General features: G+C 57.8%; 35 protein-coding genes (1 of these 35 running past the window's edge). 28 read left to right on the forward strand and 7 right to left on the reverse strand.

The window, feature by feature from the left end:
• The 6 genes in view from HZB29_08585 to HZB29_08610 are tightly spaced (at most 50 nt apart) and all read left to right on the forward strand, a layout consistent with a single transcriptional unit that may run on beyond the window.
• Positions 1-6,191, forward strand: the 3' portion of a protein-coding gene (locus tag HZB29_08585; protein ID MBI5815649.1) for an AMP-binding protein. The gene continues 10 nt to the left of window position 1, outside the view; the window shows 6,191 of its 6,201 coding nt (coding positions 11-6,201); the start codon falls outside the window, past its left edge; the stop codon is at positions 6,189-6,191.
• A complete protein-coding gene (locus HZB29_08590) occupies positions 6,184-9,363 on the forward strand; it encodes an amino acid adenylation domain-containing protein (GenBank protein ID MBI5815650.1) in 3,180 nt (1,059 codons plus the stop codon). Before HZB29_08585 ends, HZB29_08590 begins: the two co-directional genes overlap by 8 nt.
• Positions 9,364-9,413: 50 nt before the next feature.
• Positions 9,414-13,649: an amino acid adenylation domain-containing protein gene (locus HZB29_08595; GenBank protein MBI5815651.1), complete on the forward strand. Its 4,236-nt coding sequence runs from the start codon at positions 9,414-9,416 to the stop codon at positions 13,647-13,649.
• Positions 13,642-18,378, forward strand: a complete 4,737-nt coding sequence (locus HZB29_08600; protein ID MBI5815652.1) for an amino acid adenylation domain-containing protein — start codon at positions 13,642-13,644, stop codon at positions 18,376-18,378. The genes HZB29_08595 and HZB29_08600 overlap by 8 nt, the downstream gene beginning before the upstream one ends.
• Before the next feature lie 30 nt (positions 18,379-18,408).
• The gene (phpK, locus tag HZB29_08605) at positions 18,409-20,109 is read left to right on the forward strand and encodes a PhpK family radical SAM P-methyltransferase (protein ID MBI5815653.1); all 1,701 of its coding nucleotides are present in this window, start codon (positions 18,409-18,411) and stop codon (positions 20,107-20,109) included.
• 19 nt (positions 20,110-20,128) lie between these two features.
• Positions 20,129-23,464, forward strand: coding sequence for an amino acid adenylation domain-containing protein (locus tag HZB29_08610; GenBank protein MBI5815654.1), 3,336 nt, complete (start codon positions 20,129-20,131; stop codon positions 23,462-23,464).
• A 16-nt stretch (positions 23,465-23,480) separates the two neighbouring features.
• On the opposite strand, the gene HZB29_08615 is transcribed toward HZB29_08610, so the two are convergent.
• A complete protein-coding gene (locus tag HZB29_08615; protein ID MBI5815655.1) occupies positions 23,481-24,515 on the reverse strand; it encodes a DUF481 domain-containing protein in 1,035 nt (344 codons plus the stop codon).
• 65 nt (positions 24,516-24,580) lie between these two features.
• A complete protein-coding gene (locus HZB29_08620) occupies positions 24,581-25,090 on the reverse strand; it encodes a gamma carbonic anhydrase family protein (GenBank protein MBI5815656.1) in 510 nt (169 codons plus the stop codon).
• Between the two features lie 138 nt (positions 25,091-25,228).
• Here HZB29_08620 and HZB29_08625 point away from each other — a divergent pair, with 138 nt between their 5' ends.
• Positions 25,229-25,738: a cytochrome c-type biogenesis protein CcmH gene (locus tag HZB29_08625; GenBank protein ID MBI5815657.1), complete on the forward strand. Its 510-nt coding sequence runs from the start codon at positions 25,229-25,231 to the stop codon at positions 25,736-25,738.
• Positions 25,739-25,752: 14 nt separating this feature from the next.
• Entirely contained in the window at positions 25,753-26,154 is a 402-nt protein-coding gene (locus HZB29_08630; protein ID MBI5815658.1) for a zinc ribbon domain-containing protein, read from the forward strand.
• 78 nt (positions 26,155-26,232) lie between these two features.
• Here the strand turns inward: HZB29_08630 and HZB29_08635 are convergent, their stop codons facing one another.
• Entirely contained in the window at positions 26,233-26,859 is a 627-nt protein-coding gene (locus tag HZB29_08635; GenBank protein ID MBI5815659.1) for an NAAT family transporter, read from the reverse strand.
• A 72-nt stretch (positions 26,860-26,931) separates the two neighbouring features.
• On the opposite strand from HZB29_08635, the gene HZB29_08640 reads away from it, so the two are divergent.
• Complete coding sequence (locus tag HZB29_08640; GenBank protein MBI5815660.1) at positions 26,932-27,654, forward strand: pyridoxine 5'-phosphate synthase; 723 nt, start codon at positions 26,932-26,934, stop codon at positions 27,652-27,654.
• Positions 27,655-27,658: 4 nt separating this feature from the next.
• Positions 27,659-30,247, forward strand: coding sequence for a hypothetical protein (locus HZB29_08645; GenBank protein ID MBI5815661.1), 2,589 nt, complete (start codon positions 27,659-27,661; stop codon positions 30,245-30,247).
• A 38-nt stretch (positions 30,248-30,285) separates the two neighbouring features.
• Here the strand turns inward: HZB29_08645 and HZB29_08650 are convergent, their stop codons facing one another.
• The 3 genes from HZB29_08650 to HZB29_08660 all read right to left on the reverse strand — a co-directional run bounded on the left by HZB29_08650 (position 30,286) and on the right by HZB29_08660 (position 31,133).
• Complete coding sequence (locus HZB29_08650; GenBank protein ID MBI5815662.1) at positions 30,286-30,588, reverse strand: zf-TFIIB domain-containing protein; 303 nt, start codon at positions 30,586-30,588, stop codon at positions 30,286-30,288.
• 117 nt (positions 30,589-30,705) lie between these two features.
• A complete protein-coding gene (locus HZB29_08655) occupies positions 30,706-30,921 on the reverse strand; it encodes a type II toxin-antitoxin system HicA family toxin (protein MBI5815663.1) in 216 nt (71 codons plus the stop codon).
• The gene (locus tag HZB29_08660) at positions 30,918-31,133 is read right to left on the reverse strand and encodes a type II toxin-antitoxin system HicB family antitoxin (protein MBI5815664.1); all 216 of its coding nucleotides are present in this window, start codon (positions 31,131-31,133) and stop codon (positions 30,918-30,920) included. The genes HZB29_08655 and HZB29_08660 overlap by 4 nt, the downstream gene beginning before the upstream one ends.
• A gap of 190 nt (positions 31,134-31,323) precedes the next feature.
• Here HZB29_08660 and HZB29_08665 point away from each other — a divergent pair, with 190 nt between their 5' ends.
• From HZB29_08665 to nrfD, 3 genes are read left to right on the forward strand one after another with little or no spacing between them, the layout of a single operon-like run.
• On the forward strand, positions 31,324-31,713 hold the full coding sequence (locus tag HZB29_08665) for a sulfur reduction protein DsrJ (GenBank protein ID MBI5815665.1): 390 nt from the start codon (positions 31,324-31,326) through the stop codon (positions 31,711-31,713).
• Positions 31,700-32,431 (forward strand): 4Fe-4S dicluster domain-containing protein, encoded by a 732-nt coding sequence (locus HZB29_08670; protein ID MBI5815666.1) that lies wholly within the window; start codon positions 31,700-31,702, stop codon positions 32,429-32,431. Before HZB29_08665 ends, HZB29_08670 begins: the two co-directional genes overlap by 14 nt.
• 3 nt (positions 32,432-32,434) lie before the next feature.
• Positions 32,435-33,628 (forward strand): polysulfide reductase NrfD, encoded by a 1,194-nt coding sequence (gene nrfD, locus HZB29_08675; GenBank protein ID MBI5815667.1) that lies wholly within the window; start codon positions 32,435-32,437, stop codon positions 33,626-33,628.
• Positions 33,629-33,639: 11 nt separating this feature from the next.
• Here the strand turns inward: nrfD and HZB29_08680 are convergent, their stop codons facing one another.
• The gene (locus HZB29_08680) at positions 33,640-35,895 is read right to left on the reverse strand and encodes a PAS domain S-box protein (GenBank protein MBI5815668.1); all 2,256 of its coding nucleotides are present in this window, start codon (positions 35,893-35,895) and stop codon (positions 33,640-33,642) included.
• Between the two features lie 238 nt (positions 35,896-36,133).
• On the opposite strand from HZB29_08680, the gene uvrA reads away from it, so the two are divergent.
• The 15 genes from uvrA to HZB29_08755 all read left to right on the forward strand — a co-directional run bounded on the left by uvrA (position 36,134) and on the right by HZB29_08755 (position 51,601).
• On the forward strand, positions 36,134-38,983 hold the full coding sequence (gene uvrA / locus HZB29_08685; protein ID MBI5815669.1) for an excinuclease ABC subunit UvrA: 2,850 nt from the start codon (positions 36,134-36,136) through the stop codon (positions 38,981-38,983).
• Between the two features lie 278 nt (positions 38,984-39,261).
• Complete coding sequence (locus tag HZB29_08690; protein ID MBI5815670.1) at positions 39,262-39,501, forward strand: DUF2283 domain-containing protein; 240 nt, start codon at positions 39,262-39,264, stop codon at positions 39,499-39,501.
• On the forward strand, positions 39,498-40,241 hold the full coding sequence (truA, locus tag HZB29_08695; GenBank protein MBI5815671.1) for a tRNA pseudouridine(38-40) synthase TruA: 744 nt from the start codon (positions 39,498-39,500) through the stop codon (positions 40,239-40,241). The genes HZB29_08690 and truA overlap by 4 nt, the downstream gene beginning before the upstream one ends.
• Positions 40,242-40,355: 114 nt before the next feature.
• Positions 40,356-41,576: an alanine transaminase gene (gene alaC, locus HZB29_08700; protein MBI5815672.1), complete on the forward strand. Its 1,221-nt coding sequence runs from the start codon at positions 40,356-40,358 to the stop codon at positions 41,574-41,576.
• Complete coding sequence (locus HZB29_08705) at positions 41,576-42,880, forward strand: homoserine dehydrogenase (GenBank protein ID MBI5815673.1); 1,305 nt, start codon at positions 41,576-41,578, stop codon at positions 42,878-42,880. Before alaC ends, HZB29_08705 begins: the two co-directional genes overlap by 1 nt.
• Before the next feature lie 53 nt (positions 42,881-42,933).
• Positions 42,934-43,140, forward strand: coding sequence for a type II toxin-antitoxin system HicB family antitoxin (locus tag HZB29_08710; GenBank protein ID MBI5815674.1), 207 nt, complete (start codon positions 42,934-42,936; stop codon positions 43,138-43,140).
• Positions 43,137-43,868, forward strand: coding sequence for a hypothetical protein (locus tag HZB29_08715; protein MBI5815675.1), 732 nt, complete (start codon positions 43,137-43,139; stop codon positions 43,866-43,868). The genes HZB29_08710 and HZB29_08715 overlap by 4 nt, the downstream gene beginning before the upstream one ends.
• 27 nt (positions 43,869-43,895) lie before the next feature.
• Positions 43,896-44,225, forward strand: a complete 330-nt coding sequence (locus tag HZB29_08720; protein MBI5815676.1) for a nucleotidyltransferase domain-containing protein — start codon at positions 43,896-43,898, stop codon at positions 44,223-44,225.
• A complete protein-coding gene (locus HZB29_08725; GenBank protein MBI5815677.1) occupies positions 44,206-44,601 on the forward strand; it encodes a HEPN domain-containing protein in 396 nt (131 codons plus the stop codon). Before HZB29_08720 ends, HZB29_08725 begins: the two co-directional genes overlap by 20 nt.
• Positions 44,602-44,768: 167 nt before the next feature.
• Positions 44,769-45,971: a cofactor-independent phosphoglycerate mutase gene (locus HZB29_08730; protein ID MBI5815678.1), complete on the forward strand. Its 1,203-nt coding sequence runs from the start codon at positions 44,769-44,771 to the stop codon at positions 45,969-45,971.
• Between the two features lie 29 nt (positions 45,972-46,000).
• Positions 46,001-47,254, forward strand: coding sequence for an aspartate kinase (locus tag HZB29_08735; GenBank protein ID MBI5815679.1), 1,254 nt, complete (start codon positions 46,001-46,003; stop codon positions 47,252-47,254).
• On the forward strand, positions 47,254-48,198 hold the full coding sequence (locus tag HZB29_08740) for a site-specific DNA-methyltransferase (protein ID MBI5815680.1): 945 nt from the start codon (positions 47,254-47,256) through the stop codon (positions 48,196-48,198). Before HZB29_08735 ends, HZB29_08740 begins: the two co-directional genes overlap by 1 nt.
• 27 nt (positions 48,199-48,225) lie before the next feature.
• On the forward strand, positions 48,226-48,990 hold the full coding sequence (locus HZB29_08745; protein MBI5815681.1) for a hypothetical protein: 765 nt from the start codon (positions 48,226-48,228) through the stop codon (positions 48,988-48,990).
• 24 nt (positions 48,991-49,014) lie between these two features.
• Complete coding sequence (locus HZB29_08750; GenBank protein ID MBI5815682.1) at positions 49,015-50,622, forward strand: citramalate synthase; 1,608 nt, start codon at positions 49,015-49,017, stop codon at positions 50,620-50,622.
• 556 nt (positions 50,623-51,178) lie between these two features.
• Positions 51,179-51,601, forward strand: coding sequence for a hypothetical protein (locus HZB29_08755; protein ID MBI5815683.1), 423 nt, complete (start codon positions 51,179-51,181; stop codon positions 51,599-51,601).
• The last annotated feature ends 336 nt before the right edge of the window (positions 51,602-51,937 follow it).

A 51,937-nucleotide genomic window follows, 5' to 3' on the forward strand; every position in this document is an offset into this window, starting at 1 on the left:
AGAAGAGCAACATAAAGAACATTTATCCATTGACCCCCACGCAGGAGGGGATGCTTTTCCATGCGCTCATGGAAACGTCGCCGGAGGCGTATTTCAACCAGATCATATATACGCTGCGCGGTGATCTGGACGCCGACGCGTTCGAGAAAAGCTGGAACGAGATAATAAAGCGCCACGACACCCTGCGGACCCTGTTCACATACAGGAACACCGACAGGCCCCTGCAGGTGGTGCTGCGGGAACGGCCCTTGCGCGCCTCCATCCACGATCTTATCGGCCTGCCACAGGCGCAAAAGGAGCTTGCGGCGGAGGAGATACGCCGCGCGGACCTTGCAAAGCCTTTCGACCTGGAACAGGACATCCTGATGCGGCTATATGTGATCCGTCTGGAGGACAATCTGTGGAAGGTGATATGGAGCCATCATCACATTCTCATGGACGGATGGTCGGTGGGCAATGTGATGAAAGAGCTTATGGCGGTGTACCTTGCCATGAAAAAAGGGACAAGGCCGGCCCTCGCCCCGCCGCCTCCATACGCTGAATACATAAAGTGGCTCGAAAAGCTGGACAAGTCCGCCTCGGGGGACTACTGGAAGCGTTACCTTGCCGGTTATGAAAAGCCGGTGACTTTCCCACGCTTGAAACGTCCATCTGGCAAACGGGAGATAAAGGACTTCAGATTCTCGTTTGATGAAACGTTGACCTCCCAGGTGGAGCGCTTCACCCGGGAGCGCGGCGTCACGCTGGGGGCTGTCACGCAGGGGGCGTGGGGCGCCCTTATGGCAAGGTATAACGGGGTGGACGACGTGGTGTCCGCTTCCGTCGTCTCCGGAAGGCCGCCGGAACTTGAGGGGGTGGAGTCCTATGTGGGGCTTTTCATAAACGCAATACCTGTCCGCTCCCGGATCGGGGCCTCCACATCCTTCGCCGGGTTGACGGAGAGCCTTATGCGGGACGCGGCCGATGGCGCGGCCCACCACTATTATCCGCTGGGTAAAATACAGACGGCCCATCCTCTCGGGCGCAATCTTCTGGACCATGTGACGGCCCTGGAAAACTATCCTGTCCAGGAGCGGCTAAACGATCCGGCGCTGTATGAAGACCTCGGGTTTGCCCCAGTTAGCTTTGAATGGACCGAGCGCACCAACTACGACTACGATTTTATGGCCATCCCCGGCAAGCGGCTGGACTTCCATGTGACGTACGACTCGAACATGTTCGATGCAGGGCAGATGGAGGCGATGGCGGGGCATCTTGAGAACATCGTCCGTTCGGCCGCCGCCGACCCCCTCGCGCCGCTGAATAAAATGGACATCCTTGCCCCGGCAGAGAGAGAACGGATACTGTTCGAGTTTGGCGGGCCCGCCTCCATAAATCCACCGGATGGGACCGTCTTGAACCTTATCGAAGAGAACGCCCGTAAAACTCCCGATGCGGCAGCGCTGGTGTGCGCCGGACGGCGGCTTACCTATTCGCAATTGAACCAACGCGCCAACCGGATCGCCGGAAGGCTTATAAAAGCTTACGGTGTGCGCCCCGGGGACATTGTGGGTGTGATGATGGAAAAGAGCGAGCGGGCGGTGGTTGCCATCCTCGCCATCTTAAAGGCGGGCGCGGCGTACCTGCCTTTGGACCCGGAGCATCCGGAGAAAAGGACAGCCGGCATACTGGCGCAGGCAGGCGCGAAAATGCTTATCACCGAACAGCGCGTGGCCGAAGGGATGGAGTTTGACGGCATCCTGGACTTCATCATGCCGCAAACCGGGATCGTGACCACCCCCCCCCGCTCCAGCATACAGGAGCTGGACTCGCTCCCCTACGCGGACAGGTCGGTGATCAATTACGAGAAATACCACAACTTCATCGGCCAGTCCGTGGCAAAGCGCGCTATGGCCATCCAGTCCACCCGGGGATGCCCATACCTTTGCGCCTACTGCCACAAAGTGTGGCCGAAAAAGCACAAGCGCCGCTCCGCCGAAAACCTTTTCGGCGAGGTGAAAAAACTGCATGACTGCGGTGTGCGCAGGTTCGTGTTCATAGACGATATTTTCAACATGGACCGCGCCAACAGCGCAAGGTTCTTCGAGATGGTGATCCGCGCCCGGCTGGACATACAGATATTCTTCAGCAACGGGCTGCGGGGGGACACGCTGACCCCGGACTACATAGACCTTATGGTGGAGGCTGGGACGAAGAGCATGGCCCTGGCGCTGGAGACCGCGTCGCCACGCCTGCAGAAACTGATGAAGAAAAACCTGCGCCTCGAGCGGTTCAAGGAAAACCTGGACTATATCGCCGCCCGCCACCCGCAGGTGATCCTGGAGCTTTTCACCATGCACGGCTTCCCCACGGAGACGGAGGAAGAGGCCATGATGACGCTGGATTTCATCCGCGGGATAAAGTGGATACATTTTCCCTATGTGTTCATCCTCCGCATTTTCCCGGACACGGACATGGCAAGGCTGGCGATGGACAACGGCGTGAGCGCGGAAGCGATAAAAGCTTCCGCCACGCTGGGCTACCACGAGCTGCCGTCAATACTGCCATTCCCGGCCAGCTTTTCAAAACGATATCAGATGACGTTCCTGAACGAGTACTTCCTCTCGCGCGAGCGGCTGATTTCCGTGCTGCCGCGCCAGATGGCGCTTTTGAGCGAGGACGAGCTTGTCCAGAAATACAACAGCTATCTGCCAAAAGACATCCGGTCGTTCGGCGATTTTCTGGAGCTTGCGGGGCTTTCAATGGAAGACCTGCGGGGGGCGGCCTTCGCGGAGGACGGCGCAAAGCAGTCCGCCGGGCTCAACAGCAGGCTCGCCGCCGCGTTCCCCTCGCCTAACCCTGAGAAAGGGGCGCTCCGCGTCCTGCTGCTCGACCTTTCGCAGAATTTTACGAAGGACAAAACCCTCCTGTACGATGTGATGGAGCCGCCGCTTGGGCTTGCGCTGCTGGCCACAAGGCTGAAAAACGAGTTCGGCCCCAAAGTGGAGGTGAAGATAGCCAAGGCCCGCGCCGATTTCGACAGTTTTGAAGAATTGCGCGCGCTGATGGACGACTTCCGGCCGGACCTGACCGGGGTGCGCTCATTGACCTATTACAGGAGCTTTTTCCACAAGACGGTGTTCCTTGTCCGTCAATGGGGATATGAAGGCGCCATCATCGCCGGCGGCCCCCATGCGACCAGCGCAACGGCGGACACATTGCGAAATCCCGGCGTGGCCTTCGCCGCCCTGGGGGAAGGGGAGGAGACGCTGGCGGAGCTTGTGCGTGAAACGATCAATAACAAAGGGCGGCTTCCCGGCAGGGACGTATTGGGCCGCGTGGCAGGCGCCGCCATGGCGCGTGATGCGCGGAACGGCGCTGAATATCCTCGAGCCGCGCTTTTTGAAAAGCTGGAAAGGGACTCAGCCGCGCTCTCCGCCGAAGACATAAACGAGGCGAAAAGCGACGGCCTTGCGTATGTGATCTTTACCTCCGGCTCCACTGGGGAGCCCAAGGGGGTGATGGTGGAGCACAGGCAACTATGCAACCTGGTCACATGGATCGGCAGTGACATGTATTCAACGCTTCCCAAGCCTGTCAACGAAGCCATGCTTCCGTCGCTTGTGTTCGACGTGTCGGCCCAGCAGATTTTCGGAGCGCTCTCCACCGGGAACACTCTGCATGTAATAGAGGACGACGTGCGGCTCGACCCTCAAATGTTGCTCGATTATCTTCGCGAGAACGAAATCCATGTCGTCAACTTCACTCCGACGCTGTTGCGGCGCGCTCTATCGTCCGCCGGATCGCGGAATCCGGGCTGGGCGCTAAGGCACGTGATCGTGGGGGCGGAGCCTTTGTGGATGGAGGACGTGGAATCGTTTTACTCCACGCCGGCCAACCGGGGGATCGTCATGCGCAACATGTACGGCCCAACCGAATGCTGCGTGGACGCCACCAGTTTCGTATTCGGCTTTTCAGCGCCGTTAGAGTGGAATAGCGTGCCCATAGGCAGGCCCATAGGTAACGCCCGGGCGCTGATTCTCGACGGCGCCGGGCTGCCGGTCCCCGCCGGGGTGGAAGGGGAGCTTTATGTGTCCGGCGCGGGGGTGGCCAGGGGATATGTTAAAGATGACGGCGGCGGAAGGTTCATGGCCGATCCGTTCGCGCCGGGCTTGCGCATGTACCGTACCGGCGACATGGCGCGATGGCTGCCGGGCGGGAACATAGAATTTCTGGGCCGGATGGACAACCAGGTGAAGGTTCGCGGCCACAGGATAGAACTGGGCGAGATAGAGAACAGGCTGCGATCCCATCCAAGGGTGTCCGGGGCGGCGGCGATCTTGCGCAAGACGGACGAGGGCGAAAGCGAGCTTGTGGCGTATGTGGCCTCCGGCGACGGGCTGGACGCCGAAGGGCTCCGGGAATATATGGGCGGCCACCTGCCCGATTACATGATCCCATCCCATATAGCGCTGGTGGACAAAATCCCGGTGACACCGGGGGGGAAAGTGGACCTGCGCGCGTTGGATTCCACAGCGGCGCAAGCGGCCCCCACGAATGGCGAGGATAGCGCCGCCCCCCGGTCGGAGATGGAAAAGACGGTGGCGGCCATATTCGCCAATACCCTCGGCCAGCCTTCCATGGGGATACATGACAATTATTTTTCGATGGGGGGCGATTCGATTAAGGCCATTCAGATACTGTCGCGGCTGCGGCAGAAAAACCTGAACCTCAAGCTTGCCGACCTTTTTTCGAATCCCACCATAGCCGGAGTGGCGCCTTATGTGGTGAGGCTGGACCGCACCGCGCAACAAGGGCTCATCACCGGGCCGGTCCCGCTCACCCCGATCCAGCGCGCCTTCTTTGAAAGGGACGCCGCGGCGCCTGACCATTTCAACCATTCCATAGCGCTGCGGGCAAAAAAGCCGCTGGATCCGGCGATCCTGGAAAAAGCCCTTTCGGCCGTGTGGGAGTGGCATGACGCGCTGCGCATGAGGTACAGGCGCGATGGGGAAGAGGTCGTCCAGGAATGCGCTGGGCTTGAGAACAGGCTGGATTTCTCATTCAAAGACCTGTCCACGTCCCCGGACGGCGACACGGAGGCCATGCGCGCGATGGGCGAGGCGCAACAGCGGTTCGACCTGGCCACGGGGCCGCTGGCCAGGTTCATCCTGTTCCGGCTTGCCGGCGGCGAGACGCTTTTCATCACCGTCCACCACCTTATCATTGACATGGTCTCGTGGAGATTGTTGCTTGAGGACATTTCCACGGCCTACGAGCAAGCGGCGCGGGGCGGCCAGGCGCGCCTGCCGGCCAAGACCGATTCGTTCCGACAATGGGGCGAGGCCCTTTTGGAATTCGCAAAAAGCCCAAAACTTCTTGCCGAACTTGAAACATGGGCACAGATCGAAAACAGCGAATACGCCGAGCCCGTTCCGGACTTCCCGGGAGGCGGCAACACCTTCGCCAGCGAACATATTGAAAGTTTCACCCTGCAGGCGCAGATGGGGGAGAAACTGACCGGGGAGGCCAACAGGGCATATAACACCACGCCCGACGAGCTTGTGCTGGCAGCCCTTGGCCAGGCTTTGGAAAAATGGGGGATGAAAGGCGCCACGTTGATCGATCTGGAGGGGCACGGCAGGGAGGAGATCTCGCCGGGGCTGGACATAAGCCGTACCGTCGGCTGGTTCACCTCCACGCACCCTTTCACGCTGGGCCTTGACGGCGCTCCGATGGACGCGCGCATAAAGAGAGTGAAGGAAGCCAGGCGGAAGGTTCCACACAAGGGAATAGGCCACGGGATATTGGGCAGGATCACACCCCGCGAATTGCTGAGGGGAGCCAGATTCACCCAAAAGCCGGGAATAAGTTTCAATTACCTGGGCTTTATTGGCGGATCGGCCATGGGGCCGCTGTTCGAGCCGTCGCCGCTTGCGTCCGGCCGGGATGTAAGCCCGCTCAATCAAAGGGTGGCGGGTCTGGACATAAGCTGCGCGGCGTGGACGGGGGGCTTCACTTTGTCCATCCGCTACAGCGGCGAGCAATACCGAAGTGATAATATCAAGCGCCTGCTCGGCCAGATAGAAGAAGGAATCGCCGCGGCCCTTTCCCTCTGCCTTAAAATGGAGGCCACGGAGCCCACCCCGTCGGACATGACGTACAAGGGGCTTAGCCTTCAGGAGTTCGAGGAGATATTCGCCGATGATTAGCAAGGAAAACCTCAAGGACATGTATCCGCTCTCCCCCATGCAGGAGGGGATGCTTTATCACGCCGTGGCGGACAGGGATTCGCGCGCGTATTTCGAGCAGATATCGTTCCGGATAAGCGGAGAGCTGGACATCGGAAAATTCATGGAGGCGTGGACGGAGATATTCCGCCGCCACGATATCCTGCGCACGGCGTTCCTGCTGGAAAAGGCCAGCAGGCCGCTCCAGATAGTGCTCAAGGAGCGCAAACCCGGCTTTAGCGTGGATGACATAAGCGCCGAGCCCGAGGAGGAAAAGGAAAGGACCGTCATCCGGTTCCGGGAAGAAGATAAACAGCGCGGATTTGATCTGGCGCGCGATCCGCTGATGAGGTTTCGCGTAATAGTCCTGGGCGGGGGCCGGTTCGAGGTCATATGGAGCTTAAGCCACATCGTCATGGACGGATGGGGCATATCGCTGGCGCATACGGAATTTTTTGAGATATACACCGCTTTGAAGGAGGGACGCGCCCATACACTTCCTCCGGCGCCTCCTTATTCGCGCTTTATCCAGTGGCTGGAGGAGCGGGACAAAAGAGCATCGTTGGACTATTGGGAGAAATACCTGGCGGACTATCAGACGGCCGTATCAATCCCGAAACTTCCGGGCGCGCCCAACGGGAAAGAGTTTGCGGTGGCGATACACTCTTCCACCCTCGGAGCGGAGCGGGTGCGCAAGGTCGAGCAGCTTGCCGCGGCGCATGCCGTCACGCCGAACATGGTTTTCCAGGCGGCGTTATCGGTGGCGCTTTGCATGTACAACGGGGTGGACGACGCCGTTTTCGGATCAGTGGTGTCCGGCAGGCCGCCGGAGCTTCCCGGCGCGGAAAAGACCCTCGGACTTTTCATAAACACCATCCCGGTGCGGGGGAGTGTGGACTGGGACAGCGGGTTGGACGTGCTTTTAAAGCGCCTGATGAAAAGCGGCGTGGAGAGCGCCCCGCATCATCACAGTTTCCTGGGGGAGGTGATCGGCCGCTCCACCCCCGGGCGGGACCTGATCAGTGCCCTGCTTATTTTTGAGAACTATCCGTTGGACGCCTTGACCATGCTCCCGTCCACCGGATTTGATATCATCCGGACCAAACGCTTTGAAATGACCACGTCGGATTTTAACGTTGTGGTAATTCCGGGCGGTGACATGCGGGTGGATTATCACTACAACCAGAACGTCCACAGCGCGGCCCAGGTGGAGCGGACGGCGTCGCATCTGGTGAAAATCCTCGATTTTGCGATAGAAGGGGCTTCTCGGCCTCTTTCCATGCTCAAGGTCATGGACGATGAGGAGATGAACGCCGTGACTATCGGATTCCAGGGGAAGTCCGCCGCGATCCCGGAAGGCAAGACAGTGGACGCCATGTTCACGGACTCGGCTTTAAAGCACGGGGACAGGATCGCGGCGATGGATGGCGCTGGCGAGGTGACATATCAAAGGCTCGACCGCATGGCCAACGGCGTGGCGCGGGCGCTCATTGAAAAAGCTTCGGTGGGCAAGGGGGACGTGGTGGCGGCGGTGGTGCACAGGTCGCGCTGGCTTGCCGCTTCGTTCATGGGCATATTGAAGGCCGGCGGGTTGTACCTTCCTTGCGATCCTGATCTGCCCGCCGAAAGGATACGATTCATGATGCGCGATTCAGCCTGCAAGGCTGTGATCGTGGATGACGCAGGCGTCGCCGCGCAACTGGCCGATGGCGGCGTTCCGGTCATAATGACGGACGACATAAAAGAAAGCCCGGCCCAATCCGCCGCCGCCGCCGATCCGGAAGAGCCGGCCTATCTTATATACACATCCGGTTCCACTGGTGTCCCCAAAGGTGCGCTCATCAGCCACCGGGCCGCCATCAACCTGAGCATGTGGCACAACCGGTTCTACAAAGTGGACGAAAACAGCAGGGGCACGTTGCACGCCTCACCTTCGTTCGACGCCTCCGTATGGGAGACGTTGCCGTACCTGTTCGCAGGCGCCAGCCTTTGCGCCGTGGAAGGGGAGACGCGCACCGATATGGCTAAACTGGCCTCATTTTATCAGGACAAACGTATCACGCACAGCTTTCTGCCCCCAGCCCTGCTCACGCAGTTTCTGGAGGAGAACGGCGGCTCCCTCGCGGGCAAAATAACGATAGTCACCGGAGGCGAGACGCTAAAGCGCGCGGGCGACGGTTCCGTCCTGGTGGCGAACAATTATGGGCCGACCGAATGCGCCGTGGCGGCCACCGCCGTTTGCCTGGACGAGCCGCGCCTTCGCGAATGCATCCCAATCGGCCGCCCGATAGACAACGTGAAAGTTTATATTCTGGACAGCCGCATGCGACCCGTTCCCATCGGCGCCATCGGCGAGATTTATATAGGCGGCGCCGGAGTGGGGAATGGATACGTAAACCGGCCCGAGCTCACGGCGGCGGCGTTTGCGCCAGGCCCTTTTGAAAACGGCGCGAAACTTTACAGGACGGGGGACATGGCCCGGTGGCGCGACGACGGGCTTATTGATTTTACCGGCAGGCGGGACGGCCAGGTGAAAATACGCGGTAACAGGGTTGAGACAGGCGAGATTGAAAAGCTTCTTGAGGGGCACGCGACGGTCACCTCGGCGGCGGTGGTGGCCAGGGACGATGGCGCGGGGTCGAAGGAACTGGCGGCGTTCTATGTTTCCGGCAAAGAGGAGGATGTGGCGGACCTGCGGGCGCATCTTGCGTCCAGAGTCCCGGAATACATGATTCCTTCCATGTTCATCAGGATGGAAAAGCTGCCGCTGGCATCCAGTGGAAAAGTGGACCGGAGCGCCCTGGAGGCCGCCGCCATTGCCGCCGCGCGTCCTCAAAAACAGGGAGGGGCCCCCAGAAATCCCGCGGAAACACGGATGCTGGAAATCTGGGCGGGGGTTATGGGTGTGAAGGGGGCTGGAATATTTGACAATTTCTTCGACCTGGGTGGCCACTCCATAAAAGCGGCGCAACTGGCCTCGCGCATTCGCAAGGAGTTCGGCGTGGAGATGCCCCCCAATTCCATATTCGAAAATCCGACGGTGGAGAGTATCTGCCAGGCCATGGAAACGGTGAAACAGGCGGCTCCCGGCAATGGTGGACAGATGATTGGCAAAGCCCCGCGCGGCCGCAAGCCGGCCGTGATGGACAGTTGACCGGCGGCGGTGAAAGTTATCAAAAAAAACAATCGAAGCACAGGATGACGATGAGCGAAGAGACGGTTGAAACATTCGTGTTTCCCATGTCCTATTCCCAAAGGAGGCTGTGGTTCCTCGAACAGATGGAGCCGGGCTCGGCGGCCTACCATATTCCGGCCGCCCTTTTAATGGAAGGAAAGCTGGACACAGCAGCGTTGGAAAAGAGTCTCAAGGCGATCGTGGAGCGCCATGAACCTTTGCGCACCACTTTCAAAATGGTGGAAGGGGAACCGTGCCAGGTGATCGGCTCCAAAGCGGACGTTTCCATTTCAATCATGGACGCGGCGCAGTGGCCTGAGGGGGAGAGGATGGACATTATACGCCGCCTGGTCGCCGAAAAGTCCGCCCGTCCGTTCGACCTTGCCGCCGGGCCGCTTCTGCGGGTCACCCTGATAAAGGCAGGCGAAAACAAAAGTGTGCTGGCCCTGGTTATGCATCATATCATTTCCGACGGGTGGTCCATGGGGGTGTTGATAAAGGAGTTTTCGGAGAATTATTCCGCCTTCGTCTCCGGTCAGGAGCCGCAAACGCCGGAGCTTGCCATCCAGTACGCCGATTACTCCGAGTGGCAGCGTGGAATGCTTGAGGGGGATGCATGGGCCGGCATGCTCGAATACTGGAAAAACACGCTCCACGGCGCGCCGCCGTTTCTGGACTTGCCCGCGGACAGGCAACGCTCTCCACTCAAGACATACAACGGCGCCATGGAGAGGTTTAACATCGGAGCCGGGACTTTCAGCAAGCTCGACACCCTTTGCCGGGGGAATTCGGCCTCGCTATTCATGTGTTTGTTCGCGGCCTTTTCCGCTCTTGTGTCCAGGTACACGCAAAAGGAGGACATGGTCCTGGCCACACTTCTGGCCAACAGGAACAGGGAAGAGCTTGAGCCGATAATCGGTTTTTTCGTGAACACGCTTCCACTGCGGCTGGACATGTCCGGCGATCCATCTTTCCAGCAATTGCTGGAGAAGGCCCGCCGCGTGTGCATGGACGCGTTCGCCCATCAGGACGCCCCGTTTGACAAGCTTGTCGAATCGCTCAATCCCGAGCGCAATCTTGGCCATACGCCCATAGTCAACGTGATGATGACACTGCAGAATACGCCGGGAGTGGAGTTCGCGCTTCCGGGCCTCGCCATAAAGCCCTTTGAAGGGGCCGCGAAAATCTCCGCCCGGTTCGACCTGGAGCTTTACCTGTGGGAAGGGGATGGCGCCTTGCGAGGCGATTTCATTTACAATACGGACCTTTTTGACGCCTCGCGCATAAAACGTATGGCGGGCCATTTTGTCCGGCTTCTCTCAGACGCCGCCGAAAATCCCAGCAAGCGTATTTCGTTGCTTGGCCTGCTCGACGATGAGGAAAGAGGGCTTGTCACAACCACGTGGAATGATACCGGCTTTGAATATCCGAGGGAGAGGCGGGTACACCAGCTTTTCGAGGAGAACGCGGCCCGGCATCCCGATAAAGCCGCGGTCAGGACCGGCGATGCGTCCATGACTTACAGTGAACTTAATTCCGCCGCCAACCGGGTCGCCCGGGCGATCTTGTCCAAAGGCGCCGTGCGCAACGAAATCGTGGGGGTGATGATGAAGCGGTCGGCGGAGACGCTCGGCGCGATCCTTGGGATACTCAAGGCCGGATGCGCCTATCTGCCGCTGGACACAAAATATCCGCGGAGCAGGATAGAGTACATGCTCGTCAACGCCGGAGCGCGGATAGTTGTGACGGATGGAAGCCTTGGCGGGACCTTGCCTGGATTCGGCGGTGAAATCATAAATGTGAAGGATGAATGGATCAGCGGAATGGACGCCGCTAATCCGGACATCGTCCCGGCCTCCGGTGATCTTGCATACGTGATATACACCTCCGGCTCCACTGGCTTGCCCAAAGGGGCGGGGGTGGAGCACGGCGGACTTATGAATTACATCTGGTGGGCGAAGACAAATTACGCGAAGGAAGGCCCAGTGGATTTCCCGCTGTTCACATCCCTTTCGTTCGACCTGACGGTGACGTCCATATTCACCCCGTTGGTCTCCGGCGGCGCGGTTGCCGTTTATCCGGAGGATGACGCGTCGGACGGCTCCATATTGAAAGTCATAGATGACAACATGGTGGACGTGATAAAGCTCACCCCATCGCATCTTGCGCTTATGGCGATGGCGGACCTGTCAAAGTCGAAGCTGAGGCGGCTGGTCCTCGGCGGGGAGGAGTTGAAGACATCGCTTGCCGGCAGGATACACACCCTCACAGGCGGCCGGGTTGAAATCATCAACGAGTACGGCCCAACGGAGACCACTGTGGGCTGCATGATCCACATTTTCGATCCGGAAAAGGCCACGGGGAAGGCCGTGCCGATAGGAAAGCCCGCTGGCAACGTAAAACTGTATATCCTCGACGGCTCCATGAATCCCATGCCCATCGGTGTCCCGGGCGAGCTGTACATTTCAGGCGATGGCGCCGCCAGAGGTTACGTCAACAATCCCGGCCTCACCGCCGAAAGGTTTTTGGACGATCCGTTCGTCCCCGGCGGAAGGATGTACAAGAGCGGCGATGTGGCGTATTGGCGCGAAGACGGGGTGATGGAGCTGATTGGCAGGGCCGATGGGCAGGTGAAGGTGCAGGGATACAGGATCGAGCCGGGCGAGATAGAGAGCGCCATACTCTCTTTTGACGGAGTGAAGGAGTGCGTCGTGGACGTGACGATCCACTCCGGAGCGGTCGCCGTTCCTGAAGGGGGCTATTGCGCCGAATGCGGCCTGCCATACAACTATCCCGGCGCGGCCATCGGCGCCGACGGCGTTTGTGGGGCATGCAGGGACTTCAATGCGTACAAGGAAAAGGCCGAAGGCTACTTTAAGACGCCGGCCGATCTTGAAACGCTTTTCCGCGACGGCGCGCCGTCCGCAAACGGGAGTTACGACTGCCTGGCCCTTTACAGCGGCGGTAAGGACAGCACCTATATGCTTTTCAAGCTGGCTGAAATGGGGCTTAAGATATTGGCCTTCACCTTCGACAACGGATACCTGTACGAAGGGGCCAAGGAGAACATAAGGAGAGTTGCCGAAAAGCTTGGGATAGACCACGTGTTCAGCTCCACCCCGCACATTAACGCGATCCTGGCCGACAGCCTCCGGCGATACAGCAACGTGTGCAACGAGTGTTTCAAGGTTGTTTACACCCTGGGGGTGAAGGTTGCGAAGGGAAAAGGGATCAAGCGCGTGGTGACGGGTCTTTCCCGGGGCCAGCTTTATGAAACGCGCCTTGCGGAGCTTTTCCGGGCCGAAGTGTTCGGCGAGGAGGAGATAGAACGGGCCGTCATGGCCGCGCGCAGGCTGTACCATCGCATGGACGACGCTGTGGCCACACTCATGGACGTGAGCTTGCTGCAGGACGGCTCGGTCCTCGACGAAATGCGGTTCGTTGATTTCTACCGCTACACCGGCGTCACCCGCGAGCAGATCATGGGCTATCTGACCCAAAACGCCCCGTGGATAAATCCGGCGGAGACCTCCGGATGCACCACAAACTGCCGGATCAACGACGCGGGCATATTCGTCCACTCCATGGAGCGCGGATACAACAATTATGCCCTGCCAAACAGCTGGGAGGTGCGCTTGGGGCACAAGAAACGCGAAGAGTCCATCAAGGAGCTTGAAAGCCCGCTGGACATGGAGTCGGTGAGGACGATGCTAAAACAGATCGGATACGACGCGCGGGGGGCGGGGGACGGCCAGTGGAAACGCCTGGTGGCGTACTACACTTCGGACAGGCCCGTTGCGCCGGAGGAAATGCGCGGATCGCTGGCCGGGCGGCTTCCCGAATTCATGATACCGTCGAAATTCGTCCGGCTGGAGAAAATGCCGCTGACCGTGAACGGCAAGGTGGACAAAAAAGAGCTGGCCCGTTTGGGGCAGGGCGCCGCCCCCGCGGAGAAACGGCGTTATGAAAAGCCGACGAATATCGTGGAGGAGAAGATCGCGGAAATCTGGACCAAGGGGCTGGGGCTGGAAAAAGTGGGGATAGGCGAAAATTTCTTCGAGCTTGGTGGCCACTCCCTGATGGCCACACAGGTTGTGTCGCGGCTGCGGGCGGAATTTTCGGTGGACCTGCCGCTCATCTCCATTTTTGAAAAGCCGACGGTTGCCCAGTTGGCCGAGCTTGTCATCCAGGCGCAACTTGCGGCGATGGACGGCGACGAACTGGAAGCCCTTCTAGACGAAGCGGACAGGATCGCCGATGAGTGAGGCCATCAGGCGCTTTGAAAATCTCCCGGCGAAAAAACGGGAGCTGGCCCTAAAGCTGCTCAAGGAGCGCGCGGCGTCCGCCACCGGGGATGGTGAAAGCCGCATTGCAAAAGCGCGCCCGGAGGAAAAAAGGGAGCCGTCGTTTTCCCAGACGCGGCTTTGGTTCCTCTGCCAGATAGACACGGCCAGCGTGGCCTATAACTTATCTTTTGCGCTCAAGCTTTCTGGCGCACTGGACGCGGAAGCCCTGCGCAAGGCGCTGGACGCGATGGCGGAACGCCAGGAATCGCTTAGGACATCGTTTGCCGATGACAACGGCAGGCCAGTGGCCGTAGTGGCGGAAAAGGTGACAATTCCGTTTAAAATCATGGACATTTCCACGGATGCGCAGGGTGGGGAACCGCTCACCCGTAAGATTATAGAGGACGAGGCCCGCACTCCATTCAATCTTGGCCAGGCTCCACTGGCCCGGTCGCTTTTAATCAGGATCGGCCCCGGTGAGCATGTGTTCTTTTTTGGCATGAGCCACATAATCTCCGACGCATGGACGACGGGTGTGCTGGCAAAAGAGATTTCCGCGTTTTATGGAAGTTTCGCCACTGGAGTTCCACATGGGCTTGCGCCACTTTCGATACAGTATTCAGACTACGCGGCATGGCAGCGCAAACGGCTTTCTGGAGAGAGGCTGTCAAGCCTCATGGACTATTGGAAAAAAGCGATGGATGGCGCGCCCGGGATCACTACGCCGCCTGCGGACGGGATCAGGCCTGCGGTCCAGACGTTCGACGGAAAAACCATGGAGTTTGCTCTCGGGGAGAGCTTGACCAAAAAACTCGGCGCGCTGGCGGCAAGGCATGAGGCAAGCCTTTTCATGGTCCTTATGGCTGGTTTTGCCGCCCTCCTTTCCCGCCTGTGCGGCCAGGAGGACGTGGTGATAGGTTATCCGATCGCCAACAGGACTTTCCGCGAGACCGAGCCCGTGGCCGGCTTTTTCGTGAACACGCTCCTCATGCGGACCCTGCTTGACCCGGCGGCGACCTTTTCCTCACTTATAGCCCAGGTGAGGGCGCGGGCCTTGGAGGCCTATGAGCGGCAGGAACTCCCTTTTGAAAAGCTCGTCGAAGAGTTGAGCCCGGAACGATCCCTGAGCCACTCGCCGTTGTTCCAGGTCATGTTCGTGTGGGACAACACACCCAGCCCGGAAATGAAACTTGGGGCGCTTTCAATATCCAGCCATAAATATGAATCCTCCTCCGCCCATTTCGACCTGACAGTCGGCATGCGCGAGACCTCCGCAGGGCTTTTGGGACTCATGGAATATAACACCGCGCTCTATAGCGGCAAAACGATCGGCCGTTATATAAAAAGCTTCCAGCTTCTTCTTGAAAATATGGCCGATGACCCCGGCATGGCGGTAATAAATGCGCCGATGATGGACGACGCCAGGATCCGCGAATTTCTTGAGACCTGCGAGGGGCCGTCCTGCCCCCGACCGCGGGAAGGGACCGTGCACGGGATGTTTGAAAGCGCTGTCTTGGCCAATCGCTCCGTGACGGCGGTGGAAAGCTCCGATGTAACGCTCACATACGAAAATCTCAACGGCAGAGCCAACCGCCTTGCCAGGCTGCTTATTGAAAAGGGGATTGGACCGGACCGCGTTGCGGGGGTGATGATGCGCCGCTCGCCGGAGATGATGACGACTGTGCTTGCAATATTGAAAGCGGGTGGGGCGTATATGCCCATAGACGTGGAATATCCCCCGGCCCGTATAGCCGCGATGATCCAGGACAGCGGGGCGTCGGTGATAGTGACGGACACTGTATCCCTCAACGGCTGCGGCGAGGAAGCTTTGAATGCGGCGGGCGGTAACCGGCCGCGGATCATCGCCGTGGACGCGCTGGGCGGCTCGCTGGAACAATATGGCGCGGGGAACATCGGCATGACCGCAGGCCCGGAAAACCTCGCCTATGTGCTATACACATCCGGCTCCACGGGAAAGCCCAAGGGAGTGGCCATGCCCCACCGCGCGCTGGCGAACCTTATGCGGTGGCAACTGGCCCAGCCGGGCTTTAAATTGAAGGCCAAGACCCTGCAATTCACCACTCTGACCTTTGACGTGTCGTTCCAAGAGATTTTTTCCACATGGCTGACCGGGGGGACGCTTGCGCTGATGCCCGACGAGGCTCGCCGCGACATCCCGGAGGTCTTGCGGATCATCGCCGGGCGCGGCGTGGAGCGTGTGTTCATGCCCTTTGTGGCGTTGCGCCAGATGTGCGAGTCGGCCATCAGCCTCGGGATTTGGCCATCGCCGCTAAAAGAAGTGATCACAGCGGGGGAGCAACTGCGGGTGACGCCGGAAATAGCGGAGTTTTTCAGGGGGCTGCCGGGACTTTCGCTTGTTAACCATTATGGCCCCACGGAAAGCCACGTGGTGACCTCATTCACCCTGCCGCAAAATGTGGCCGATTGGCCCCACACGCCCCCAATCGGCCGGCCAGTGTCCAACTGCCGTATATATATCCTCAATCAGGCGATGCGGCCATCGCCAACAGGGGTGTATGGCGAGGTGCACATCGGCGGCGCGGCGCTGGCGAAAGGATATCTGAACAACGAGACGCTCACTCGTGAAAGGTTCGTGGCGGACCCGTTCCGTAATGATGGAGCCATGCTGTACAAGACCGGGGACCGGGCCCGCTACCTGCCGGACGGCAATATCGAGTTTTCAGGGCGGCTGGACAACCAGGTGAAGATACGCGGCCACCGCATCGAGCCCGGGGAGATAGAAGCGGCCCTGGCGGCCTGTCCCGGCGCTGGCGAGACGGCGGTGATAATAAAAGAAGAGGGGCAGGGGGATCGGCGGCTCGCCGCTTTTTACACATCGAAAAACGGCGGATTGAGCCCATCGTCCGCCAAAGAGTATCTTAAGGCCCGGCTTCCCGAGTATATGATCCCATCGAGCGTCACAGCGCTCGAATCGCTTCCTATGACCCCGAGCGGGAAGATAGACCGCAAGGCGCTGGCCGCCATGGAAACGGAACATGCCGCACAGGATACCGGAGGCAGACCACTTGCCCCGGCGGAAGAGATAATGGCGGGAATATGGACGGAACTGCTGGGAACGTGCGCAATCGGCGCGCAATCCAATTTCTTCGAACTTGGCGGCCACTCCCTTTTGGCCACAAGGCTTGTGTCCAGGATCAAAAGCGCGTTTTCCACCGTGATCGAGCTTCGCGCGGTGTTTGAAAACCAGACCCTGGCCGCGCTGTGCCGCCATGTGGCCGGGACGATGGCCGGGTGCCCAGGCGGGCTGCCTCCGATTACCGTGGTGAAGCGATCCGGCCCGGTTCCACTTTCGTCCGGGCAGGAAAGGCTTTGGTTTGAAGAGCAGATGGAAGGGCCGAGCCCGAAATATAACATGGCCTCCTGCCTGAAGCTTGCGGGCAGGCTGGACGTGGCGGCGGTGGAAAAAAGCGTGAACGAAATCGTCCGCCGCCATGAGACGTTGCGGACGGCTTTTACTATGGTGGACGGCGAGCCGATGCAGGTAATAGCCCGCCCAAGCGGTTTGAGCATGCCCGTGGAGGATCTTTCGGCGATGCCGGAGCAGGCGCGCAGGGAGGCGCTCAAGGCGCGTATGGACGAAAACTTCACACGGCCGTTCGACCTCGCGGCCGGGCCGTTGTTCCGCTCATCCCTAGTCCGGCTTGGGGACAGCGAGTATGCGCTTTTATTGGCCATGAGCCATATCATCAGCGACGGGTGGTCCATCGGCGTTTTCGTCCGGGAGTTTTGCGCGCTGTACAACGCATTTTCGGGGGGCGCGCCGGCGCGCTTGCCGCCGATGCCGGTCCAGTACGCCGATTTCGCGGCGTGGCAGCGCGGATGGCTTGACGGCCCGGTGATGAACGGCCAACTTCAATATTGGAAGGAACGACTTGCCGGGGCGCCGGAGCTTTTTGCGCTCCCATCCGCCAGGCAGCCATCTTCCACGGGCAAAACTCCCGCAGGTGGATTTGTCCCGATGCGGATCGAACCGGACATGGCGCGCGCCCTGATTGAACTGGGCCATCGTTTTGGGGCGAGCCTTTTCATGACGATGCTCGCCGCCTTCGGCACGCTCCTTGCCCGCCACAGCGGCGCGGAGGACATCGTGATCGGCACGCCGATAGCCAACCGCAACACGCGCGAGGTGGAGGACCTGATCGGCTTTTTCGTCAACATGTTGCCGCTGCGGCTGGACTTTTCCGGCGATCCGGAGTTTTCGGCCATGGTGGCAAGGACGCGGGACACGGCGCTTGGAGCCTTTGCCAACCAGGACGCCCCTTTCGGCGAGCTGGTGCGGGTGATAAATCCCAAACGCGAGTCTGGCAGGCATCCACTGTTCCAGGTGGTGTTCGTGATGCAGAACGCCCCGGCTGGCGGACTTGAGCTGGACGGCATCACCGCCGAGGCGGTGGCGGGGGACACCATATTGCCCAAATACGATCTTCTATTTTCATTCGCGCAGGGGGCGGGTGGCGAACTGCACGGGGTCATAGAATACAACGCGGACATGTACGGCAGGAGCCTTGTGGAGACGCTTGCCGCCCATTACATGGACATCCTCGGACAGGCGGCCAAAGATCCGGCCACGCGGCTTTACGATTTCACCATCGGCGCCCACGCAGGCGCGCCGGACACATCGGCGTTCGGCATGGCCGGGGAAAACAACGATGATTTCCAGTTTTGACATGCAGGACGCGCACAGTGGGGCTGTATCATGACCGACTGCCTGATAATCGGCTTTAACGATTTTGATTTCCGCGAGCAGGTGGAGATGACACGCTCCATGGACGGCGCGTCCGGGGCGCACCGGGACTTGAAGCTGGCGTATATAAACCATAACGGCGTTCCGAAACGGGCGCTGGACATCTTTTCGGAGTTCCACGGCGGCCAAAGGTTTCACAACCAGGATTTCCTGGCCCCTTCGATCGTCCATCTGGGGACATACCTTGCGAAAAAGGGATTTTCGTTCGATTACGTCAACCTTTTCCAGCAAGGCAAGGAGACTTTGCGGCGCAAGCTGGAGAGCGGCGATGCGCTCACGGTGGCGGTCACCACCACGTTCTATGTCTCCGCCCCGCCGGTGATGGAGGTGATATCGTTCGTGCGCTCCGTTGCGCCCAAAGTGAAGATCATCGTGGGCGGTCCGTTCATCGCCGGCCAGCAAAACGGGGGCGGCCCGGAGGCGATGCGGGAGTTCTTCACATATCTTGGGGCGGATGTGTATGTGATCAGCCAGGAGGGGGAAGCGGCGCTGGCCAATGTCATCGGAGCCATAAAATCAGGCTCGCCGCTTTCCGGGGTGGACAATATCGCATACCTGGACGGCGACGGCCACACAACAACAAGGATCGCGCCGGAAAATAATCCTCTCGGGGACAACACGCCGGATTATTCCCTGTTCAAGAAAGATGACATAGGGCAATTCGTGTCCCTCCGCACCGCCAAATCATGCCCTTTCTCATGCGCGTTCTGCGGATTTCCAAGGCGCGCCGGAAAATACAGCTATATCGGCCCCGATGAGGTGGAAAAGGCCCTCGACTCCATCAGGGAAATCGGCGGCGTGTCCACCCTGACCATACTCGACGACACTTTCAACGTCCCCAAAAAACGGTTCAAGGAAATCCTGCGGATGATGATCCGCAAAAACCATGGATTCCGCTGGAACTCGTTTTACAGGAGCGACTATGGCGACGAGGAGACAGCGGAGCTTATGCGGCGGGCAGGATGCGAGGGGGTGTTCATGGGGGCGGAGTCCGGCTCGGACGCGATGCTTGAGAAAATGAACAAGACCTCTCGCAGGAAGGATTACCTTGACGCCATCCGGCTAATGAAGAATGCAGGCATAGTGACCCATGTGGCCCTTATCATCGGCTTTCCGGGCGAAACGCGGGATACGGCGCGGGAAACGGCCGATTTTATCGAGGAAGCCGGGCCGGACTTTTTCCGGGCGCAGCTTTGGTATTGCGACCCTGTCACCCCTGTCTGGGAAAAGCGCAGGGAGCTTGGCATAACCGGCTCCGCCTTCAACTGGGCGCACGCCACCATGGACTCGCGCGAGGCGGCGGACATCGTGGAGAAAATGTTCCTGACCGTTGAAAACTCCGCGTGGACGCCGCAGAACAACTTTGAGCTGTGGAGCGTGTTCTACCTTATGCGGCATGGCATGAACCTTAATCAGGTAAAGACTTTCGTCCGATGCTTCAATAATGTAATTAAGGAAGAGCTGATCCGCGGGGCTGATGTGGAGGACGCAGATCCACTGATGGAAAATTTAAGGCGCGCCTGCCGGTTTGGCGGGACTCAGCCGGACTTGGAATTGATAGAAGCGTATTCCGGAGCCCGTATCGCCGTCCGGCTGGAAAGCCCCGGCGGTGGAGCGGTGGAAGAGGACGCGAAGCAATCGTTTAATTTTTAGGTGATCGGGAAGTATTGCGATGGATGAAAAAGACGTGGTCATGGCCGCTCCGGGAGCCGTGGTGTTCGACAGGAAATTGCTGGAAGAGAAAAAATACTGGCTCGAAAAGCTCATCGGCGGGGCGGAAGCTTCCAACATAAGGCTGGATCACCCCCGCCCCGGACAATATGTGGAGCGGACGGGCTCGATCTACTTGAGGTTTCCGGATGACGTTGCGGCGGCTGTCGCGCGTGTTTCCGGCGGCGGCGGTTTTCTGACTTACGCCATACTGCTGGCGGCGGTGAAAATTATCGTCGCAAGGAACGGATCCGCCTCCACGGTAATCATCGGCAGCCCGCCGCGCGGGTTCGACGCGGCGCCAAACGCTTTGCCCATCGTAAGCCGTGTGGACCATGACGCGTCGTTCAAAAGTTATCTAGGCTCGCTTCGCCAGACGCTGCTGGACGCGTACTCCCGCCAACGATATCCATACGCTTCCCTTCTGCGCGACCTTGGGCTGGACAGCGTGGCGAACAAATGCCCCCTATTCGACATCGCGGTGTGCTTAAACGAAATCCATGGCCAGATGCCCCGCGCCAGGCATGACATCATGTTCTCATTTGGCATGGACGGCGGAAAAATGGTGGGCGAAATAACATATAACGCCGCCCTGTTCGAAGAAGAGACGATACAAAGCTTCGGCGGCCAGGTGATAAACCTGCTATGGGCCGGGCTCAATAATCCGGACAGCCCCATTTCCGGTCTATCGGCCATAAGCCCGCTGGAGGCCGACGCGGCGATAGCCGCAGGCCTCGGTCCCGCCACAGAATTTTCCACATCGGGCATGCTACATCAAATGGTGGAAGCGCGCGCCATCAGCGCTCCGGACGCCCCCGCCGTGGTCCATTGCGGCAAGGTGACAACATACGCCCGGCTGAACGCCGTTGCGGACAGGATCGCCTCGCGCCTCGTCCGCGATGGGGTGGGGCCGGAGGCGGTGGTGGGGATTTTGGCGGAGCGCTCCATGGAAATGATCGCGGCGGCCATAGGAGTTCTGAAGGCGGGTGGGGCGTATCTGCCGCTGGACCCGGAATATCCAGACGAACGCCTGAAACATATGGTGGCAAGCTCCCGGCCCGTGGCGCTTTTGACGTCGGGAACGAAGATAAACCTTTTCGCGGACCATCCGAAGCTTATCGGGCTGCAACAGATATTGGACGATGTGGGAGACGGCTCTGAAAATGTCAACGGCAGCGCGGGGTTTGATAACGCCGCATATGTGATATACACCTCCGGCTCCACAGGCGTTCCCAAGGGGGCTGTGAACACCCATGCCGGGCTTGCCAACCTTGCGGCGGCCCAGTCCCGGATTTTCGGCGTGGGCAAGGACAGCAGGGTGTTCCAGTTTTCATCGCTTAGCTTCGACGCGATGGTGTCCGAGCTTGCGATGACGTTTTGCGCGGGAGCGGCCCTTTATATTGAAAGCGCGGAGACCGTAAAGTCCCCGGCGGACCTTTGCGCCATACTCCGGGAACGTGGAATGACCCACGTCACCCTTCCGCCATCCATGCTCGCCGCCATGCCGGCGGAGGACATCCCCTCTCTTGAGGTGATCATATCCGCCGGTGAAAGCTGCCCGGCTGGCCTTGCGGACACATGGGGGAAAGGGCGCCGTTTTTTCAACGCTTATGGGCTGACTGAATGCGCCGTGTGCAACACCATCCACGAGCATTCGCCCGGCGGGCGCTCGCTTCCCATAGGAAAGCCGATGGACAACACGGAGGTGCACATACTCGATGGACTCATGCGCCCCGTTCCCGCCGGGACTCCCGGTGAGATGTACATCGGCGGGGCTGGCGTCAGCCGCGGCTACATAAACCAGGAAGAATTGACCGCCGAAAGGTTCATCGTCCACAAGTTCGCGGACGGGCGCGAGACACGGCTGTACAAGACAGGCGATATCGCGCGCCGCCTGCCGGGGGGCGCCGTCGAATATATCGGCAGGGGGGACCACCAGGTGAAACTGCGGGGCTACCGGATCGAACTGGGAGAGGTGGAGGCGGCCTTGAAGAGAAGCCCCAATGTGAAGGACGCCGCCGCGAAAGTCGTGGACATGGGAGAGGGGGACGCGCGCCTTGCAGCCTATGTGATCCCGATGGACGGCCAGGTGGACGCGATGGAGCTTCGGGCTTTCCTGAAGGGATTCATCCCCGATTACATGGTCCCCTCGCTTGTGACAAACCTTGAGAAGATGCCTCTTTCACCCAACGGCAAGATAGACAGGAACGCGCTCCCGGCGCCAAAGATGGAGAGGAGGGGCGCCGAGGGCTGCATGTATCCCAGGGACAGGTATGAGCTGGGCCTCGCCCGCATATGGGAGCGGCTTCTTGAAATATCCCCTGTGGGGGTGAAGGACAACTTTTTCGAGCTGGGGGGACATTCACTGCTGGCAGTGCGCCTGATGGCCCAGGTCTCAAAAGAGTTCGGCGGCAAACTTCCGCTCTCCACGCTGTTCCACAACCCCACAGTCGAAAGTCTGGCCGGAACGATACGCAACGCAAAACGCGAATCGGATTGGCGCCCGCTCGTGCCGCTTAGGGCCGGTGGCGATCTTGCGCCATTGTTCCTTGTCCATCCCGGCGGCGGGACGGTCATGTGCTATCAGGAACTGGCGCGGCTTTTAGGGGAGGGCCGCCCGGTGTTCGGACTGCAGGCGCGCGGGCTGGAAGAAGGGCAGGCCCCGCTGCGGACGGTGGAAGAATTGGCGGACAGCTATATAGCCAGCGTCAATGAACAGTGGCCGGAGGGGCCGCTCAACATCCTTGGATGGTCGTTCGGCGGCTATGTGGCCTATGAGATGGCGCGGCGGCTGGCCGAAAGAGGGCGAGATGTGGGCATGGTGGGGATACTGGACGCTTACGTTCCTTCCATCCTTCCGCAAAGTCTGCGCGATATGGACGACGCCGGCGCGCTGGCCAGCGTGCTGGCCGAAGACATTAACCTGCCGCTGGCAACCTTAAAAAGCATGGGCCCGGACGAACAGATAGCCTTCGCCGTGGAAATGGCGATGAAAACAAACCTGATACCCCCCGATTTCGGCGTGGAACAGGCCAGGCGCTTCCTGAACGTGTTCAAGGTGAACAGCATGGCCGTGCTCCGCTACAATCCAGGGCCGTACGCCGGGCGGGTGACCGTGTTCAAGGCGGCCGAGCTTGTTCCCGCCGCGCCGCTTATCACCGATGATCCGGCGATGGGGTGGAACACCGTGGCGGCGGGCGGGGTGGACGCCGTGTCCGTCCCAGGCACACACCAGAACGTCACCCGGCGGCCCCACGTTCAGGCGCTCGCGCAGGCCGTCGGCGCAAGGCTAAAGTGACCTTGGCGGCCCCCAGCTAGAACTTCAGCATAAGGGCGTTGGTGGTGAGGTAGTTGATTTCCTCGAAACCATCCGGCACCTTGTTGTCGTTCCACATGTCATAGCCGACAACGTAGAAAAGGTTGCCCGTGATGGCGATGAACATCTGTGCGCTCACCTTGTGGCGCTGATGGGCCGTGTCGGCCAAATCCTGGAAATACTTGTAGGAGCCGGTGACGAATATCCGTTCTCCCATCCATGCCAGCCGGAAACCGCCCATGCCGAAATTCAGCGACTCGTCATCGAACGGTTCGATTCTGTCCACCCGGGAAGAGTCATATCCAATCTCCGCCCGCGCGATGAATTCCTTCGACTCGGCGATGAACAACCCAGCCCCCACCTTGGCGCCGTAGTCCGCCTTGAACCCCGCTATCTCGTTGGAGTCCCAGTGCGCCCCGGCGAACGAGTACCACTTCGGCGCGAAATACCACTCCAGCTGTTCGCTTACGGTGTAGTTTCTGGCGGTGGTCTGCACGGGAAGCGTGATGGTGCCGCTTTCGTTGTAAGAGCCGCTGATGATGAGCGAGTTGATAAAGTCCCCCTTCATAATGAAAAAGTCGTTGGAGGCGGTGAATATCTTGGCCTTGCCGTTGCCGTCCATCATGGAGTAATTGATGGACAACGTGTCCATAAGGCTGCTGGTGTCCGCAGGCAGGTTGTAAAACTGCGGGCTGTGATAAAGAAGGTCGGGCATGTCCCCCTGGTAAGTGCCTCTTCCCACAACGGTCTGCAGCTGGGCCATGCCTTGTTGCATCATCGGGCCGAGGAACGCCCCGGCCATCGCGGCGGACGAAGGCTCCGGCGCGGCCGTCTGGGCCTTGGAAGGGTCGGCCTGTGCGGCCTGAGTCTGGGCAGACTGGAGTTTCTGCTCTTCGGCGAAGGCAGGGGCGCGAAAAAAGCTTGCCGCCAACACCATGGACGCCGCTGTCCTGATTAAAATAGCCGAATACCCGGACCTGTCGAATTCCCGCATTATGCGTATCTCCCTCTTGGTCGGTTTGTTTAAATCCAAATCCGCGGGCCGCCAAACCAACATTCCGGCGGCCTTGATTTAATAACGAAGACCGGCCTTGCCGGTCACTCCATATAATCCAGCCGGTACTCCACGTAATTTTCCGCCGAGCGCTTCAAAAACGCGATCTCATCCTCCGTCAACTTCCTTTTCGGCTTGGCGGGCACTCCCATCAGCATCGTCCCCGGCTCCACCACCATCCGCTCCGGCACAAGCGCCCCGGCCGCCACGATAACGTTGGGCTTTAACACCGCCGCGTCCAGTATTATCGCCCCCATGCCGATGAGCGCCGGCCCTTCTATCACGCAGGCGTGCAGCGTGACGGAGTGCCCCACGGTGATGTCGTCACCGAGTATCAGCGGGCGCTGCGGCGTTTTTGTCACATGCAGGACGCATCCGTCCTGCACATTGGTCCTGGCGCCGATCTTTATGTTGCACACGTCCCCCCGCACCACGGTGTTGAACCATATGGACGATTCCGGGCCGATTTCAACGTCCCCGATCACCTCCGCCGTGTCCGCGATAAAGGCGCTGGGGTGAATCCGGGGATGGATTCCTTTCCACGGTCTTATCATTTTCCCTCTCCAGATTGAACTTGACCATTTTGCCCCAATACCCGCCGGTCAGGAAGCTTTTTCAGGGCCCATAAATTGGGAAAGCCGGAGCGGCGTATGCTATCCTGTTCATATGAGAAGAAAAGGACGGATGTTGTCATGAAAACCGTAATTTACACGATAATGGCCGCGGCGCTTGCCGCAATGGCAGGTTTCGCCCATGCGGCGGACGGTCAGGCGGCCGACGAGCTTTTTGACACGTTGTCAAAGGAGATGATGTGCCTTTGCTCGTGCAACCAGACGATAAAGAACTGCCCGCATGTGAACTGCGATTTCGCGGTGCCTGCCCGGCTGGAGATAAAAAAACAGATTTCCGAAGGGAAGGGGCACGACCAGATAATCGCCGCCTTCATCGGCAAGCACGGCCAGGTGATCCTGGCCCAGCCGAAAAAAGAGGGTTTTAACGTGGTCGGATACGTATTCCCGTTCGTGGCGATTGTGGCCGTGGGCGGGGGCGTGGCGGCGCTGGTGCGGGAATGGGCCGGACGGGGCGCCGGGAAAAAAGCGCCGGAGCAGGGCGCGGGACAAGGGGGAAAACCTCCGGTTGAGGGAGGCGACAGCGACCTTGTGGAACGGATGAAAAAAGAACTTTCCGATTTTGACGCGTAAAAGGAAGATTCACGATGCTTTTGATGGTTGAACTGTTGATCCTTGCCGCAGCTCTGGCTTTCATCGCATACCCCCTTTTAAAACCGGAGGCGGCCGAGCCGGGTGGGGGGGCACTTTCCGAAAACGAGCTTTCGGCGTTGCTTTTCAAAAAAGAGGCCGCCTACGCCGCAATCAAGGACCTGGAGTTCGACCGGTCCACCGGCAAGATAGACGACGCAGATTACGAGCAGATGAAGGCCCAGTTCGAGGCGGAGGCCATCGCTGTGCTGAAAGAATTGAGCGGCGCAGGCCCGGCTGAAGGTGAAAAGAAAAAGCGCAGGGGGGGCGAGGAAGTATTCTGTGTCACCTGCGGGGCGAAGGTGAAGCCCAATCACAACTTCTGCGGCAAATGCGGCGCGAAAGTGGAGCGGGGCTGATTTTTCCTTGTAACGCCGGCATCTTGCCGGCAATTGCCACCGGGACGGTGGCGTTACACAGGTTGGTCAAAATCCTTCCTATCCAAAATACCCCTTAAGTCCAGACAGCGCGAATTCCACCCCCATCGCGATAAGTATCAGCCCCATAAGCCGGGTGAGTATCCGCAGCCCCGTTCCGCCCAAAAGCTCCGCCATTTTCCCGCTGTTCCGCAATATGACGCTGGTGAGAAACAAAGCCAGCGTCAGCGCCGCGATCAGCGCCACCCAGTCCGCCACTCCTTCGGCGCGGCTTGCGAAAACCGTCACGGTGGTTATTGCGGCCGGCCCGGCGAGTATGGGGACGGCCATGGGGATGATGGCGTTGTCGTCGCTGGCGGTGGTCTCATTTGCTGCGGTCTCGTATCCCCCGCTGGCAAGGGGCGCCCCTTCGAGCATCTTGAACGATATTTTCACAAGTATCAGCCCCCCGGCCACGAGAAGCGCGTTTATGCTGATGCCGAAAAAGGAGAATATCATCCCACCCGCCACGGTGAACGCCGCCAGCGCCAGCGCCGCCGTTTTCACAGACCGTATGGCGAATTCATCCATGCCGCGGGCGGAGCTTCCGGCCGTCATCGCCAGCAGGATCACCGCCGCGCCGAATGGGTCCAGCACGGAGAAAATGGTGACGAAACTGTTGATGAAAAAACCGAGCGAACTTGTCATAAGACCACCCTTAAAGTTCCATAAGTTATGGTATCATCCCCATTTCAAATAAAACAACAGGAGGGCCTTAACATGCCCGTGCTGTGCGTGAACGTCGACCATGTGGCCACCGTGCGCCAGGCAAGGCTGTCGTCCATGCCAGACCCGCTGGAGGCGGCGCTTCTGGCGGAGCGTGCCGGCGCATGCGGGATCACCATTCATCTGCGCGAGGACAGGCGCCATATACAGGACGCCGACCTTCGCGGAATCAAACGCGGCATATCCACAAAGCTCAACCTGGAGATGGCCGCCTCCCCGGAAATCATTAAAATCGCCCGCAGGGCCAGACCGTGGCAGGTGACTTTTGTGCCGGAAAAACGCCGGGAACTGACCACCGAGGGGGGGCTTGACGTCAAAAAAGGCGGGGTGGAACTTCGTAAAGTTATCGCCGGTTTCAGGAAATCGGGAATCATCGTTTCCCTGTTCATAGACCCGGATGAAGACCAGGTGAAAGCCTCCATGGAAGCCGGGGCGGACGCTGTGGAGCTTAACACCGGCGCGTATTCCGAGGCGGTGACAAAAAAGGCCGCCAGCGCCGAGCTAGGCAAGCTTGTGAAAGCCGCCGCGCTGACGGAAAAACTGGGATTGACCACACACGCAGGCCACGGGCTGACATGCGCCAACGTCGGCCCGGTGGCGGCGATACACAATATCGAAGAACTTAACATCGGCCACAGCATCGTCGCCCGCGCCGTGATGGTCGGATTTGAAGCGGCGGTCCGGGAGATGATCGGGGCGATGGGCCGGGCGTCGTGAAGTCATGACCGGGTTTAGTTCGCCGTCCACGGCAAAGGACCTCCAGCCGGTCTGCGGGACTGCCCTGTGCAAGTCCGCCGCCGGTTTCATCCATTCGGCGCGGCCGGGATTCAGTATGCGCCTTGCTGAGCTTCGCGCGGCGCTGGAGATGAGTGATGATGACATCATCGCCCGCAACCGCGAAAAGGTAATCGAAGGCGAATTCATCAGACGATACCTTGCGTGCCATCCACGCGCCATATCGGAGGCCGAGGCGATTTCGATGCATTCGGGCGCCGTGGAGTATTACGAAAAAAGCTGGAAATCAGCCTACAGGCGGGACCTTGAGGACCCGGCCCGCAAGGCCGCTTTCGCCGCGTCGCTCCGGGACAAAATCCGGCCGGAGCTTTCCGCGATGCAGTCCGTTGGTCCAAAGCCTGCGCCATACACAAAAAGCAGGTTCATTTTGGCGGCCAACCGTGGCGAGATAGCCTGCAGGATAATTGAACAGGCCCACGCCGCCGGCAAAAAGGTGATAGTCATCCACGACGGGATGGACCTGCCGTATGAAGCGCTGCTTACCGCCGGTGACGAGGTGTTCCACGTCCCCTCATATTGCGACAGGGGGCGAAGGCCGCGCGAGCAGCGGCTGGACATATTGTCCATGAAAGCCCTGGCGGCGTACCTTTCTGGCGCCGGGATCGATCCTTTTGATGTCACGGTCCATCCCGGATGGGGGTTTAACGCGGAGGACGACGAGTGGTTCGAGGAGATGGAACTGCTAGGGTTCCGTATGGCCGGGCCGCACTCATCCGTGATCCGGTTCCTTGGCAACAAGATAAACGCCACCACCGTCGCGCGCCACGCGGGGCTTTCCACCCCGGCAAGCTCCGGCAAGGTGGAAAGCGTGGAGCAGGCGCTGGAGTTTTTCAACGCCAACAAGGGGAGTATAAGGAACTTCCTGCTAAAGGACGCCCTCGGCGGTGGCGGCCATGGCCAGATGATGCTCGGCCACGCCGACGAGCGGGAGTTCCGCTTTTCAGTGGAAACGTTTCTCAAGAAGTATCCGGTGTTCAGCGTGGACCAGTTCCTGGACAAGACCCGCCATATAGAGTTCCAGTTCATCGGCGATCTGGACGGTTCCGTGGTCTTCGGCGCCCCCAGGGACTGCACCCAGCAGCGCGACCGGCAGAAAGTCATCGAGGAGACCGCCGGCCTTGCTCCGGAGGTTGAAAAGGAGATGCGCGGCCATATCCGCGCTTTTCTCGATGAAATAGGGGGGAGGACCGGCCATCCATACGCCGGGGCAGGCACCTTTGAATTCCTTTACGAGCCCGCTTCGAAGACATTCTACTTTCTGGAAGTGAACACCCGGCTGCAGGTGGAGCATCCCGTTTCGGCCCACCAGGACTGCGTCAACTATGTGCTGACCCAGCTTGACGTTACCGACGGATTCGCCCTGTTGACACAGGAGCAGGTGGACGCGCGCAATAAGGGGGGGCACGCCATGGAGGCCCGCATATGTCTGGAGCGCGTGCTAAGCGAAAGGGAGCGGGAAGTCTATTTGCGGAGCGGCCACGACAGGACCTTCGGGCCGGTCACAGGCTCGGTGGAGGTGTTCAACATCCAGGCAATGGACGGACTGACGATATACGCCGACCGCCGGATTGGCGTTGGCTCCCATTGGAGCGGACGGTACGACTCTATGATAATGAAGGCCGTCGTCCACGGCAAAGACAGGGCCGGCGCCATCCGGCTTCTGGCGGAGGCGGCGCGCGGCATTTGCATCGAAGGGCAGGGAATAAACACCAACCGCGAATTGATCCTGGGCATCCTTGCGCACGAGGAGTTCGTGAAGGCGGCTTCGCTGGAGGAGCGCACGGCGGTGAAGGACGTGGCGCTCAACCTGCAGGTACGCAACGAGATGGACATCCTGAAAAAAACGCTGCTGGCCGAAGGGGCGCCCGAAGAGTTCGGGCGGCTGTTCGTTTCCATAGGGGATATTTCCCCGGACCAGAAGGAGCATATCAAGACCGAACTTGCAGCCCTCGGGGCGATAGAGGTGTTCAAGACGGCTCTGGCAAGGAAAAGGGGAGGGATAGTGCGTGCCCTGGCCGGGCTTTTCCTTCCCGCGCGGCCCATGGCCGGCGAGGCCGTCCGCACCACCATATATCCAGGCGCGTTCAGCCTGCTGTGCAAGCTGTTGGCCAAGCTGGGGGCCGAGCCTTCCCTTGCCATCCGCCATCACGAGGACAGGAAGACCACCGCCAGAAAGTTGGAGGAAAAACGGGTCCTGCACGATCCGGAGCTTTTAAGCGAATTGCTTCGCGCCCATCCCGGTGAACTGGGACGCATGACGCAGCCGCGCGCGGCCGGAGGGGGGATGGTCACATTAAGGAAAAAGGATACCCGCGACCTGTCGCTACGGGCATTCATGCGGGGGCTGGAGCCGGCCCTGCATATAAGCCGCAGGGAGACCACGTCAACTTTCGACCACGCCCCGGAGGTCTATTACGACATTCCGCAAATGGTTTTCCCGCTGTTTGAGACCCTGTTCGTCAGGGAGCGCGGCGAGGACTATACGGACAGTTTCGAGAGGGTCAATTCACAATAGGGAAGGCGTCGGCCGGCCCTCGGCCATGCAAAAGCGCCCTAGATATTGAAGACCTTCAGCAACGTGGTGAATTTGCCCCCTTTGTCCTTGACGATCTCGTCCAGTTCGCCCACGTCCAGCCATACACCTTCGCAGTGGGAGCACTTGTCTATCTTGATGTTCTTGTATTCGATCTCGATGAGCTTCATGCCGCATTTGGGGCAGTTCATGAAATGCAGGTCTTTGAGCCTTTTCTTCTCCTCCGCCGCCATGGCCAGGCGAGACGCTTCTTCATGCTTGCGCCTTCTTTCAAACTCCTGCTTGGCGAAAAACTCGTCTTCCTTGGAAATCTGCTTATCCATCCGGGGTCTCCTGGTTCGTGTTTGTGCGTTTTTCAAGGGTTGTATCCGGCGCAACGTGGCCGGTCAATGGCTGCGTGGTGAACATCGAGTATGGCCAAGCCGTTGAATCCCGGCATTTCAGACCAGCTTCTTTAACTCATCAATCGTTATGCCGGCTTTTTTAATAATGTTGTTCAGCGTCCCTTTTTTGACTTCCCTGTGCGCCGGGACGATCACAGATATTCTTTTTTCCAGATTGTGCATGAAAATGTGACTGCCATGCTGGTGGTCCACATAATAACCGATCCTGCGTAAAGCTTTTACCAGCTCTTTTCCGGAGAAGGTCTTGCTCAAAGAGTGACCTCCACCTCCTCAACAATGGAGCCGGGCGAGGTCTTTATCTGGTTAAGTTTTGAGAGACCTTCGAGATAACAACGGATGGCCTCTTTTGCGTTTTCGATGGCTTCTTCTTCCGTGTCCCCCTGGGTGAAACAGCCATCAAGGGCCGGAACTGTCACATTAAATCCACCCTCTTCGGCTGTTTCGAGAATCACGTTGAAATGCATTCTAAAGCCCTTTCGCTGACCATCAGTTCATTATATCCCGCCTCCAGAGAAAAATTCTACCGGGAGGCCCCTTTAAATCTCCCGGTCCCGCGAATCTTTTTAAGCGTAAAATCATCAAATGGCAACGGGGACGGTGAAAACCGGCCAAATGCCCGTTATTAAAGTTCTTTCGTTTCAGAGGATTTAAAAATTGTCCAAAACTTCCGGAGTCATCGCCGTCGCCGTGCTCATGGCGGTACTTGGCTTTCCGTTTATATATAACGCGGCGAGCGTGGGGCTTTTCACCGGCGCGGCGGCCGCCCCGTCGCTCACAATCAAAAAAGACGGCAAAAAGTGCGTGAAAGACCCGGAATGGATGCGCCACAACCACATGAAGTTCCTTCTCCACACCCGTGAAGAGGCTGTGCGCGAGGGGATCCGTGAAGAGGGGCATGGCATCGCCGGTTGCCGGTCGTGCCATCCGAACAGGGCGGAATTTTGCGATAAATGCCATGGATATGTGGGGGTGAAGCCGGAATGCTGGAATTGCCATTACTACCCCGCCACGGCGGGCGCGGAGGCCAAAGATGAGCGTGGATAGACGTGATTTTCTGAAAATAGGCGCCGTGATGGCGGCGGGGACAATCGCCCCGGCCATATCCGGCGCGGCGGGACAGGATGAAGAAGGCGCCTCCTCGAAAAACCTGTGGGGGATGGTAATAGACATCAACAAGTGCGACCCGGAATGCACAGCCTGTTACGACGCCTGCCGGAAAGAAAACAACGTCCCCCATTTCCCGGAGCCGGAGCTGGACATCCACTGGATACGGAAAATAAAGTTCAAGCAGCGCGGCGTGCCCAACGCGGAGGAGCGCTCCATGCCGGCAATGTGTTTCCATTGCGAGCATCCCCCTTGCGCCCATGTCTGCCCCGTGGCCGCCACCTTCAAACGGGCGGACGGCATCGTGCTCATAGACAAGCACCGGTGCATCGGATGCCGTTACTGCATGGTGGCCTGCCCGTACAAGGCCCGTTCGTTCGTTTCAAAACATGTGGAGCATCAGCCGGGGGAGAACCCGGAATCGCCGATCCGCATGCACGGGGTGGTGGAAAAATGCGATCTGTGCGTCCACAGGATAGACCAGGGCAAACAGCCTGCCTGCGTGGAGGCATGCAAAAAAACGGGCGGCGGCGGCATGGTGTTCGGCGACCTGAACGACCCGAAAAGCGAGGTGAGCGGTATTGTGCGCTCAAGCCGCGCCACGCAGATACGGGCGGACCTGGGGCTAAACCCCCGCGTTTTCTATCTTGGAGTGTAGGCGATGGCGAACGTAAGGTTCCGGAGGATAGAGGGGAACTCGGCCCAATATTACATGTTCATGGCCGTGGCGGGGGCCGTGGCGGCGATGGCGCCGCTGTCCGCGCTGTACATGTTCGTAAACGGCCATCATGTGACGGGGATGACAAACCAGGTCCCCTGGGGGATGCCCATCGTGATGGCGATTTACCTTATCGGCGCGTCGGCGGGGTCGCTGGTGCTGTCGGCCATGTCCTCCGTGTTCGGCAAGACCGAATACCAGCCATTCGCCCGGATCGCGGCGCTGCTTGCCATACTGTTGATCGTGGCGGCCCTGATGGCGATCATCATGGACTGGGGACGGCCGGACAGGATACTTGTGCCTTTCTTCCATTTCCAGCCCCGCTCCATGTTCTCGCTGAACGCGATTTTATATAACAGTTACATGCTGGTCGGATTCTTGTATCTTCTCGCCCAGTTCAAGGAGAGCAAGTTCTGGAAAAAGGCGTTGGGCATCGCGGCGGTGTTCATCGCGGTCGGCGTGCATTCTGGCACCGGAGCCATATTCGGATTCGTGTTCGTCCGGGAGCTTTACAATTCACCGCTCCTCCCTCCCAGTTTCATCGCCGCGGCATTGTCCTCCGGCACGGCGCTGATGATACTGATCCTGTACGCAACCTTCCGCGCCACAGGCCGGTTGCTGGACGAAAAGCTGCTGCACGGCATGGGCAGGCTTATGGGCGTGTTCATGCTGGTGGTGATCTATTTCCTGTTCATAGAGAATGTCACAAGGGGGTACGCGCCGAAAAACTATGAGGCCGCGTCGTTCCTGCTGCTCCACGGGGGAAAATATACCGCCATGTTCTGGATCGGTCTTGTGCTTTGCGGACTTGTGATCCCGTCGCTGATCGTTTTCAACCCTTCCACCGGCAAGTCCACGCCGTGGCTGCTTTTCGCATCCGCCCTGCAACTGGCGGGCGTGCTGTTCGAACGCTACATAATCGTGATCCCGGCCCAGGTGATGCCGTTGGAGCTATTCTCGGACAAACAGGTCACCAGCGTTTTTCTGGACGGGCGGTACGCGAATTACAGCATTTCGCCTGTGGAATACGCCTATTCCATCGGGCTTTTCGGGGTGGTGATATTCGGGTTCGGCCTGGCGGTGAAATTCTGGGCCATGATCCCGGAGGAGGCGCGGTTTCCCGAGGACGTGAAGTAACGCCGGTCTGCCTATCCTATTATCCTTCTCACCCTCGGCACGAAATCGTTTATGTCCACAGGCTTTTTCAGGTAGTCCACCGCCCCCATTTTAAAGGCTTTTTCCCGTGTGGTCATGTCGTCGTTGGCGGTGACGGCGATCACGGGGATATGGGATATCATGTTGTCCCGCTTGAGCCCTTCCAGCGCTCCGAATCCGTCCATCACCGGCATGGTTATGTCCAGAAGCATCAGGTGCGGCGGCTTGTCCCACACCGACTCCAGGGCGCTGGCCCCGTTTTCCGCCTCGATGACTTCGGCCCCAAGCCCTTCCAGGATTTTCCGGAAATGCAGCCGCGTGGACGCCTCATCGTCCACCACCATCACGCGCGGCGTCACAAACGGCAGGCGCGCGAAGAAAACGCTTCCCTGGTCCGGCTTGGACTCCACGGTGAGCGACCCGCCGTGGGCCTCCATAATGTCGTGGGACAATGGCAGGCCGAATCCCGCCCCCTGCTCACCGGCAGTGCCGGGGGTGGATGTCTTCTCGTCATAAAGGAACAACTTGCCGGTGGTCTCCGGGGCCATTCCAACGCCGGTGTCCCGCACCACTATCGCCGACTTTTCATCTTCCGGGACGGACAAAGTCACGCTGTCGCCATTCCTGGAAAACTTGATTGCGTTGGACACCAGGTTTGACAGAACCTCGCCTAACAATATAGCGTCCGCATAAATCCTCCTGTCCGGCGGAATATTGTTGATGAGGGCAACCCCTTTTTTAGCCGCGGTCTCCTTTTGGCCCGCCAGCACCAGTATCCCCAACTGGTAAGCGTTTATGAACTGGAACGCAAGGTTGATTTTCCCGGTCTTCAGCCTGCTGATGTTGAGCACCTCGCCGATCATGCGCAGCATGTTCTCGCTCGAAGAGATGACCGAGTCCATCATCACCTCCGTCTGGCCGCTTTCGGAGGGCTTGATCTCATTGCGGACCAGGCGCATCAGGCCAAGCGCGGAGCTGAGCGGGCTCTTCAGGTCGTGCGCCACCAGGGAGACGAACTTGTCCTTGAGGGTCGTCGCCTGTTCCGCCGCCTCCTTGGCGTTGCGGAGCTTTTCTTCCGCTTTCTTCAGCCGGGTGATGTCGTTGAACACCACCAGACCGAATTCACCCACCGCGGAAAAGTTGAACAGGATGTCCTTCACGTCGCCGTTCTTGCAGGTGACCCGCGCCTCCATGGGCTCCATGTTCCGCCTTTTCCGCGCCGCCTTTTCCACCTTCCTGTTCCATTCATCCATCACCCGTGAGCGGTATGCCTTATCTGGATAGGCCAATGGCCACCAGCCTTCAATTGACCTGAAATCTTCGAAAGTGTATCCGAACATCTCCACAAATTTGTTGTTGATGATGACCGGATCCTGGTTTTTGTCCGTCATCACCATCCCCACGGGAGACGCTTCGACCACCTGCCGCATCCGCTCTTCGCTTTTCCTGATGGCCCCTTCCATGTTATGCCGTTCGGTGATGTCTTCGGTGATGCCCATCAGCTTGATCACCTTGCCGCTTTCATCCCGTATGGGGACGAAGCATGATTTGAAATAAAGGGGCGTTTTGCCGGAGGAGGCGAATTCAAAATGGCTCAGGTTCCCCAGATAAGCCTGCTTGAGCAGGTTTTCTATGCGTCCCTTGTCCTCCTCGCTTACGGCGCTCATGTAGTCCACCCCGCAGACCTGCCTTTCCTCGGCGAGCCCCAGCATGGCAAGCCCCGCCCTGTTCATGGACTGCAGGCGCCCTTCCATGTCTATTTCGTGGATGCAGAAAGGGGAGGACTCCACAAGCAATTGATAGCGCCGCCGGGTTTCTCCCAGGGCCGCATCCGCTTTCTTGCGTTCAGTGACGTCCCGCGCCGTGGCGAAAAAAAGTCCGCTTTCCAGGTCCGCGGCCGCCTGCCACTCTAGCCACCGGCATGAGCCGTCCTGGCATAGCAGGCGATTCTCAAAGTCCACAACCGGCATGCCGCTCAATAATTTTTCCAGCGCCGCCTGGGCTCCAGGCCTGTCGTCCGGGTGGATGAATTCCATGAAGGGCCGGCCCAGAAGCTCTTGTTCGGTGAAACCCGATATCCGGGCGAAGGCAGGATTCAACTTTTTAAAATAACCGTCCCGCCCGGCGACGCACATTATGTCTTGGGAGAGGGCGAAGAACTTTTCCAAAAGCCCGTTGTTTTGCGCGATGCTCCGGCCGCCATCGCCGCCGGGCGTCTTGATTTTCCGGGTAACGCCGCCGTTGGACATCGTATCAGCATTTCAAAGGGAAAAGGAGCGTTTGGCCATTAATGATTTTTCAGGCCTGTATCCTTACACCACGCTTATTTTATCACTACTCCGTCGCGGGATAACGTGTATATCTGGTGAATGAATCAGGCGTGGGTTCATTTCGAATAAAACCGCCGTTTCTTGCGCCAGTTATCGTCCACCTGATGGCGAAAGCTGCCGCGCGGGAGTATAATGGAGATTTTACGCTGATGGACAAATGAGAGACAGCATTTACATAAAAGGGGCGCGGGAGCATAACCTTAAGAATATTGACCTGACCCTCCCACGGGACAAGCTTATCGTCATCACAGGGCTGTCCGGCTCCGGCAAGTCGTCCCTTGCGTTCGACACGATCTACGCCGAGGGGCAGCGCCGCTATGTGGAGAGCCTGTCCGCCTACGCCAGGCAGTTCCTCGAACAGATGGAAAAGCCGGACATAGATTATATCGACGGACTTTCCCCCGCCATATCCATTGAGCAGAAGACCACGTCGAAAAACCCCCGCTCCACCGTCGGCACGGTGACAGAGATATACGATTACCTGCGGCTTTTGTTCGCCAGGGTCGGTTCCGTGTTCTGCCACCAGTGCGGCCGCGAGATAGCCAGCCAGACCGTCCAGCAGATGGTGGACAGGGTGATGGAGCTTGCCGAAGGGACGAAAATACAGATCCTTTCGCCGGTGGTGCGCGACAGGAAGGGGGAATACAAAAAGGAACTGGACCAGTTCCGCGCGCGCGGATTCGTCCGGGTGCGGGTGGACGGCAAGATGTACGACCTTGGCGACGACATCGAGCTTGATAAAAAGAAGAAGCACACCATAGAGCTTGTGGTGGACAGGCTCGTGATCAAGGCCGGGCTTGATCGGCGGCTGGCGGACTCGCTGGAAGTGTCGCTTAAAATGGGGGACGGGGTGACGCTCATCGACGTCAACGGCGAGAAAGAGCTCCTTTTCTCCGAAAAGTTCGCCTGCGTCCACTGCAACATAAGCTACCCGGAGATCACACCCCGGATGTTCTCCTTCAACAATCCCCACGGGGCGTGCCAGGAATGCTCCGGGCTGGGGGTGAAGCGTTATATCAGCGAGGACCTGGTGGTCCCGGATGTTTCGATTTCGTTGCGTCAGGGCGCCATACGGCCCTGGAGCCGCAAGACCTCCATTTACTATTCACAGATGCTGGAGGCCATCGCCTCGCACTATAACTTTTCCATGTCCACCCCGTTTGCCAAACTTTCCAAAAAGCACCGGGACGTGATCCTGCGCGGCAGCGGCGAAGAAGAGGTGAAATTCTTCTTCGAAAAGGAGAACCGCCGCCACTATTACATGGGAGTTTTCGAAGGGGTGATGGGCAACCTGGAGAGGCGCTACCGGGAGACCGACTCGGACGCCATCCGTGAGGAGATAGAAGAGTACATGCGGCTGGAGCCTTGCGCCCGGTGCGGCGGCAAACGCCTGCGGGACGAGGCGCTGGCGGTGCGGCTCAAGGACCGCTCGATAATAGACGTCTCCTCCATGTCCGTCAAAGAGGCGCTGGCGTACTTTGATTCGCTGGAGCTGGACAAACAGCGGCTGATCATCGGGCGGCGCATTCTAAAGGAGATCGTCGAACGCCTCGGATTTTTAAAGGACGTGGGGCTCGAATACCTTACGCTGGACCGGCCTGCGGCCACATTGTCCGGCGGGGAGGGGCAGAGGATACGGCTGGCCACGCAGATCGGCTCGTCGCTGATGGGGGTGTTGTATATTCTTGATGAGCCTTCCATCGGCCTGCATCACCGGGACAACCGCAGGCTCATAGAGACCCTTGTGCGGCTTCGCAATATCGGAAACACCGTGATCGTCGTCGAGCACGACAAGGACACGATCCTGGCCTCAGATTACGTGGTGGACCTGGGCCCCGGCGCGGGGGTGCATGGCGGCGAGGTGGTGGCGGCGGGGACGCCGGACGAGATCATGGCGGACAAAAATTCGCTGACCGGCGCCTATCTGTCCGGCAGGAAACGCATAGCCGTGCCGGCACAGCGGCGGAAGGGAAGCGGCGCCAAAATAGAGATCGAAGGTGCGGCGGAGCACAACCTGACCGGGTTTGACGTTTCCATCCCGCTGGGCGTGTTCACCTGCCTCACCGGCGTGTCCGGCTCCGGCAAAAGCACACTCTTGTTCGACATATTGTATAAATCGCTGGCGCGCCATTTCTGGGGCTCGCACGACCGGCCGGGGGCCCACAAGGCCATCCGCGGCCTGGAGCATATAGACAAGGTGATAGACATAGATCAAAGCCCCATCGGGCGCACCCCCCGCTCCAACCCCGCCACGTACACAGGCGTGTTCAACCTTGTGAGGGACCTTTATTCCAAACTCCCCGAATCGCGCAAACGAGGCTACCAGCCGGGGCGCTTCTCGTTCAACGTGAAGGGGGGGCGGTGCGAGGCGTGCCAGGGGGACGGGGTGATGAAAATCGAGATGCATTTCCTGCCTGACATATACGTCACCTGCGAAGTGTGCGGCGGCAGGAGGTTCAACCGGGAGACGCTGGAGATTGAACTTAAGGGCAAGTCCATCGCCGACGTGCTGGACATGACCATCGAGGAAGCCAATGAGTTTTTCCTGAACCACCCGGCGATAGAAAATGTGCTAAAGACATTGATCGACGTGGGGCTGGAATATATAAAGCTTGGCCAGTCCGCCACAACTCTCTCCGGCGGCGAGGCGCAGCGCGTGAAATTGTCCAAGGAGCTGTCCAAACGAGCGACCGGGCGGACACTTTACATACTCGACGAACCAACCACGGGGCTGCACTTCGAGGACATAAACAAACTCATCGAGGTGCTCAACAGCCTGACGGACGCCGGGAACACCCTGCTTGTGATCGAGCACAACCTGGAAGTGATAAAGACCGCCGACCACATAATTGACCTCGGTCCCGAGGGGGGCGACGGCGGCGGGAAACTTATCGCCACCGGCACTCCGGAGGAAGTGGCGAAGGTGGACGGATCGTACACCGGTATGTTCCTGCGGGAAGAGTTGGGGACGGGAAAAGGGAGTTCGAAAGGCGCGGCGCGCGGATGAGTGCGGATATTACCGTCAAATTCCACCCTCACGCCATGGAGCGGATGAAAGAGCGCGGCGCGGCTGAACAAGAAGTTGTCCTTGCCGTATAAAGAAGGGCGCAAGGAGCATGCGAGGCTTGGCAGGTGGAAATTTGATCGCTAGTTCGAATTTGGCGGCCAGTGGCATGGGAAGAATTATTCCAGAAAGCGTCTTGAAGTTATCGCGGTGATTGAAAATAGCTGTTGGACTGTGATAACCGTTGTCGTAAAATTTTATTGAGCGCGAAAGGAAGGGCGATGAAACTAACCTATGATCCCCGTTATAACATTGCGTATTTTTGCTTCCATGAAAAACCTGGGACCGTCAAGACCATACAGGTAAGCGAAGACCTGAACGTTGACATCGGCCCGGACGGCTCCGTTTACGGTATAGAATTGCTCAACGCCAACGAACAGTTGATGGCCGAAGACGAGGGGAAGCTTATCGTGATCAACGAGGCGGCTGGCGGAAAAAAAGAAATTGTTTTTGACAGGTGACTTTGACCCGCCGCATCCGTGTTGATTTCCAGTACCTCGGCGCAAACTACGCCGGGTGGCAGTGGCAGGACAACGCGCTTTCCATCCAGCAGGTGGCCGAAGAGGCGCTATCGAAAATCGTCAACCACACCGTCCGTTTCACCGCTTCTGGCAGGACGGACGCCGGTGTCCACGCAATCCGCCAGCCTGCGCATGTGGAGGTGGAAACGAGGATGGACGACAACTCGATCATGCGCGCCATGAACGCGCTGTTGCCGCCGGACATTGCGGTGACGAGCGTGGAAACTGTTCCCGGCGGCTGGCACGCGCGATTCTCGGCGAAAGAAAAAACTTACCGCTACGACATTCTAAACACGAAGGTCCGCTCTGTGTTCCTGCATGGCAGGGCATGGCTCGTTCATTCTCCGTTGGACATCGAAGCCATGCGCCGTGGGGCCGAATGTCTCGTCGGCGAGCATGATTTCTCGTCGTTCCGCTCCTCCGGCTGTTCGGCCAAGAGCCCTGTGCGGACGGTTTTCAAAGTTCAACTCACGCGCGATAGTGATTTAATAAGTTTCACTGTCACCGCCAACGGTTTTTTAAAGCAGATGGTGCGAAATATCGTGGGGACGCTCGTGGAAGCCGGGCGTGGCAAGATATCCCCGGAGCGGGTGAAACAGATGCTCGAAGCGCGGGACAGGACCGCCGCGGGCCCCTGCGCCCCGCCGGAAGGGCTTTACCTTGTGGACGTGGTCTATTAGGCCTGCGCCGGTCATCACTTTCCTGACCTTGCCCCGTCCGTGGCCGCAAGTTGCAAACCACGATACCCGCGTTATAGAATAAGCCTTTGTAATCTGAAAGAGTTTGAAGGACACATGAGCGACACGGCTACCGACAACAGTGAAAAGGCCGCCGGCCCGAAACGCAAGTTTCAGAGGATTGAGCGCCTCCCCCCGTATGTTCTGGCGGAGGTGACCAACATGCGCGTGATGGCAAGGCGCGCCGGTGAGGATATAATAGACTTTGGCATGGGCAACCCGGACATGGCCACGCCGCAGCACATAGTGGACAAGCTGGTGGAAGCGGCGGGCAATTCGAAGAACCACCGCTACTCGGCCAGCCGCGGCATAACCAAGCTGCGCCACGCCATCTGCGGGTGGTACAAGCGAAAGTTCGATGTGGACCTGGATCCCGAATCGGAGGCGATCGTCACCATCGGCAGCAAGGAAGGGATAAGCCACCTTATGCTGGCCATCACCTCGCCGGGGGACTCGGTGCTGGTCCCTTCGCCGACGTATTCCATCCACGCATACGCGGTGATCATCGCCAATGGGGACGTGATAAACGTCCCGTTGTCCACCGGCGCGGATTTTTTCGAGAACCTGAAGCACGCGTATGAGAGGACGTGGCCGCGGCCAAAGTCCATGATGATAAACTTTCCGCACAACCCGACAACAGTATGCGTGGACCTGGCGTTTTTCGAGAAGGTCGTCGCCTTCGCGAAAGAGCACGACATCATCGTGGTGCACGACCTGGCGTACGCGGAGATCGTGTTCGACGGGTACACGGCGCCATCTATATTGCAGGTTCCCGGGGCCAAGGACGTGGCGGTGGAGATGTACACTCTGTCCAAGACATATGCCATGCCCGGCTGGCGCGTGGGATTCTGCGTGGGGAACCCGGAGATCGTGGGCGCCCTGCAAAGGATAAAGGGATATCTGGACTATGGGATGTTCCAGCCGATACAGATCGCAAGCATCATAGCGCTAAACGGCCCGCAGGAGTGCGTGGAGGAGATACGGCAGGTTTACCAGGACCGGCGCGACGTGCTGGTGGAGGGCTTGAACCGGATCGGCTGGAAAGTGGAGAAACCGAAGGCCACCATGTTCGTATGGGCCGAGATACCGGATGAGTTCAAGAAAATGGGATCACTGGAGTTTTCCAAGCTGCTGTTGACCAAGGCGAAAGTGGCGGTGACCCCCGGCATCGGCTTTGGCGACGGAGGGGACAATTTCGTCCGCTTCGCCCTGGTGGAAAACGAGCATCGGACACGCCAGGCCATACGCGGCATCCGCGAAGCGATACGGCAGGGCTGATGGACTCGGTGCGGCTTGGGCTAATCGGGCTTGGCACGGTCGGGTGCGGAGTCATCAACCTTCTGGCCAAACACGGGCAAACGCTGGCGGACCGCTCCGGCGTAAAGCTTAAGATCACCCGCGCCGCCGCAAAAGGTTTTTCCAAAAAACGGGACGCGGACCTCGCCGGTATCGCCCTATCCATGGACCCGTTCGAAATTGTCCAGGCAAAGGATGTAGACATCGTCATCGAGGTGATGGGGGGAGAAAATCCGGCGCTGGAGCTTATCCTTGAGGCCATAAAAAACGGCAAGCATGTGGTCACCGCCAACAAAAGGCTTCTGGCGGTCCATGGCGAGAAAATCTACAAGGCTGTGGAAGACGCCGGGGTGGAGCTTGGGTTCGAGGCGGCAGTGGCCGGGGCTGTGCCGGTCATACGGTCCATCCGGGAGGCTTTCGCCGCGAACAAGATCGAGGCTGTGCACGGCATAATCAACGGCACTTCCAACTACATACTCTCCCGCATGAAAGATGAGGGGAAACCCTTCGGCGAAATATTAAAGGACGCGCAGGAGCTAGGGTATGCCGAGGCGGACCCTACGTTCGACGTGGAGGGGATAGATTCGGCCCACAAGATCGCTGTGCTGGCGGCATTGGCCTTCCAGACGCCGGTGGACTTCGCCGGAGTGTACACCGAGGGGATAAGCAAGATCACCCCGGAAGACATCGGCATGGCAAAAGAGTTCGGGTACACCATAAAGCTGCTTGCCATAGCCAAGCGGGTGAACGATTCGATAGACGTGCGGGTGCATCCGGCCATGATCCCGTCAAGCCACCCGATGGCGAACGTGAACGGGCCGCTAAACGCGGTGGAAGTGATCGGCGATTCGGCCGGGGTGAACATGCTGGTGGGGCCCGGGGCTGGCGCCGGGCCGACGGCGTCGGCGGTGATGGGGGATGCGTTGGACATCGCGGCTCGGATGGCGCGTGGCACGGCAGGCAAACGGCCGCCGCTTGCGATCCCTTCGGCGATGCGCAAAAAGATAAAGATGCGCCCCATCGGCGAGGCCCGATCCCGCTATTACATTCGCTTTTCCGTGCCGGACAGGCCCGGCGTGCTGGCGCAATTGGCCGGGGCGCTTGGGGAGAGCGGCATATCCATAGCCTCCATGATCCAGCGCGGGCGGGAGGAGAACACCCCCGTGAGCGTGGTCATGACCACCCACGTGGCGGTGGAATCGGATTTGCGCAAGGCTTTGGCGAAGGTGGACACCCTCAAGGTCAACGCCGCCCCCGCGATGGTGATACGGATGGAGGGGGAGTGATATAATAATTTCGTGAATAATCGCCACGATTCAGGCCGCCGGAGAATAAAATTATGAGACAAGTCCTGGTTTATCGCGGGGAGGATGGATTCTGGATCGCCGAATGCCCCAGCCTTCCCGGTTGCATTTCTCAAGGCGAGACAAGGGACGAAGCCATCACCAACGTCCGCGACGCCATCGAAGGGTATATAGAAGTTTTACGGGAGGATGGGGTTCCGGTTCCTGAAGAGAAATTTGACGCGATACTTATTGCGGTATGAGCGGTCTGACTATTAACGCAGGAATAGAAAGACACGAAGATTTGATGGAAGACGTTATAAAGGAATTTGAAATAAAATTACCAGCGAGAGACTTTATAGAAAAAGCTCACAACGTTTTTGAAATGGTCCGCACCTCAGATAATGGAGTTTCGAAGCTCAGAAATTTAGAAGGACAATGCAAAAAAATTATTGAAGAAATATTGCCGATAGCATCTTTTTTGGGTTATTTCGAAAGACCCGGATTGATTTTATATTGTCAGTATCACACTGGAAATCAAAATTATGATGCTAGATTATTTTGTGATGGGCCGTTGGTTGGAAGGGGATATTCAAAGGAATATTATTTGGAAGTTACGGTGGCGCAGCATGAGAATGAGCACTTGGTAAGAGAGTGCCTTGAAAAAGGAATAGCTTGTTTTGGCCCCTTGGGGATAACATCCACGGGAACGATAAATTCGGTAACCAGAAAAATTGAGTCTAAGCCTTGCGTATCTGATCCTCAAGAAACAATAGATAGGCATTTGCGTTATATCAAGGAAAGGATTGAGGCAAAACAGAAGAAAGAATACAAAAGTGATACATTCCTGATAGTGTCACTTTCAACTGACACTGTATTGATGAAAGAGGAATTGCTAGGTATTTTTCAACAAGTAGGCAATTTAGATTATTCACCGTTCTGTGGTTTATTTTTGGTCGATCATTTGAGTTACCAAAAGGTGTTATTCTGAAAAATATTTGTAAGCGAGTCTATTTTTATGCAAACCATCTCCCCCTCAACCCTCGACGAAATCACACGCCGCCTCGTGGACGAGTTCCATCCGCTTAAAATCATCCTGTTCGGTTCGCAGGCGGCTGGCGAAGCCGATGAAGACAGTGATGTGGACATCATGGTCGTGGCTGAAACAGATTTGCCGGCGCAAGAAAGATTTTGCGCCGCTTCCAAATCTCTTGCGGATTATCCTTTCGCCTTTGATGTCATTATAAAGACTCCGGAGGAATTCCGGCGCGGCAAATCGGTGGTGAATCACATCGTTTATTTCGCCGACAAATACGGCAAAGTGGTCTATGAACGAAGAGACGGCTGACGCCGTGCGCCAATGGCTGGCCAAGGCGGAAAGCGACATCCGGACTGTTGAAATATTGTTGCCCGACGCCGCCTGTCCCCGCGACGTAGTATGTTTTCATTGCCAGCAATATGTTGAAAAGCTGCTCAAGGCATTATTGACGTTGCATGGAATCGAAGCTCCGAAGACCCACAATTTGAGGCGCCTTATTCAATTGGCCGTGTCGAACGTTCCAGAACTCAACGATCTGATTGATGATTCCGACAGACTGACGGAACATGGAGTGACATGCAGGTATCCGGATGACTGGCGGGAAATTGGAACCGAAGAAATGGAGCAGATGATCCGCCTGGCAAGGAAATTTGGCGCAATACTTGTTCCGAAGCTCAACGCATAGACAATAAATCCATTTCTGATCCCATGGTAACGTCAAGTCTTTTGTGTCAGGGCAAAAGGGGTAAAACTGTCCTTTGATTCCCCCTTCCGCCCATCCTTAAGTCCGCTTCCCAATCCCTCCTTTTCTATGCCATACTTTATCTTTAGGGTTTTACAGGTTAGTAAACAATGAGTTCGAAAAAATACGTTATCCTGCTCGGCGACGGGATGCCGGACTGGCCAAGCGCGGAGCATGACAATAAAACGCCGCTTATGATGGCCCATACGCCCAATATGGACAGGCTGGCCCGGGAGGGTTCCGCTGGGTCGGTGATGACCACTCCCGATGGATTCGAGCCGGGGTCGGACGTGACCAACATGAGCATCATGGGCTATGACCCGGCGCAATACTACACCGGCCGCGCCCCGCTGGAGGCTGCTGCCATGGGAGTGAAACTCGGCCCGGACGACGTGGCGTTCCGCACGAACCTTGTCACCCTGCGGCTGGACACGGAGGGGGTGATAATGGACGATTTCTCCGCCGGGCATATCGAGACGGACGATGCGCGGGAGATCGTGGCCGATCTGCAAAAAGAAATGGGGGACGATACTGTGTCGTTCCATCCCGGCGTGTCATACCGCCACCTGATGGTGTGGAAAAACGGCGTCAGCGATTTTAAGCTGACCCCGCCTCATGACATATCGGACAAACCGGTGAACGGCCATCTGCCAACCGGCCCCGGGTCGGACAAGCTTTTGGACCTTATGAACCATTCGCAGATGTTTTTGAAGAACCACAAGGTGAACGCCCGCCGCAAGGCCGCCGGTAAAAAAGAGGCGAACAGCGTGTGGTTCTGGGGGCAGGGGAAGGCGCCTTCCATGCCGACGATGAAACAGCGCGAAGGGCTTTCCGGCGCGATGATAAGCGCGGTGGACCTTATGCGCGGCATCGGCTCGTACGCCGGGCTTGAAATTATAAAAGTCCCCGGCGCCACAGGCTGGATAGACACGAACTATGAAGGCAAAGCCCAAGCCTGCCTCGACGCTTTGAAACATGTGGATTTCGTGTTCGTCCATGTGGAATCGCCGGACGAGTCCGGCCATGCCGGATCGTGGGACTACAAGGTGCAGGCCATATCCGATTTTGACAAGCGGATTGTCGGCCCCATCGTGGAAGGGCTGAAGGCCATGGGAGATTACCGCGTGATGGTATTGTCCGACCATCCCACCCCCGTGGCGCACAAGACCCATACGCTGGAGAAAGTGGTCTTTGCTGTCTATCCGGCGATAGACAACGTCCACGCGGACCAGTTCGACGAACGGATACGCGAAAGCTCGCCGCTGAAATTTGAAAGCGGCGTGGAGTTGTGGAAGTATTTCAGAAATGGCTAAGCTGGAAAACAAGGGAGTTGAATCGTAAAGTGGCATTAATCGTCCATAAATACGGCGGCACGTCTGTCGGGTCGCTGGACCGCATAAAACATGTGGCGCAGAAAGTGAAAAAGGCGCGGGAGAACGGGGACAAGATCGTCGTGGTCGTCTCCGCCATGTCGGGGGTCACCGACGGGCTTATAAAACAGGCGCACGAACTGGCCGGGGATCCGGTGGAGCGTGAGATGGATTTGCTGATGAGCTCCGGGGAGCGGATATCGGCGGCGCTGGTGGCCATCGCGCTTAACAACATCGGTGTGCCGGCGGTATCCTTCACCGGCAGGCAGATAGGGATGATAACCGACTCGTTCCACATGAAGGCCCGGATCAAGCGGATCACCGGGGAGAAGCTGCGCGACGCGCTGGCGGCCGGCAAGGTTGCCGTGGTTGCGGGATTCCAGGGGGTGGACGAGGCGACAGGCTCCGTCACCACCCTTGGCCGGGGCGGATCGGACACATCCGCGGTGGCCATCGCGGTTGCGATGAAGGCGGACGTTTGCGAAATATACACCGACGTGGACGGGGTGTACACCACAGACCCGAACGTGGTGCCCGGCGCCCGGCGGATAGACGCCATATCCTTCGACGAGATGCTGGAGATGGCAAGCCTTGGCGCCAAGGTGCTGCAGATACGCTCCGTGGAGTTCGGCAAGAAGTACAATATGCCCATATATGTAAAGTCGACGTTCATTGATGGAAAGGGAACGCTTGTGACATCCGAGATAAAGGAAATGGAGGACGTTCTGGTGTCCGCCGTGGCTTTCGACCGCAACCAGGCGAAAATAACCGTGACGGGGGTGCCGGACAAGCCGGGCGTGGCCGCCTCGATCTTCGGCAGGGTGGCCGAGCGGGAGATCAACGTGGACATGATAATCCAGAACGTGTCCGACCACGGCACGACAGACATATCGTTCACGGTGCCGCGCAGCGAGTCGAAAAAGGCGATAGAACTGCTCGGGCCTGTGATAAAGGAGATCGGGGCGCGGGAAATCACTTCCGACGACCAGATCGGCAAAGTGTCCATAATCGGCGTGGGGATGCGCAGCCATTCGGGCGTGGCGGCGAAGTCCTTCAAGTCGCTGGCGGACGCGGGGATAAACATAATGATGATATCCACCTCGGAGATTAAGGTGTCGCTCATCGTGGCGGCGGAGGAGGTGGACAGGGCCGTGCGGATACTGCACGAGACGTTCGAGCTGGCCCGGCCCGCCGCCGAACGGACGCATAAACCGGGAAAGAAGTGATGAATAATAAATTGAAAAAGAAGCAAAAGCTCTATCCTTCGTTAGAGCAAGGGCAGGCGGATTGCTTTATAGCTGATGAAACGGCGGATTATGGTACGACCACGCCGTTTGCTACGTATTTCCAAAATCAGGAGCCATACGTTAAATTGCTAAAAGGCGATTGCATTGAAATCCTGAATAAGGCGCGCGAGAATAGCGTTGATATGATTTTTGCCGATCCTCCATATTTTCTTTCTAATGGAGGTATTACTTGCCACGCAGGTAAAATGGTTTCAGTAAATAAGGGGAAATGGGACAAGTCAAAGGGAGCCGTTGAGAACCACAATTTTACCCTAAGATGGCTAGCTGCATGCCAAAGGATTCTCAAGCCCAATGGAACTATTTGGGTGTCTGGAACCACTCATATTATTTACTCCATTGGTTATGCTATGCAAGAATTGGGTTATAAAATACTCAATGATATTATTTGGCACAAACGGAATCCTCCACCAAACTTGTCTTGTCGGTATTTTACTCATTCTACTGAGATCGTTCTTTGGGCTGCGAAAAATGAGAAAAGCAGACACTATTTTAATTATGATTTGATGAAGAGTATCAATCATGGCAAGCAGATGAAGAATGTTTGGGAAATTAACGCTCCGCGTTCTGATGAAAAGGGATTTGGCAAGCATCCTACGCAAAAACCGATTGCTTTATTAAAGCGGCTTTTGCTAGCTTCTACACAAGAATCTGATTTAGTTATTGATCCTTTTAGTGGGAGTTCAACCACTGGTGTTGCCGCTGTTATGCTTGGTAGGAAATTTGTTGGGATTGATTTAGAGGATGAATATTTAGAATTGTCAAAAAAGAGGTTAACTAGTGCGATTTCATCATGCGTATCGGATTTGTACCATTCAAACCAGTTGCCGACTCATCGGCCTTTAGTCGCTTCTGGCGCAGAATAAATCATATTTAAGTTAGGACGGAATGCAATGGCAAACGGCAGATCTTGGAAAAAGATATTTGATGATTATGACATTCTTAATCACGATTTTGATGAATCCCCTTTTGATATTTCAGCTACCCAAATTAAAAAAGCTTGTCAGAATTTTAAAGAAACTGGAGAAAAGGAGGTGCGAATACTATGCAAACAAGACACAAGAACGGATAGACCCGATATCTTTACAGAAAACGGCCTCTTTTTATTACCTGTTAAAAACGGGCACTACAAAATAATTAAGGGCGAAGGTTACGTCGATATTCCTGAAATTTACAATGAAACAACCGGTTATAGTTCAAAGATTGATTTTCAACTTGAAACAGCAAAGATTGGTGATTCTGAAATGCAACACCTTGATTATGCTTATGCCACAAGTTTGATAAGGACGTTTACGGACGATCCCTCACTTGTGTTAACTATTCGGGGTAGAAAATACACTCCGAAATTTAGGTTTTTTGTTGGTAAACATCTAATTGAAGCTTCAAGCGTTCAAACAGAGGTTGATGCCGGATATGAAGGTAAAAATCAAATAGTGCTTGTTGAAGCAAAAAATATAAATGCAACTAATATTATTATCCGTCAACTGTACTACCCATATAGGCAATGGCAGGCGCATACTAATAAAAAGGTTGTTACGCTTTTCTTCGAAAAGGCCAAAGGGGAAGAGGTTTATTCAATATGGCAATTTGAATTTACAGAGAAAGAAGGTTACAACAGTATAATATTGGTTAAATCCGGAAAGTATAAAATTGAGTAGAATAGCTTGTTCTTTAGAAAAACTATGAAAGATTCTAAACGAATATTTATCTACGACACCACCCTTCGCGACGGGGCGCAGGCGGAGGACATAAGTTTTTCGCTGGACGACAAGCTGCGCATCGCCCAGGCGCTGGACGATTTCGGCGTCCACTATGTGGAAGGCGGATGGCCGGGATCAAATCCGCGTGACGCGGCGTTTTTCCGTGAAGTGAAAAAGCTGAAGCTGAAAAACGCCAGGGTCGCCGCGTTCGGCTCCACACATCATCACAAGAACAAACCGGCGGACGACCATAACGTGCGCTTGCTGCTGGAGGCTAAAACGCCGGTGGTCACCATCGTCGGCAAAAGCTGGGACATGCAGGCCGAAGTGGTGCTCGGCGTGCCGCTAAAGCGCAACCTTGAGTTGATACGGGACACCATCGCCTATCTATCAAAACGGGTGGACGAGGTGGTGTTCGACGCGGAACACTTTTTCGACGGTTACAAAAGCAACCCCGCATACGCCATTGAGACCTTGCAGGCGGCCCTGGACGGCGGAGCGAAGTGCCTGTGCCTGTGCGAGACCAACGGCGGAGCGCTCCCTTTCGATGTGGAGCATGCCGTGCGCCAGGTGGTGGAGGCCTTCCCCCGCGCGGCGATAGGGATCCATTGCCACAACGATTCGGACAACGCCGTGGCCAACACCCTGGTGGCGGTGCGGGCCGGTGCGCGGCAGGCGCAGGGGACCATCAACGGATTCGGCGAGAGGTGCGGGAACGCCAACCTGTGCTCCATAATCCCGAACCTGCAGCTTAAGATGGGCTATAAATGCGTGCCCGCCGCCAACCTGAAAAAGCTGAAGGAACTTTCAAGCCTGGTGTATGAGCTTGCCAACATGTCCCAAAGGCCGCACCAGCCATACGTCGGGCGCTCGGCCTTTGCGCACAAGGGGGGGATACATGTGGCCGCCGTGCGCAAAAAGACCGCATCATACGAACACGTCTCCCCGGAGACGGTTGGAAACGTCCGCCGTGTGCTGGTGTCCGACCTTTCGGGCAGGGGTAACATCCTCACCAAGGCCGAGGAGTTCGGCATCGACCTGAACAGCAAGGAAGAGGCGACCCAGCGCATACTCCACCAGCTGAAGGAAATGGAGAACGAAGGGTTCCAGTTTGAGGGGGCGGAGGCTTCGTTCGAGCTTCTGATGCGAAAGGCCCTTGGGCAGTGGAAAAAGAAGTTCGAGGTGGAGCGCGCCCGCGTCGTCTCCAACTTTTCCGACGCGGAAGGGACCAATTGGGCGGAGGCCGTTGTGAAGCTGAAGATGCCCGACGGCGCCGAGACCCACTCCGTGGCCGAAGGGAACGGCCCGGTGAACGCGCTGGACAAGGCGCTGCGGAGCGCGTTGATAAAATACTATCCGAAACTGGCCGAAGTGGAATTGCACGACTTCAAGGTGCGTATTCTCGACGAACGGTCCAAGACGGCGGCCCGCACGCGCGTTTTGATAGAGTCCGGCGACAGCGAGGGGCGCTGGGGGACGGTCGGCGTTTCCCCAAACGTGATAGAGGCCAGCTGGCAGGCGCTCGTGGACAGCCTTGAGTACAAGATGCAGAAGGACATGGGCAAGAAGGGGCGGAAAGGCCCGCGCTGATCCTGCCACGGCGATACGGCGCTGTATAAGTCTATCCCGCCGCCGCAAGAAACGATTCTGTAATCAGGCGAGCCGTCGAGGCTCCATTAACGGTGTGGGCAATTCGCTGTGGCCGCGCCACTCGCTGTGGCCGCGCCACTCGCTGTGGCCGCGCCACCCCGCGCTCCGGTGGAGCAGGAAACCGCCTCTCCTTGCAGGGGCGGGTTTCAAACCCGCCCATTTCAAAAAAATCTCGTCAGTAAAAACAATTGCCCAATTCGCTATAAAAACCTACAATAAGCCCGTGTTTAGTGTCACCCTGAGCTACGCGAAGGGTCTCCTTGAATCGGGATTCTTCACTGCGTTCAGAATGACAAATGCTGTTGAGGGGCCTACGAAAAAAACGCCGTAAAGTTTTCATAAACAAAAAGGGGAATGATCACATGAAACAATCGCGCGGCAGAATTCTTGCTTCTCTCTCTCTCTCTCTCTCTCTCTCTCTCTTCTAATACGTAAATTCACAACCATCACGTGATGGTTTTCCGTTGTAGGGGCACGGCGCGCCGTGCCCCTACTGATGATCGCCCTCACAGCCTGCGGCGGCGGCGGCTCATCAACCGCCAGTTCCAGTTCGTCCAGTTCTTCCGGCGGCGCGGACTATGTCGTTGTCAACGGTGTGAAATACACTTGCGGCGACAGCACGAAAATGGCCACCCATTGCACCGCGTTCAACACCAGCGGCGAAGTCCTCGTCCAACCCGCCGGCGCCACCATCACGTCGGGGGCGGTGGGATGGAGCGATGAAAGCCAAGGCTTCATGTTTTTTGGATTCCCCAACGGCGACAGAATTGGCTGGGCATCCAGCTATCCAAATGGATTGGGCGTCATTTACAACAACAGCTCATCCGAGGGTGTTGGTTTTGACGGTGTTGGCAGTAATGGCTGGTATCTGAATTACTGGTGGGAAGAGTTCAATGGCGGTTTCATCGTCGGCTGGTGAACCGCTAGGGGGCAACCGCAATGGTTTTGGGGGAGGATTAGCGCTCACCGGGGTGTTGTAGCCCGAAGGGCGGTCACCCCGGTGTCCTCTATCGTGATACGAGGAGTCCGGGGTGACGCGCTTACGCGCTTAAACACCCCGGACAGCGATTCGCCCCCCCTGGGAGCGCGGGGTGGCGCGGCCACTGCGATATCACCAGCGCGTTGCCTCACGGGAAAAGGTAACCGAAGGGGGCGTGGATTTTCGCCTCATGGTTCATTGGCCCATAACTCATTAAAAAGCCTCCTGAGTATTTTTTCAAATTCTTTTCTCAAGTGGAAGGGATTGAGCGTGCCA

The organism is Nitrospinota bacterium (assembly GCA_016235255.1).
Classification (GTDB): domain Bacteria; phylum Nitrospinota_A; class UBA7883; order UBA7883; family JACRLM01; genus JACRLM01.

Excerpts from the sequence above, each read along its gene's own strand:
- HZB29_08590 (MBI5815650.1), top strand. The coding sequence starts at position 6,184 with ATGATTAGCAAGGAAAACCTCAAGGACATGTATCCGCTCTCCCCCATG.
- HZB29_08595 (MBI5815651.1), top strand. The coding sequence starts at position 9,414 with ATGAGCGAAGAGACGGTTGAAACATTCGTGTTTCCCATGTCCTATTCC.
- HZB29_08600 (MBI5815652.1), top strand. The coding sequence starts at position 13,642 with ATGAGTGAGGCCATCAGGCGCTTTGAAAATCTCCCGGCGAAAAAACGG.
- phpK (MBI5815653.1), top strand. The coding sequence starts at position 18,409 with ATGACCGACTGCCTGATAATCGGCTTTAACGATTTTGATTTCCGCGAG.
- HZB29_08610 (MBI5815654.1), top strand. The coding sequence starts at position 20,129 with ATGGATGAAAAAGACGTGGTCATGGCCGCTCCGGGAGCCGTGGTGTTC.
- HZB29_08620 (MBI5815656.1), bottom strand. The coding sequence starts at position 25,090 with ATGATAAGACCGTGGAAAGGAATCCATCCCCGGATTCACCCCAGCGCC.
- HZB29_08625 (MBI5815657.1), top strand. The coding sequence starts at position 25,229 with ATGAAAACCGTAATTTACACGATAATGGCCGCGGCGCTTGCCGCAATG.
- HZB29_08630 (MBI5815658.1), top strand. The coding sequence starts at position 25,753 with ATGCTTTTGATGGTTGAACTGTTGATCCTTGCCGCAGCTCTGGCTTTC.
- HZB29_08635 (MBI5815659.1), bottom strand. The coding sequence starts at position 26,859 with ATGACAAGTTCGCTCGGTTTTTTCATCAACAGTTTCGTCACCATTTTC.
- HZB29_08640 (MBI5815660.1), top strand. The coding sequence starts at position 26,932 with ATGCCCGTGCTGTGCGTGAACGTCGACCATGTGGCCACCGTGCGCCAG.
- HZB29_08645 (MBI5815661.1), top strand. The coding sequence starts at position 27,659 with ATGACCGGGTTTAGTTCGCCGTCCACGGCAAAGGACCTCCAGCCGGTC.
- HZB29_08650 (MBI5815662.1), bottom strand. The coding sequence starts at position 30,588 with ATGGATAAGCAGATTTCCAAGGAAGACGAGTTTTTCGCCAAGCAGGAG.
- HZB29_08660 (MBI5815664.1), bottom strand. The coding sequence starts at position 31,133 with ATGCATTTCAACGTGATTCTCGAAACAGCCGAAGAGGGTGGATTTAAT.
- HZB29_08670 (MBI5815666.1), top strand. The coding sequence starts at position 31,700 with ATGAGCGTGGATAGACGTGATTTTCTGAAAATAGGCGCCGTGATGGCG.
- nrfD (MBI5815667.1), top strand. The coding sequence starts at position 32,435 with ATGGCGAACGTAAGGTTCCGGAGGATAGAGGGGAACTCGGCCCAATAT.
- HZB29_08680 (MBI5815668.1), bottom strand. The coding sequence starts at position 35,895 with ATGTCCAACGGCGGCGTTACCCGGAAAATCAAGACGCCCGGCGGCGAT.
- uvrA (MBI5815669.1), top strand. The coding sequence starts at position 36,134 with ATGAGAGACAGCATTTACATAAAAGGGGCGCGGGAGCATAACCTTAAG.
- HZB29_08690 (MBI5815670.1), top strand. The coding sequence starts at position 39,262 with ATGAAACTAACCTATGATCCCCGTTATAACATTGCGTATTTTTGCTTC.
- alaC (MBI5815672.1), top strand. The coding sequence starts at position 40,356 with ATGAGCGACACGGCTACCGACAACAGTGAAAAGGCCGCCGGCCCGAAA.
- HZB29_08705 (MBI5815673.1), top strand. The coding sequence starts at position 41,576 with ATGGACTCGGTGCGGCTTGGGCTAATCGGGCTTGGCACGGTCGGGTGC.
- HZB29_08710 (MBI5815674.1), top strand. The coding sequence starts at position 42,934 with ATGAGACAAGTCCTGGTTTATCGCGGGGAGGATGGATTCTGGATCGCC.
- HZB29_08715 (MBI5815675.1), top strand. The coding sequence starts at position 43,137 with ATGAGCGGTCTGACTATTAACGCAGGAATAGAAAGACACGAAGATTTG.
- HZB29_08720 (MBI5815676.1), top strand. The coding sequence starts at position 43,896 with ATGCAAACCATCTCCCCCTCAACCCTCGACGAAATCACACGCCGCCTC.
- HZB29_08725 (MBI5815677.1), top strand. The coding sequence starts at position 44,206 with ATGAACGAAGAGACGGCTGACGCCGTGCGCCAATGGCTGGCCAAGGCG.
- HZB29_08730 (MBI5815678.1), top strand. The coding sequence starts at position 44,769 with ATGAGTTCGAAAAAATACGTTATCCTGCTCGGCGACGGGATGCCGGAC.
- HZB29_08740 (MBI5815680.1), top strand. The coding sequence starts at position 47,254 with ATGAATAATAAATTGAAAAAGAAGCAAAAGCTCTATCCTTCGTTAGAG.
- HZB29_08745 (MBI5815681.1), top strand. The coding sequence starts at position 48,226 with ATGGCAAACGGCAGATCTTGGAAAAAGATATTTGATGATTATGACATT.
- HZB29_08750 (MBI5815682.1), top strand. The coding sequence starts at position 49,015 with ATGAAAGATTCTAAACGAATATTTATCTACGACACCACCCTTCGCGAC.
- HZB29_08755 (MBI5815683.1), top strand. The coding sequence starts at position 51,179 with ATGATCGCCCTCACAGCCTGCGGCGGCGGCGGCTCATCAACCGCCAGT.